Source organism: Helicobacter vulpis (genome assembly GCF_003660395.1).
Classification (GTDB): Bacteria; Campylobacterota; Campylobacteria; order Campylobacterales; family Helicobacteraceae; genus Helicobacter; species Helicobacter vulpis.
Genome location: NZ_QXQT01000003.1, coordinates 57,319 through 112,131, shown reverse-complemented (window position 1 = coordinate 112,131; position 54,813 = coordinate 57,319). Strand labels below are relative to the sequence as shown.

The 54,813-nt window shown below is 48.3% G+C and carries 49 protein-coding genes and 2 tRNA genes (1 of these 51 only partly in view); 27 read left to right on the top strand and 24 right to left on the bottom strand.

The features are described 5' to 3' along the window. Positions 1 to 99: 99 nt before the first annotated feature. Together EAO38_RS01940 and EAO38_RS01935 are read right to left on the bottom strand one after the other, a co-directional pair. The gene (locus EAO38_RS01940; RefSeq protein ID WP_121020580.1) at positions 100 to 285 is read right to left on the bottom strand and encodes a hypothetical protein; all 186 of its coding nucleotides are present in this window, start codon (positions 283 to 285) and stop codon (positions 100 to 102) included. A 111-nt stretch (positions 286 to 396) separates the two neighbouring features. After that, entirely contained in the window at positions 397 to 1,533 is a 1,137-nt protein-coding gene (locus tag EAO38_RS01935; protein ID WP_235852470.1) for a phage head morphogenesis protein, read from the bottom strand. 141 nt (positions 1,534 to 1,674) lie between these two features. Here EAO38_RS01935 and EAO38_RS01930 point away from each other — a divergent pair, with 141 nt between their 5' ends. Then, complete coding sequence (locus tag EAO38_RS01930; protein ID WP_162982654.1) at positions 1,675 to 1,851, top strand: hypothetical protein; 177 nt, start codon at positions 1,675 to 1,677, stop codon at positions 1,849 to 1,851. A gap of 2 nt (positions 1,852 to 1,853) precedes the next feature. Here the strand turns inward: EAO38_RS01930 and EAO38_RS01925 are convergent, their stop codons facing one another. The 4 genes from EAO38_RS01925 to groES all read right to left on the bottom strand — a co-directional run bounded on the left by EAO38_RS01925 (position 1,854) and on the right by groES (position 5,494). Further along, positions 1,854 to 2,480: a GIY-YIG nuclease family protein gene (locus EAO38_RS01925; protein WP_121020575.1), complete on the bottom strand. Its 627-nt coding sequence runs from the start codon at positions 2,478 to 2,480 to the stop codon at positions 1,854 to 1,856. 2 nt (positions 2,481 to 2,482) lie between these two features. Then, the gene (locus EAO38_RS01920; protein ID WP_121020573.1) at positions 2,483 to 3,394 is read right to left on the bottom strand and encodes a DNA adenine methylase; all 912 of its coding nucleotides are present in this window, start codon (positions 3,392 to 3,394) and stop codon (positions 2,483 to 2,485) included. Positions 3,395 to 3,440: 46 nt separating this feature from the next. Further along, a complete protein-coding gene (groL, locus tag EAO38_RS01915) occupies positions 3,441 to 5,087 on the bottom strand; it encodes a chaperonin GroEL (RefSeq protein ID WP_104751599.1) in 1,647 nt (548 codons plus the stop codon). A 62-nt stretch (positions 5,088 to 5,149) separates the two neighbouring features. Further along, a complete protein-coding gene (gene groES, locus EAO38_RS01910) occupies positions 5,150 to 5,494 on the bottom strand; it encodes a co-chaperone GroES (protein WP_053941367.1) in 345 nt (114 codons plus the stop codon). Between the two features lie 201 nt (positions 5,495 to 5,695). Here groES and dnaG point away from each other — a divergent pair, with 201 nt between their 5' ends. The 4 genes from dnaG to EAO38_RS01890 all read left to right on the top strand — a co-directional run bounded on the left by dnaG (position 5,696) and on the right by EAO38_RS01890 (position 9,765). After that, positions 5,696 to 7,366: a DNA primase gene (gene dnaG / locus EAO38_RS01905; protein WP_121020571.1), complete on the top strand. Its 1,671-nt coding sequence runs from the start codon at positions 5,696 to 5,698 to the stop codon at positions 7,364 to 7,366. Further along, on the top strand, positions 7,344 to 8,402 hold the full coding sequence (locus tag EAO38_RS01900; protein ID WP_121020569.1) for a 7-cyano-7-deazaguanine synthase: 1,059 nt from the start codon (positions 7,344 to 7,346) through the stop codon (positions 8,400 to 8,402). Before dnaG ends, EAO38_RS01900 begins: the two co-directional genes overlap by 23 nt. A 33-nt stretch (positions 8,403 to 8,435) precedes the next feature. Next, on the top strand, positions 8,436 to 9,284 hold the full coding sequence (locus EAO38_RS01895) for a DUF5718 family protein (protein ID WP_121020567.1): 849 nt from the start codon (positions 8,436 to 8,438) through the stop codon (positions 9,282 to 9,284). Positions 9,285 to 9,402: 118 nt separating this feature from the next. Further along, positions 9,403 to 9,765 (top strand): serine protease, encoded by a 363-nt coding sequence (locus EAO38_RS01890; RefSeq protein WP_121020565.1) that lies wholly within the window; start codon positions 9,403 to 9,405, stop codon positions 9,763 to 9,765. Here EAO38_RS01890 and selD read toward each other — a convergent pair. The 11 genes from selD to EAO38_RS01840 are packed head-to-tail and all read right to left on the bottom strand — an operon-like array spanning position 9,762 to position 19,228. After that, positions 9,762 to 10,517: a selenide, water dikinase SelD gene (gene selD / locus EAO38_RS01885; RefSeq protein WP_121020563.1), complete on the bottom strand. Its 756-nt coding sequence runs from the start codon at positions 10,515 to 10,517 to the stop codon at positions 9,762 to 9,764. The two genes, EAO38_RS01890 and selD, sit on opposite strands and share 4 nt — an antisense overlap. Continuing rightward, positions 10,405 to 10,722, bottom strand: a complete 318-nt coding sequence (locus tag EAO38_RS08845) for an AIR synthase related protein (protein ID WP_162982652.1) — start codon at positions 10,720 to 10,722, stop codon at positions 10,405 to 10,407. Before EAO38_RS08845 ends, selD begins: the two co-directional genes overlap by 113 nt. Positions 10,723 to 10,774: 52 nt before the next feature. After that, positions 10,775 to 11,287 (bottom strand): serine O-acetyltransferase, encoded by a 513-nt coding sequence (cysE, locus tag EAO38_RS01880; RefSeq protein WP_120955667.1) that lies wholly within the window; start codon positions 11,285 to 11,287, stop codon positions 10,775 to 10,777. Next, positions 11,268 to 12,191: a cysteine synthase A gene (gene cysK / locus EAO38_RS01875; RefSeq protein ID WP_121020561.1), complete on the bottom strand. Its 924-nt coding sequence runs from the start codon at positions 12,189 to 12,191 to the stop codon at positions 11,268 to 11,270. The genes cysE and cysK overlap by 20 nt, the downstream gene beginning before the upstream one ends. 13 nt (positions 12,192 to 12,204) lie before the next feature. Further along, positions 12,205 to 13,053, bottom strand: a complete 849-nt coding sequence (locus EAO38_RS01870; protein WP_121020559.1) for an aldo/keto reductase — start codon at positions 13,051 to 13,053, stop codon at positions 12,205 to 12,207. Positions 13,054 to 13,100: 47 nt separating this feature from the next. Continuing rightward, complete coding sequence (locus EAO38_RS01865) at positions 13,101 to 14,240, bottom strand: sigma-54-dependent transcriptional regulator (protein WP_104751748.1); 1,140 nt, start codon at positions 14,238 to 14,240, stop codon at positions 13,101 to 13,103. A gap of 1 nt (position 14,241) precedes the next feature. Beyond that, positions 14,242 to 14,628: a hypothetical protein gene (locus EAO38_RS01860; protein ID WP_235852469.1), complete on the bottom strand. Its 387-nt coding sequence runs from the start codon at positions 14,626 to 14,628 to the stop codon at positions 14,242 to 14,244. Between the two features lie 10 nt (positions 14,629 to 14,638). After that, positions 14,639 to 17,092: a DNA gyrase subunit A gene (gene gyrA / locus EAO38_RS01855; RefSeq protein WP_121020555.1), complete on the bottom strand. Its 2,454-nt coding sequence runs from the start codon at positions 17,090 to 17,092 to the stop codon at positions 14,639 to 14,641. Beyond that, on the bottom strand, positions 17,068 to 17,406 hold the full coding sequence (locus EAO38_RS01850) for a diacylglycerol kinase (RefSeq protein ID WP_104751745.1): 339 nt from the start codon (positions 17,404 to 17,406) through the stop codon (positions 17,068 to 17,070). Before EAO38_RS01850 ends, gyrA begins: the two co-directional genes overlap by 25 nt. Next, positions 17,403 to 18,230 (bottom strand): hypothetical protein, encoded by an 828-nt coding sequence (locus tag EAO38_RS01845; protein WP_235852468.1) that lies wholly within the window; start codon positions 18,228 to 18,230, stop codon positions 17,403 to 17,405. The genes EAO38_RS01850 and EAO38_RS01845 overlap by 4 nt, the downstream gene beginning before the upstream one ends. 14 nt (positions 18,231 to 18,244) lie before the next feature. After that, positions 18,245 to 19,228 (bottom strand): lipid A deacylase LpxR family protein, encoded by a 984-nt coding sequence (locus EAO38_RS01840; RefSeq protein ID WP_121020551.1) that lies wholly within the window; start codon positions 19,226 to 19,228, stop codon positions 18,245 to 18,247. Between the two features lie 60 nt (positions 19,229 to 19,288). Between EAO38_RS01840 and EAO38_RS01835 the strand changes: the two genes are divergently transcribed. After that, positions 19,289 to 20,434 carry a pyridoxal phosphate-dependent aminotransferase gene (locus EAO38_RS01835; RefSeq protein WP_121020549.1) on the top strand — a complete coding sequence of 382 codons (1,146 nt, stop codon included), beginning with the start codon at positions 19,289 to 19,291 and terminating at the stop codon, positions 20,432 to 20,434. On the opposite strand, the gene EAO38_RS01830 is transcribed toward EAO38_RS01835, so the two are convergent. After that, positions 20,405 to 21,343: an ATPase, T2SS/T4P/T4SS family gene (locus EAO38_RS01830; RefSeq protein ID WP_121020547.1), complete on the bottom strand. Its 939-nt coding sequence runs from the start codon at positions 21,341 to 21,343 to the stop codon at positions 20,405 to 20,407. The two genes, EAO38_RS01835 and EAO38_RS01830, sit on opposite strands and share 30 nt — an antisense overlap. Before the next feature lie 136 nt (positions 21,344 to 21,479). Between EAO38_RS01830 and EAO38_RS01825 the strand changes: the two genes are divergently transcribed. From EAO38_RS01825 to EAO38_RS01760, 15 genes are all read left to right on the top strand, one after another. Beyond that, entirely contained in the window at positions 21,480 to 29,099 is a 7,620-nt protein-coding gene (locus EAO38_RS01825; RefSeq protein ID WP_121020545.1) for a vacuolating cytotoxin domain-containing protein, read from the top strand. A gap of 98 nt (positions 29,100 to 29,197) precedes the next feature. After that, positions 29,198 to 29,992: an NAD(+)/NADH kinase gene (locus tag EAO38_RS01820; protein ID WP_235852467.1), complete on the top strand. Its 795-nt coding sequence runs from the start codon at positions 29,198 to 29,200 to the stop codon at positions 29,990 to 29,992. Positions 29,993 to 30,016: 24 nt separating this feature from the next. After that, positions 30,017 to 31,495 (top strand): DNA repair protein RecN, encoded by a 1,479-nt coding sequence (locus EAO38_RS01815; RefSeq protein ID WP_121020543.1) that lies wholly within the window; start codon positions 30,017 to 30,019, stop codon positions 31,493 to 31,495. Next, entirely contained in the window at positions 31,488 to 32,813 is a 1,326-nt protein-coding gene (locus EAO38_RS01810; RefSeq protein ID WP_121020541.1) for an NFACT family protein, read from the top strand. The genes EAO38_RS01815 and EAO38_RS01810 overlap by 8 nt, the downstream gene beginning before the upstream one ends. 227 nt (positions 32,814 to 33,040) lie before the next feature. Then, entirely contained in the window at positions 33,041 to 33,172 is a 132-nt protein-coding gene (locus EAO38_RS09315; RefSeq protein WP_268877808.1) for a Rossmann-fold NAD(P)-binding domain-containing protein, read from the top strand. Continuing rightward, entirely contained in the window at positions 33,169 to 34,284 is a 1,116-nt protein-coding gene (gene purD / locus EAO38_RS01805; protein WP_235852466.1) for a phosphoribosylamine--glycine ligase, read from the top strand. The genes EAO38_RS09315 and purD overlap by 4 nt, the downstream gene beginning before the upstream one ends. Next, positions 34,281 to 34,748, top strand: a complete 468-nt coding sequence (locus EAO38_RS01800) for an RDD family protein (protein ID WP_235852465.1) — start codon at positions 34,281 to 34,283, stop codon at positions 34,746 to 34,748. Before purD ends, EAO38_RS01800 begins: the two co-directional genes overlap by 4 nt. After that, the gene (locus EAO38_RS01795) at positions 34,749 to 37,016 is read left to right on the top strand and encodes an LPS-assembly protein LptD (RefSeq protein WP_121020539.1); all 2,268 of its coding nucleotides are present in this window, start codon (positions 34,749 to 34,751) and stop codon (positions 37,014 to 37,016) included. It abuts the gene before it with no gap. Beyond that, positions 37,013 to 37,672 (top strand): phosphoribosyltransferase, encoded by a 660-nt coding sequence (locus tag EAO38_RS01790; protein ID WP_121020537.1) that lies wholly within the window; start codon positions 37,013 to 37,015, stop codon positions 37,670 to 37,672. The genes EAO38_RS01795 and EAO38_RS01790 overlap by 4 nt, the downstream gene beginning before the upstream one ends. Positions 37,673 to 37,680: 8 nt before the next feature. Continuing rightward, positions 37,681 to 39,732: a polyribonucleotide nucleotidyltransferase gene (locus EAO38_RS01785; protein ID WP_121020535.1), complete on the top strand. Its 2,052-nt coding sequence runs from the start codon at positions 37,681 to 37,683 to the stop codon at positions 39,730 to 39,732. Between the two features lie 68 nt (positions 39,733 to 39,800). Then, positions 39,801 to 40,112, top strand: a complete 312-nt coding sequence (locus EAO38_RS01780; RefSeq protein ID WP_121020596.1) for a F0F1 ATP synthase subunit C — start codon at positions 39,801 to 39,803, stop codon at positions 40,110 to 40,112. Positions 40,113 to 40,135: 23 nt separating this feature from the next. Further along, a tRNA-Leu gene (locus tag EAO38_RS01775) sits at positions 40,136 to 40,220 on the top strand. A 19-nt stretch (positions 40,221 to 40,239) separates the two neighbouring features. Beyond that, positions 40,240 to 40,326: transfer RNA gene (locus tag EAO38_RS01770), tRNA-Leu, on the top strand. Between the two features lie 119 nt (positions 40,327 to 40,445). Next, entirely contained in the window at positions 40,446 to 41,027 is a 582-nt protein-coding gene (locus tag EAO38_RS01765; RefSeq protein WP_121020533.1) for a DUF1104 domain-containing protein, read from the top strand. Positions 41,028 to 41,035: 8 nt separating this feature from the next. After that, positions 41,036 to 41,497 (top strand): DUF1104 domain-containing protein, encoded by a 462-nt coding sequence (locus EAO38_RS01760; protein WP_235852464.1) that lies wholly within the window; start codon positions 41,036 to 41,038, stop codon positions 41,495 to 41,497. Here EAO38_RS01760 and dxs read toward each other — a convergent pair. The 5 genes from dxs to EAO38_RS01735 are packed head-to-tail and all read right to left on the bottom strand — an operon-like array spanning position 41,486 to position 47,529. Next, positions 41,486 to 43,339: a 1-deoxy-D-xylulose-5-phosphate synthase gene (dxs, locus tag EAO38_RS01755; protein WP_162982651.1), complete on the bottom strand. Its 1,854-nt coding sequence runs from the start codon at positions 43,337 to 43,339 to the stop codon at positions 41,486 to 41,488. The genes EAO38_RS01760 and dxs overlap by 12 nt on opposite strands. A 1-nt stretch (position 43,340) precedes the next feature. Then, entirely contained in the window at positions 43,341 to 44,138 is a 798-nt protein-coding gene (gene fliH, locus EAO38_RS01750; RefSeq protein ID WP_121020531.1) for a flagellar assembly protein FliH, read from the bottom strand. After that, positions 44,131 to 45,159, bottom strand: coding sequence for a flagellar motor switch protein FliG (fliG, locus tag EAO38_RS01745; protein WP_120944284.1), 1,029 nt, complete (start codon positions 45,157 to 45,159; stop codon positions 44,131 to 44,133). Before fliG ends, fliH begins: the two co-directional genes overlap by 8 nt. Further along, the gene (gene fliF / locus EAO38_RS01740; protein ID WP_121020529.1) at positions 45,160 to 46,863 is read right to left on the bottom strand and encodes a flagellar basal-body MS-ring/collar protein FliF; all 1,704 of its coding nucleotides are present in this window, start codon (positions 46,861 to 46,863) and stop codon (positions 45,160 to 45,162) included. It lies immediately after the preceding gene. Between the two features lie 12 nt (positions 46,864 to 46,875). Continuing rightward, on the bottom strand, positions 46,876 to 47,529 hold the full coding sequence (locus tag EAO38_RS01735; protein ID WP_121020590.1) for a phosphatase PAP2 family protein: 654 nt from the start codon (positions 47,527 to 47,529) through the stop codon (positions 46,876 to 46,878). A gap of 199 nt (positions 47,530 to 47,728) precedes the next feature. Between EAO38_RS01735 and napA the strand changes: the two genes are divergently transcribed. The 4 genes from napA to EAO38_RS09100 are packed head-to-tail and all read left to right on the top strand — an operon-like array spanning position 47,729 to position 52,860. Beyond that, the gene (gene napA, locus EAO38_RS01730) at positions 47,729 to 50,542 is read left to right on the top strand and encodes a periplasmic nitrate reductase subunit alpha (RefSeq protein ID WP_121020527.1); all 2,814 of its coding nucleotides are present in this window, start codon (positions 47,729 to 47,731) and stop codon (positions 50,540 to 50,542) included. A 1-nt stretch (position 50,543) separates the two neighbouring features. After that, positions 50,544 to 51,275 carry a ferredoxin-type protein NapG gene (gene napG / locus EAO38_RS01725; RefSeq protein ID WP_121020525.1) on the top strand — a complete coding sequence of 244 codons (732 nt, stop codon included), beginning with the start codon at positions 50,544 to 50,546 and terminating at the stop codon, positions 51,273 to 51,275. Next, complete coding sequence (gene napH / locus EAO38_RS01720) at positions 51,275 to 52,096, top strand: quinol dehydrogenase ferredoxin subunit NapH (RefSeq protein ID WP_121020523.1); 822 nt, start codon at positions 51,275 to 51,277, stop codon at positions 52,094 to 52,096. The genes napG and napH overlap by 1 nt, the downstream gene beginning before the upstream one ends. Next, positions 52,096 to 52,860, top strand: a complete 765-nt coding sequence (locus tag EAO38_RS09100; protein ID WP_235852463.1) for a hypothetical protein — start codon at positions 52,096 to 52,098, stop codon at positions 52,858 to 52,860. Before napH ends, EAO38_RS09100 begins: the two co-directional genes overlap by 1 nt. Here EAO38_RS09100 and EAO38_RS01710 read toward each other — a convergent pair. Beyond that, positions 52,844 to 54,124: a tetratricopeptide repeat protein gene (locus tag EAO38_RS01710; RefSeq protein ID WP_121020521.1), complete on the bottom strand. Its 1,281-nt coding sequence runs from the start codon at positions 54,122 to 54,124 to the stop codon at positions 52,844 to 52,846. The genes EAO38_RS09100 and EAO38_RS01710 overlap by 17 nt on opposite strands. 80 nt (positions 54,125 to 54,204) lie before the next feature. Between EAO38_RS01710 and EAO38_RS01705 the strand changes: the two genes are divergently transcribed. Together EAO38_RS01705 and EAO38_RS01700 are read left to right on the top strand one after the other, a co-directional pair. Then, positions 54,205 to 54,771 (top strand): YceI family protein, encoded by a 567-nt coding sequence (locus EAO38_RS01705; RefSeq protein ID WP_121020519.1) that lies wholly within the window; start codon positions 54,205 to 54,207, stop codon positions 54,769 to 54,771. 7 nt (positions 54,772 to 54,778) lie between these two features. After that, positions 54,779 to 54,813: the 5' end (the start) of an ATP-dependent helicase gene (locus EAO38_RS01700; protein ID WP_121020517.1), read on the top strand. It continues 1,945 nt past the right edge of the window; 35 of the gene's 1,980 nt are visible here — the first part of the coding sequence; the start codon lies at positions 54,779 to 54,781; its stop codon lies beyond the right edge, outside the window.

The following is a 54,813-nucleotide window of genomic DNA, read 5'->3' as shown; positions in this document are numbered from 1 at the left end:
ACGCGCCTTCGCTGGTAGCTAGGATACTCACGGGGGTACCCCAAATGGGGGTCAGGCCCTGCTGGTCTTCTTAGGAAGTAATCCCCCGGGGTGGTACATCTATTCCCATTTAAAATTAGGGTTCCTGTAAAGAAATTTTTTATTGTCTAAATTGTCCTTGATATTCTTAAGGTCATTGCTCCACATTAAAGAACTTAACCAATTCTCTCCCTTTAAAATTTTGATAGCAATTTTATACCACCGCCCTAAGTTCACGCCAATTTTAACCTTTTCCAAAGGGCGCATGTCTTAGAATGACTCCCCTGCTTGATGGGGATAGACATATGTGCCTTAGAGGTCGCGAATGCGCATTTCGTGCTAGGTTGGGCGTGCCTAGCTACCTCCCTGCTGGCAGGGTCATAGCCCAAATTTGGGATCTTTATAAAGAATGTTTTCTTTGTTACCCAGATTTCGCTCTAATTTTTCTTTAGTGCTTGTCCACATTAAAGAACTTAACCAATTCTCTCCCTTTAAAATTTTGATAGCAATTTTATACCAACGCCCGAATTTCACGCCAATTGCCACATTAAACCCCTTATCTTTAGCTATCAATAAAGGTTCTTGCAAAATGTCTTGCGCCAAATAGTAATCAAATAAATCCGTATGCTTGTGCTTTTCTAAGTGGCTATTCATTTGCGCCCCTTGTAGCTTAATCAGCGGGGTGTGGGCCCCCACCACCTGCATAATCTCAGGCTTGAGGGTGGCAAAGTCTATAATCTGTTCGGGGCTCTTAGAGAGTTCTATCAACTTTTTAAAGCGCATTTTCTTGGCTTCACACACACGCACCACGCTTGCCAAACGCGCCATAGCTTCTTTATTCCCCGCGTACCTTTGCAATTTGGCGTTAAAAAAGTTGTGTAAGAATTTGTAGACATCGCTCTCAAAAGCGTTTTTCTCCTTAGCAGAGCGCACGCTAGGGGGAGGCGTGGGGGTGATTTGGTAATGCGTGTCATTGAGGCGGTTATAACGCTTTAACTCCTCTTTAGAGTGCATAGAAAGGCGGCATCTACAACCCCAATCTAGGGGCGGGGTGTGGGTTTTCCAAAAGGGATGCTTGCGGGGTAGACAAATGCTATCGTAAGCCAAATGCCGTGCCCGATCATCATGCCGGCTATGAAATACGAAGTACCACCCATCCCCATTGCTAGAGTCTGCAATGGGCGGAGCGTTTTCATAGCGTAACATCTTCCCACGCGTGTTGGCGTAGATGAGATTGTGCGTAAAAATGCGCTCAGTGCGTTTTTTATCTAATTGGGGGAGAAAATTAGGGTTAGCCTTGAGAAATTGGGCAAAGCTAAAGCCCTTGGCTAGGGCTTTCTCTAACGCGCTTTGGGTGGCCACCAGCTGATTGATCTTGCTCACCCCGCTAATGCTAAAGGCGCGCAGATACTCTTCAAACTTGAATTTAGCCCGGTCTTTAATGAGTTTAGGCGCGCGCGCCTGCAGGCTAGCCACAGCCTCTAAAAAGGGCATTAAAGGGCTCGTACGCGCCAAAGAGCCGCGCTTATAGATTCTAAATAGGGCATGAGGGGATTTTAGTACAATTAGTCAATCATGCCGCTTAATCTTAACCCCACACTCGCTAACGGCTTCAAAGCATACTGCTTAACCCCGGCTCGCGCGCAAAAAGAGCACTTGCATTGTGCTAAACCCCCCCCCCATGTTAAAACTCTCCTCTCCCCATTTCATCCCCCCACCATCTTCTATGAGATGATCAAAAACGCCCTACATAGCGAACGCTTGGAGGAGATCATCAAGGTGGGGCGTTATTTCCTGCGCTTTGATGCCCAAGTGAGTAAAGTGAGACAATGAAGTTAAACCCCATTTAGATTATCTATCTTGGGATCTTTGATCGCCCCTCTTTTAATTTTCTTCTTCCTCAGTTGGGCGTTTTGTAAAAGGCGGGCGTGGGTGTCTTTAGCCTCACTGGGCCAATCCTTGCCCTGCTCTTGGACATTCCACTCAGGGTAACACCCCATCACTTTTTGGTAATCTAATAGACACGCATTTTCTAAAAATTTATAGCTAAGAGAAGCGTCAGGCACTTCGTGTAGCCCTAATAAACCTTTAACATGCGCCTTAAAATTATCTTGATAAATCATGTAAAATTCTATCTTTTTGTCCGATAAAATGGTGTGGTAGAGAAAATACCAAATCCCAAAACTGCGGATGCTCGGTCTCCCTTTCACACCCCCATCTCTATAAATTTCTAAGGTGTTTTTAATCCCCCCTTGTGCTTGAGAGCCCCCGATCTTTTTAATCATCCCATCCACAACAATTAAATACACCCGGGCGATATTTTTAGTCAAAATGCTTTGGGGTAGGGGATTGTGGTCTTCATCTTTCAATTCTTTAAGATAATTGAAGTTAAGTTTTGTACTACCGGGCACAAACTCCACATCTGCGATTTTAAAGGCTGTTTTGACTTCTAAAATGCGCATTTTCACTCCTTAATAATTAAAAGTTCATGAGACTTTTTCACATACCCCACATCGCCCCGCTCAAGGCGGTTTTTGCCCATTCTGGTTTCTCCCTGCCCCATCGTGTATTGCCATGCCAATTCAACAATGTTAAAATCTTGATACGCCTCCCGTACAAAGGCGCAATCATTATAACTCAAAATAAAGGGTCCGGGGCGATTTTTAAGCATTTGGGCTAATTGCTCATGGGCAAAACCATTATGGTGTATGGGAAAATTGCGCATGGGATAAATCCCTTTAAACATCTTAGAATCTCCCTCTAAAAAGTAAGGTGGGTCTAAATAGGCAAAGTCATTAGGGTAGGCTAAAAGCACTTCCTTAAAGTCTGCACATTGCACGCTTAAAGTGGGGGCATCAAAGTTTTTTAACTTAGCTAGGGCATTGTGGTAGCGTTTTTCATCGGTATAAATCTTGCTCATCCAGCCCAAAAACCCGGGGCCATAACTCAAGTTGAAGTTAAAATAATAATCCCGCGCTAGAATGAGCGGGTCTAATACGCGCTCTTTTTGATAATGCGCTTTGAGCTCGGCTTTAATGGTGTTATAAGTGTCTTGCGTGGGTTTTAGTGCAAGCAGGGCTTCATAAAGACGCGCTTTATCTTTTAAGAGCACCTGCCAAAAATTCACCAAAATATCAAAAATGTCAAAAGCCAACACCTCTAAGCCCAGTTCTCTAGCACAGGCGATTTCCACACTCCCTCCGCCCATAAAAGGGCTAATAACCCTTGTGAGGCGAGCGGGCATGTGTTCTAAGATAAAGCCCACCGCCAAAGATTTACCCCCGCCATAGCGCAAAGGGCTTTTAGTGTAGCGTTTGTAGCGCAACTTTTGGGAACGCAGATTTTCTAAGAAAAGAGATTTTTTGACTGAATACATAGCAGAAATTCCCCCTCCTTGCCCCCTCCAAAAAGCAAAGGCAAGGCTACATCATACCGCCCATGCCACCCATACCGCCCATGCCACCCATATCAGGCATAGCCGGAGCTGGTTTGTCTTCTTTAACTTCGTGTACAGTGGCTTCTGTGGTTAAGAGCAGGCTAGAGACAGACACCGCATTTTGCAAAGCGATGCGCGCTACTTTGAGGGGGTCAATGATGCCCGCTTTAAACATATCCACATATTCGCCATTGCTCGCGTTGAAACCAAAATGGGCTTCTTTGTGCTTTTCTACCTCATTGACCACCACACCGCGATCGTAACCCGCATTGGCCGCAATTTGGGCTAGAGGAGCTTTAATGGCGCGTTTGATGATTTCATAGCCCACTTTTTCATCTTCGTGCAATTCTAAATGCACTTTTTGGGCGGCACGGATGAGAGCCGCGCCCCCACCAATCACAATGCCCTCTTCTACGGCGGCTTTGGTGGCAGAAAGCGCGTCATCTACGCGATCTTTCTTTTCTTTCATTTCCACTTCAGAAGCCGCACCCACTTTAATCACCGCCACGCCACCGCTGAGTTTGGCTAGGCGTTCTTGGAGCTTTTCTTTATCGTAATCGCTGGTGGTGGATTCAATTTGGGTTTTGATTTGGGCGATGCGATCTTTAACGGCATGCGCTTGACCCTTGCCATCCACGATGGTGGTGTTGTCTTTGTCAATCACAATGCGCGCCGCCACGCCTAGATCGCTCACATCGGCGTTTTCTAGGGTTTTGCCTAGCTCTTCAGAGATCACTTGCCCGCCTGTAAGGATTGCGATGTCTTTGAGCATTTCTTTACGGCGATCGCCAAAGCCGGGGGCTTTGACCGCTGCCACATTGAGTACACCCCTAAGTTTATTGACCACTAGAGTTGTGAGCGCTTCGCCCTCAATGTCTTCAGCGATGATCAAAAGGGGTTTGCCCTCTTTCATGGTGCGCTCCAACAAGGGCAAAATGTCTTTCATGCTAGAGATTTTCTTATCGGTGAGCAAAATGTAAGCGTTTTCTAGCTGGGTGGTCATTTTTTCGGCGTTGGTAACAAAGTAGGGAGAGAGATAGCCACGATCAAATTGCATGCCCTCAACCACATCTAGTTCGTCTTCAATTCCCTTAGCTTCTTCAACGGTGATCACGCCGTCTTTGCCCACTTTTTCCATTGCATCGGCGATTAATTTGCCGATTTTTTCATCGGAGTTAGCCGAAATGGTCGCAACTTGGGTGATTTCTTCTTTGCCGCCCACTTTTTTGCTAGATTTTTTCAGCTCGGCAATGATGGCTTCGCTGGCTTTATCCATCCCGCGTTTGACTTCAATAGGGTTAGCCCCAGCGGTAATGTTGCGCAAACCTTCTTTAAAAATGCTGTAAGCTAAAACGGTGGCGGTGGTGGTGCCATCCCCAGCCGCATCGGCAGTTTTGCTCGCCACTTCTTTAACCAGTTGCGCGCCCATGTTGGCTACAGGGCAGGCGAGCTCAATTTCTTTAGCCACGCTCACGCCATCTTTAGTAATGCTAGGCGCGCCATAGCTTTTTTGAATGAGCACATTGCGCCCGCGAGGTCCCATGGTAACCTTAACTGCGTCATTGAGTTGTTTCACGCCTTCAAAAAGTTTATTGCGTGCGTTGTCTGAAAATTTGATCTCTTTAGTTGCCATTGTTTGTCCTTTTTTTGTTGTATGAATGGGAGGGGCGCGCTAAAACGCCCCCAAAGTCTAGCTTAGTGGCTATGACAGCAGTCGCCCTCGTGTTTGTGATCGCCTTTTTTATGCCCGTGCTCATGCCCATGGCAGCAAGAATCCACCACGCCTAGCACATCCTCAAGCTCTAAAACCATAAATTCTTTCCCGCCTAGTACGATTTCTGTGCCTTTGTACTTGCCAAACGCCACCACATCGCCCTCTTTAAGGCATTTGCACCCTTCGCTGATTTTATGGCTGACGGCTTTGACCACGCCCATTTGGGGTTTTTCTTTGGCGTTGTCAGGGATGATAATCCCAGAAGCGGTTTTCTTTTCTTCTTCTAGTCTTTCAACTAGCACTCTTTCACCTAATGGTTTAAACATTGTATCTCCTTTAGCACAAAAATTAGCACTTAAAAATTTAAGTGCCAAATAATAACAAAAATTCTAGGATAAGTCAAGGCTTATTTTAAAATTAAAATATTTTACTTAACAAACTTTATATAAATAGACTAATATTATCTATAAAGTAGAGTATAAATAATCTTTTTTGACAAATAAGCCTATCTTGGCTACTATGCGCCCATGATCACCCAAGAATCTCTAGATCAACTCAAACAAGTCGCCGACATTGTGGCGGTGGTGCAAACCTACCTAGAACTCAAAAAAGCGGGGAATCTCTATGTGGCGATCTGCCCCTTTCATGATGAAAAGACCCCTAGTTTTACCCTCAACCCTGTGCGCAATAGCTTTAAGTGCTTTGGTTGTGGCAAGGCGGGCAATGCGATCACCTTTGTGATGGAGTATGAAAAACTAGACTTTGTAGAAGCGACCCAAAAACTCGCCAACATGTTTTCTGTTGCCCTAGAATACACCACCGCCCAACCCCAACCCGCCCAAGAGTTAGACCTCTTAGAAGAGATCACGCGTTGCTATCAAAATTTGTTAGAGCACCACAAAGAAGCCCAAGATTATTTAGCCAGCCGGGGCGTGCAGGCTAAAAGCATACAGGAGTTTCGCTTGGGCTTTTGCTTGGGTCCTAGGGTGTTAGAGTTTATCCAACGCCGCAGGTTAGACAAACAAGCCCTTTTAGACTTGGGAGTCTTGGGGCAAGATGAGAGGGGTAAAATCTATGCGCGTTTTTCTAATCGCCTCATCTTCCCCATCCACAACCCCAATGGTAAGATTGTGGGCTTTGGGGGGCGGGTGTTGCAAGAAAACTCCCAAATGGCTAAATACGTTAACTCCCCACAAAGTCGCCTCTTTAATAAATCTAAATTGCTCTATGGCTATTTTCAAGGGCGCCAACACATCGCTAAGAGTCAACAACTCATCTTGACAGAGGGGTATTTAGATGTGATCTTGCTCCATCAAGTGGGTTTTAATAATGCTGTTGCCACTCTAGGCACGGCTTTAACCGAACAACATTTACCCTTGCTAGAGCGCTTTGATCCGGATGTCATCTTGGGCTATGACGCAGATGAGGCGGGCAGGGTGGCAGCTTTTAAGGGCGCGCAGATGCTCGCGCTGGCCAATAGACGCGGGGGGGTAGTGTTTTTTGAAGAGGGGCTAGACCCCGCAGAAATGCTAGCCCAGGGCAAGAGCGCAGCGATGCGCGCGATCTTAGCCCATCCGATGCGCTTTGCCGAACATGTCCTGCGCGCCATGTGTGCGGACACACCTCTTCAAGACCCTCTAGCCAAACAGCAAACTCTCCAAGAGGCGCTGGCGTTTTTACACCGCTTGCCCTCTTTGCTACAAGAGCATTACCAAGCGATGTTAGCCCACCTTTTAGAAATCCCCATCGCATTGGTGCGCTTGCAACCCCCCCAAGAAACCCCCTTTTTGCCAACAGCCCCACAACACATGCTCACCCATGATAGAATAGAAGCTCTCCTACTCAAGTATCTTTTAAACGATGCGTCCTTGCTAGCGCGCGCGCGTCCCTTTTTAGAGGTAACCCTGTTTAAGACCTTGGCGCGCGAATTGCTAGCTTTGCTTGCAGGCAATCTAGACGATCCTAGATTAGTGGCCATTGGTTTGGATAACTCATTACCCATGCGTGAAAACGGGTTTAAGAGCGAATTCATCACCTTTCTTGAAACACGCTATCAAGAACAACAACGCCAGATTGAGAACCTATATCAGGATTTGGATCCGGTACAGCGCCTAGAAATCCTCACGGATTTGCGCGCCAAGATCATGCAATTACACCAAAGAAAAGGAGACTATTATGAAAGCCTTAGCCTTATTTAGTGGGGGGTTGGATAGCTTGTTATCCATGCACCTTGTGGCTTCACAGGACATTGAGGTGATCGCCTTGCATTTTAATATCGGCTTTGGGGGCAATAAGGACAAGAGAGAGTATTTGCAAAAAGCCAGTGCGCAAGTGGGGGCGCAAATCCTCTTTTGTGATATTCAAGAGCAGTTTTTTAATGAGGTGCTCTTTAGGCCCAAATATGGCTATGGCAAGTATTTTAATCCCTGCATTGATTGCCATGCCAATATGTTCAGGCAGGCTTTTTACAAACTCTTAGAGTTACAGGCAGATTTTGTGATCAGTGGAGAGGTGCTAGGGCAACGCCCTAAGAGTCAACGCAGGGAGGCAATGGATCAAGTCAAAAAATTGGTGCGCGCCTTTGGGCAAGAAAGTTGCTTTGATAGCTTGCTGGATCGTCAGGGCAATAACCCCAATAAACCCCAATTTTTAGATCAACTCTTGCTAAGGCCTATGAGCGCGCAACTCTTAGAGCCTAGCTTTATGGAAAAGCAGAGTTGGGTGGATCGCACGCGGTTGTGGGATGTGCAGGGGCGTAGCCGTGTGCGCCAACTAGCCAAGATCAAAGAGCTAGGCTTAGAGCATTATGAAAACCCTAGCGGAGGGTGTTTGCTCACAGATTTAAGTGTGAGTCAAAAATTGAAAGATTTACAAGCCCACCGTCAAAGCACCCAACAAACAATGGTGGTACAAGACAATGTGATCGTAAAGGTGGGGCGTTACATGGTGGTGGGAGGGGCGCGCTGTGTGGTGGCGCGCAACGAGTTAGAAAATGTCAAGCTAGATATGGAGCACCCTCTGATGGATCGCATTGAATTGCTAGATTGCAAAGGGCCTTTAGGGCTTGTTGAAAAGCATGCCAGCGCGCAAGAAAAGAGTTTGGCCGCCCAAATTGTGCTAGGGTATGCCAAGAGTCAGCCCGACATGTTTTATCGCGTACAAGTGGGCGATGTACTGTTGCGCTTAAGCCCTATGCACAAAGAAGAGGCGCGAAAATATCTCTTCATGGGCTGAGAGTGTGTATAATGGCGCGGTGAGGAGTTAGAGATGGAAAAGTTTATCGGATTAGGGGTTGTGGGTAATTTTGCCAGACATTTAGAACAGGCAGGTGAAAGCCACACTTTTATCAATATGAAGCACATTGAGAAAGACGCGCCTAAGGGGTTGTTCCCCTTTTACCTCCCCCATGATGATGGGTATTTGGGGCGTTATTGCATTGACAACCATTACATTATTTTGCCCCCGGAAATGGCCAATTTGCATGTGCAAGCCGAGCCAGAGATCGCCCTAGAGTGCGAGATTATCTATGATAAAGAGGGGTATGTAGAGAGCGTGGTGCCCAACTACTTTATGGCCTTTAACGACACTTCTGTGCGCAATTTAGACACCAAGAGACTCTCTAAGAAAAAGAACTTTTCTAAGGGGTCTAAGGGCATGGGTGAGAAATTGCTCATCGATCGCTTTGTTTATGGGGGAGTGTGCAATGATTATTCCATCGCTTCATTTCTAACTAGAGAGGGCCAAACTCATGTCTATGGGGAAAATTCTAAATTAGTCAAATACGAGTATTTCTACGACAAACTTTTAGGTTGGATTGTAGAAATGCTCAATACCCAGAAAGATACCGGGAGTTTAGAGGACTTGCGGCAGGTCTTGAAAGCACAACACTTGGTCTCCAAGTGCATCATCACCATCGGGGCCACGCCCTACATGCCCTTTGCTCAAGAAAACTTCTTACAAAAGGGAGATTGCATCACCATTATCGCTTACAACCATCGCCGTTATAATTTTGATAAAATCTTTGAAGTGGTCTCCAAACAGCAGCTAGGAAAAACCCGCCTCAAGGCGATTTCCTATATCCAGCAGGAAGTGGTCATAGAGGGTGATCCTGTCTAGTTTCTTGCCAAATTATTTTTAAGCACAATAATAATACTCTTTTAAGATTCTTATTAAGGGGGTTTTAAATCATTTTTTATTAGAAATAAGACTAAATTTTATAACTAGAGGCCAGACTATGAAAACCAAGGAAAGTTCAGACCTCCAACAAGAATTTAATAAACTCAAGCAGGAGTATTGGCAGCAGGAGACCATTTATGCAATCTATCTTAGGGAGAGCAAGCGCAATCTCTATGGCTGTAAAGACATCGCTACCCGCCATCAGTTTTTTGTTGAGCGCATGCAAGCCTATAAACCCCTCAACGATGTCTATTTGCGCTTGCGCGCCTTTTCTAAATGCCATAAAATCCCCATGCACCAAATTCGCGAGTCCTTTGAAAAGTTTCGCCGCACTTACAACAACACTTTGACCTCTATCAGGCGTTATGAAGTGAAAATCCAAAAAATCAAGGAGGGCAAATCCCCCTCTGATTGGGACTAAAAAAGCTTGATTCTAGGCTCTCTTTTGCAAACACAAGTGCCAACCCAAGTGGCTTCAACGCCCAAATCTCTCAAAGCTCTTAGGCACTCTTGCGCCTCTTTAGCCCCCAAAGCCACTAACAACCCCCCAGAAGTCTGCGCGTCATAAAAGAGTATATCGGGGAGTTCGCTTTGGTTGCACACGCGCGCCTGCAGGGCTTTTTTGTTTGCCACACTCCCCCCCGGGTACACCCCCTGTTTGGCTAGCTCTAAAGCTCCCTCTAAAAGGGGGATTGCGCCCGTGTTGATCTCTATGGAGATGGCAGGGTTGAGCATTTCGCACAAATGCCCCACGAGCCCAAAACCCGTTACATCCGTGCAGGCATGCACGCTAAAATCTTGTAAGACTTGCATGGCCTTAAAATTCAAAGCCGCCATGCTCTCTATGGCTTGGGGCGCGCTTTCTAAGAGCTTGCGCTTTAAAGCGGTGGTGATGATCCCACTGCCTAAAGGCTTGCTTAAGAGGATCGCATCGCCCACCTGCGCCCCATCATTGCGCCATAGACTCTTTTCTACCACCCCGGTTACACTGAGCCCAAACTTCTGCTCCACATCGCTTAGGCTGTGCCCGCCCAAAAGAGGGCATGTACACTCACTCAGCTTATCTAAGCAGCCTTGCATGATCGCCTGCACGCTCTCCACACTTACATGCTCTTGATCCCATGCAAGGATACTCAGCGCGCTGATTGCGCGCCCCCCCCTTAGCAAAGACATCGCTTAAGGCATTAGCCGTAGCAATCTGCCCATAGATATAAGGGTCATCCACCACCGGAGGGATCACATCTACACTTTGCACCAACAAAGACCCCCCCACTTTTATCGCCCCGCAATCGTCCTTATGCCGAAAATCCAACACCACGCCGGGCAAGCAGGGCTGTTCGAGCTTGGCTGTGATTTGTTTGAGGTCCTCCAGACCCACCTTCGCCGCTCAACCCGCACAGCGCACAAATTGGGTTAATGCTTCTGCCAACTTACTCCTTTATAATCGTCTTGGCCTTTGTGCCCACCGCGGTAGCCCCACTGGGCAAATCTGAAACCACCACCGCATTAGCCCCGATCTTGACATCATCGCCGATCGTGATAGCCCCCAAGACCTTCGCCCCCGCTCCCACGACAACACGATCACCTAAGGTAGGGTGGCGTTTGCCCTTGAGCTTGCCCGTGCCCCCTAGAGTTACCCCGTGGTAAATGGTAACATCATCGCCAATTTCTGTGGTTTCTCCAATCACCACGCCCATGCCATGATCAATAAAAAGCCCGCGCCCAATTTTTGCCCCCGGGTGGATTTCTATCCCGGTGATAAAGCGCATCAGCTGTGAAAGCGCGCGGGCGATAAAGTAAAGCCGGCGCTTGTGCAAGGCATGGGCTAGGCGGTGGGCAAGCAGGGCATGGATCCCCGGATAGAGCAATAACACCTCCCATTTATTGCGCGCGGCCGGATCCTGTTGTAGGGCGCGCTCTAGGCTATAATCCAGATCCAGCATCATAGAGTCCGGTGGAGATGTATTTTTCTCCCCCATCGGGGGCAATAGCAAGCACAGACTTGCCCTGACCCAATTTGCGCGCCACCTGTAACCCGGCAAAAATCGCCGCTCCTGAAGAGATCCCCACCAAAATCCCCTCTTTTTCTCCAAAGAGTTTGGCACACTGCGCTGCCTCTTTTTCATCTACCGCGATCACTGCATCCACCACGCTTTGATCATAATTGGCCGGCACAAAGCCTACCCCGATGCCTTGAATCTTATGGGGACTATGCGTCCCCCCACTTAAAATGGGGGATTGGGCGGGTTCTACCGCGATGATTTTAGCCGGGTGGTTTTGTTCTTTAAACTTACGCCCCACGCCCGCAATCGTGCCCCCCGTGCCCACGCCCAACACCACAGCATCCACGCCGGGCAAATCCTTTAAAATCTCTTGGGCGGTGGTGTCATAGTGTTTTTGGGGATTGGCGGGGTTTTCAAATTGTTGGGGGATGAAATAGCCTGCTTGTTTACCAATTTCTAAAGCCCTATCAATGGCTCCCTTGGTGCCCTTAGAAGCCTCCGTTAGAATCAACTCTGCCCCATAAGCCTTGATGAGCTCGCGCCTCTCCACACTCATGCTCTCTGGCATGACAATGATGACTTTATAGCCCTTGAGCAAGCCCATGAGCGCTAGGGCGATCCCGGTATTGCCACTGGTGGGCTCAACAATGGTCATCCCTGCACACAGCCGCCCGTCTTGTTCTGCCTGCTCGATCATCCCCAAAGCCGCGCGATCCTTCACACTCCCCCCCGGGTTAAATTTCTCTAATTTGACAAAAAAATCTGCCGCCCCCTCCTCTAAAAGGTGATTTGTCTTTAAAATGGGGGTGTTGCCAATCAAGTTTAAGGCATTATTGTAAATCATGAGTCTGCCTTTCTTAAGAATTAAAAGGGATTTTTCTCAAATATTCTAGCCCCTCAGGTGTTCTGTGATCAAAAAACACGCTTTGGGCGGTGTCCATTGTGGCGATTTTGGCCAAATCCTCTTGATCCAAATGAAAATCAAAGATTTGGGCGTTTTGCGCGATCCGCTCCATCTTAGCCGACTTAAATAAAACCGATATGCCCCTTTGGGTGATCCAGCGCAAAATCACTTGGGCGACGCTTTTGTGGTATTTGTGGGCGATCTCTTGCAAAATGGGGTGTTTGAAAATGCCGTTCTTATCCTGTGCAAAGGGCGACCACGCTTGGGGCTGGACTTGGTGTGCTTGCATAAACTCCTGATCGTGTTGTCTTTGGAAAAAGGGATTAAGCTCAATTTGATTGACTGTGGGGGCGATCTCATTAAAGGCGATGAGATCGGCTAGGCGATCGGGGTAAAAATTGCTCACCCCAATGGCGCGGATTTTGCCCTCTTTGTATAGAGTTTCTAGGGCGCGGTAAGTCCCATAGTAGTCGTTAAAGGGCTGATGTACCAACACCAAATCCAAGTAATCTAAGCCCATTTTCTGTAAGGATTTTTCAACTGAAAGCTTCGCCCTTTGCTCCCCAGCGTTGCTAAACCAAACTTTGGTGGTGATGAACAATTCTTCACGGGGGACGCTTGCTTTATTGACCGCGCGCCCTAGTCCTGCCTCATTGCCATACATTTGCGCCGTGTCAAAAAGGCGGTATCCCTTGTCTATGGCTTCTAAGACAACACTCTTACATGCCTCATCGGGGATTTGAAACACCCCAAGACCTAGAATAGGCATTTTGACTTGGTTATTTAAGCTGACATACTCCATTAAGCACTCCTCAATTAAAGCCTACACTCTTAGCACAAAAAAGCTAACTAACTTCTTTCTAAAAACAGGTCTTTTTCGCTAATTTGTGCCCCCTCGCTTAAGATAGCCGCCCTCTCCACCACAGAGAGCAGTTCGCGGATATTGCCATGCCATGTGTAATTTAGCATGCACTCCTTAGCCTGATCGCTAAAACTCTTTGCCCCTAAATCATAGGCGCACAGCACTTCTTGTAACTTCCACTCTGCTAAGGGTAAAATCTCCTCCTTGCGTTCTCTTAGGGGGGGGATCTTCAGCGGGATGGTGTGCAGGCGAAAAAAGAGATCTTCTCTAAACTCTTTGGCGGCGATCTTCTCGTGGATATTGGTGTTGGTGGCGGCGATGAAGCGCACATCAATTTTAATAGGCTTGTGGCTACCAAGCCGCACGATCTCTTTTTCTTGGATCGCTCTTAAAAGCTTGCTTTGGAGTTTCAAGGGCATTTCGCTAATTTCATCTAAAAACACGCTCCCCTTGTGCGCGCTCTCAAACAGCCCCGCCTTGGCACTGGTCGCGTCCGTAAAAGCCCCCTTTTCATAGCCAAAGAGTTCTGATTCTAACAAATGCTCGGGGATGGCTGCCATGTTGATCGCCACAAAGGGCGCGTCTTTGCGCTTGGAGTGTTCATGAATAAAATGGGCAAAGACCTCCTTACCCACCCCACTAGGACCTTGTAAAAACACACTCGCATCGGTGGCAGCGGCTTTGAGCGCTTGTTTTTGCACCGCCTCTAGGGCGCACGATGTGGCGATGAAAAATTCTTTTTTACAAGCTTTATTCACAGGGTGGATTTTGTGAAACTCAAGCACCTTTTTACTGCGATAAATGGATTCTAAAAGCAATTCTGGCTTGAAGGGCTTTTGAAAAAAATCCTTCACGCCTAAGCGAATCGACTCGATGGCTTTATTGAGTGTGGCGTTACCCGTGATCACAATGGCTTCATAACGCCCCTCTAATTTGCGCAAAAACTCCAGCCCATCCATCTGGGGCATGTTGATGTCTGTGATGATGAGTTCAAAACTTGCATCTAGGGCTTTGAGCGCGTCTTTAGGGCTTTTAAAGGCGACCACTTCTAAATCTTCTTGATCGCTAAAAAAGAGTTCTAAACTCTTGCGCATGTTGATGTCATCTTCTACAATGGCAATTTTCATGCTATCTCCTTGTGTAAATTTCAAGCACTAACAAGCCCCCCTCTAAGGACACACTAGCGGGGGCGACCATGCGTAAAGTGGCGTTGTTTTGGTTTTGCATCGCCGTGTTAAACCCACTGCTTTCAATACGCACCTCCCCTTGATACAGACAATCCACCACTTGTTCTTGATAGCTTTTAAGCAAAATATCCAATAAAAAGGGTTCTTGTTTGGGGGGGAGTTTGGGCTCATTGACCGGGATTTCACATGTATAATGCGCCTTGCTGGCATGTTTTCTTAGCGCGCGCGCGATCCCAAAGGATTGGCGCTTGGCAACCCCATTATGCACCTGCATGGCATAAGAGATCACAAACTCCTGCGCGTGCAAAAACCCCACCAAGCATAACAAGCAGAGAGCTTTATTGCGCTTCTTCTTTAGGGCAGGTGCTCGCATAGACCACCTCATCACTTTGTACTTGCACCAACTTCACCCCGCTAGCGTTGCGCCCGGTTTCGCGGATCGTATCCATAGGCATGCGAATCATCTTCCCGCTTTTGGTGAGCAACATCAAATCCTGCCCCTCATCTACGCTCACAATCCCCACTAAATGCCCGGTTTTAGGGGTGATCTTCACTCCAATCAATCCCAAGCCCCCCCGCCCCTGTGGGCGATAAGCCCCGGCTAAAGTTTGCTTGCCTATGCCCTTAGAGCTCACACTCAAGAGTTTTTGCTCATCGCTTAAAATCACCCCTCCCCCGATCACCGCATCGCCCTCTCTTAAGCGCATGCCAATGACCCCCCTAGCCGCCCGCCCCATCTCGCGCACACTCTGCACGCTAAAGCGGATACACATCCCCTTAGAGCTTGCCATAAAGAGCTCCTGCACGCTTGAATCCATAATTTTAGCCGTAACCAGTGTGTCGTCTTCTTCAAGCACAATGGCGCGCACCCCCCCCCTAATGCGCCCAAACGCGCTCAGTTCGGTGCGCTTGACCATGCCTTTTTGGGTGAAAAAGACTAGGGATTTATCTGTATCAAAATCCTTAGTGGGGATGGTGGCTTTAATGCTCTCCCCGGGTTGCAAGTCTATCAAATTGACCAGCGCACGCCCGATCGCATTACGCCCCATCTCTGGGATTTTATAGACCTTGAGCCAATAGAGTTGCCCGGTGTTGGTGATGAACAAAATGATGTCATGGGTGTTGGCGATGAAAAAGGATTCGATGAAGTCGTCCTCATGGGTGTTGCCAGACATCTTGCCCTTGCCCCCGCGCCTTTGTTGTTCATAGACCTTTAAGGGGACGCGCTTGACATAACCCTTATGGCTGATGGTAACAACCATGTCTTCATGGGGGATTAAATCCTCAATGCCAATCCCCTCGTAGTCCTCTTCAATCTGGGTTTTACGCGGGGTGCTGAATTTCTCCTTAACCTCTAAAAGCTCCTCTTTAATGAGGGCGTTGAGTCTGTCTGCACTCTGCAAAATCCCCTCTAAAAGCGCGATTTTTTCTTGTAATTGGGCATGTTCTTGCTGGATTTTCTCTTGCTCTAATCCGGTGAGGCGTTGCAAGCGCATCTCTAAAATCGCCTTGCTTTGCTCCTCGCTTAAATGATGAGACTGCATGAGCAAGTCCTTAGCCCCCTGTGCGTCCGCACTCCCCTTAATGAGCGCGATCATCGCCTCGCTGTGTTGCAAGGCAACCTTGAGCCCCTCTAAGATATGCGCGCGCGCTTTGGCTTTTTCTAATTCGTGAATGGTGCGCCGAATCACCACGCTTTTACGATGTACTAAAAAGAGCTTGAGCAATTCTAAGAGATTGAAAATGCGCGGTTCTTTATTGTAGATGGCAAGTAAGATAATGCTAAAAGTGATCTCCATATTGCTAGACTTGTAGAGATGGTTTAAAACAATCTCAGAAAACGCATCTTTTTTGAGTTCAATCACCACGCGCACCCCCTCCCTATCGGATTCATCGCGCACTTCGGCAATGCCCTCTAGCACTTTATCCTTCGCTAGGGCGCTGATTTGCTCAACTAGCTTTGCCTTATTAACTTGATAGGGGATCTCCTCAATGATGATAGTCTCGCGGTTGTTGTGTTTTTCTACCCGACTTTTGGCGCGCACTTTGATACGCCCCCGCCCGGTGTTATACGCCTCTAAAATCCCCGCCTTGCCATAGACCACCCCCCCTGTGGGGAAGTCTGGTCCTTGCACAATGTCCATTAACTCTAGCAACTCCGCTTGAGGGTTGTCTAGCACATAGATCAGCGCGTCAATGATTTCATCGGGGCGATGGGGGGGGATGGAGGTCGCCATCCCCACGGCAATCCCGCTAGAGCCATTGATGAGCAAATTGGGCAAACGGCTGGGCAAAATATCGGGTTCTTTGAGGGTGCTATCGTAATTGGAGACAAAATCGATCGTGTCCTTATCCAAATCCCTCAAGAGTTCTTCACTGGGAGCTGCCATGCGCGCCTCAGTGTAGCGCATTGCCGCGGCGTTGTCTCCATCAACAGAGCCAAAATTGCCCTGCCCATCCACTAGAGGCAGACGCATAGAAAAATCCTGTGCCATGCGCACTAAGGCTTCATACACCGCGCTATCGCCATGGGGGTGGTATTTCCCAATCACATCCCCCACAATGCGCGCACTCTTCTTATAGGGCACTTTAGAGCCCAAGCCCAATTCGTGCATGGCATATAGAATACGCCGATGCACCGGCTTTAGCCCATCCCTAGCATCGGGCAAGGCGCGCCCTACAATCACGCTCATGGAGTAGTCTAAATAACTCTCTTGTAGGGACTCTTCAATGCGAATGTCTTCAATCTTGGGTTGCAAAACTCCTCCTAAAATACAAAATAAGCCCCCCATACGAGCGCAAAAAACACCAAAGCGATTAACTGGGCGGCACTGCCCATGTCCTTAGCCTTTTTGGCTAAGGGGTGCTCTTGTGTGCTGGTGAAATCCACCGCGTTTTCTAGCGCACTATTGAGTAATTCTACCACCACGCACAGCACCCCGGGCAAAACCAAGAGCACAAATTGCACAAAAGAATGCGCACACAAAAACGCCCCCACCAAGCCCCCCAATGCCAAGTACAACACCTGTCTAAAAGCGGGCTCGTCTTTAAAAGCCGCTCTCAAGCCGTCCTTAGAATAAAGCCATGCTTTTAAGATACGCTTCATGGGTGTACTTTTAGGCTCAAATGAGGAAGAAATTCCCATGGACTATTGAAGGCTTCTAGGGGCTTAAAGGCAGAATCCTTATTGCGCACAGTAAAGCCAAAATGATCGCTCTTATTGGTGGCAAAAGCGTTAAAGGTTTTGAGCAATTCTTGCGCATGGGTAACTTCTTCTTGCAAACCCGCGATCATCAAGCCCACAATCACCACCCCCTGAAACGATTTTTGCAATTGGGCTAGTGCTTTGTCATAGTCCTTAGGGTCTTTGAGATCGCCAGATTCTTGTAAGAAGGGCAAGAGCACGGCTTTAAAATTTTGGCTTTTCAGATCTATGTCTAGGGTCTCCACATGGGCTTGTAAGGATTTAAGATCATTAGTTTGCAAGAGAGCTTTGAGGTTGAGGGGTCTTTTAGGGTCTTTGAGGCGGGCGTCTAACCCCAATGCGTACTCCAACTCCCCGGGAGCCTTGCAATGGCTTTGGGTGAGCAGTGTTGCGTTCTCAAGCTGTAGGGTTATGGTACAATGCGCGCTTTTAGGAGCCCACCTCTTTGGTATTTTGATGTGCGCTAAATCCAGTTGAAACTCTAACCCATGCGATTTGACCTCACTCAATCGCACCACAATAGGGCCTAGATTGGGCTCTTTAACCCCCGCGCTCACACATTTAATATGTTTAAATCCCGAGCACTCAAAGGGGGCGGCGTGGATATGGGGGGCTAAATGATTCAAACTTTCTTGCAAGATCTTCTTGATGTCATGGCTGAGTTTCAAGCCCACGCCCAATAAGGCCATGGCCAACAACGCCCCCACAATCAAAAAGACGCGCAAAAATCTCTTCCCCATCAAAACGCGATATCCAATTCAATACTGCCAATATTGTGGTTGCGTGGCTGCGCCCTAAAGGTTTTGCTCATATCGATCGCGCTAAAGGAAAGTCTAATACCCTTGTAGGCAATAGCGATCCCAATTTCAGCATTATAGAGAAAATAGGGCAATGTGGTGATCCCCCTTGTAGCCGGGCTATTGCCCTGCACAAAGACATCTAGGGGCTGGAATTTCCCCGTGGCCCCAAAGAAAACATAGAGCGAAAACGCATCGCTGACAGGCATCCCCCCGCTAAAGCCCGTGTTGATCTTATTGGGCCCAAAATCCACGCTCAAATTATAGCCCAAGCGCAACATAGACCCTAGTTTAAAATCCGTGATCGCATTGCCCAAGTCCATGCCCACCCCAGCCAACACATCTACATCAAAGAAACGGGTGTTGTACAAGGGGACTTTTTGCCACCATGCGTAATGGAATTCAAAAATAAATTCATTGATAATTTGGCTCGCCCAGCCTAAAAATTTGGGGTCATGCCCCCAAGTGTGGATCAAATCTTGGGTTTTGCCCGCTAGAGCGCCCGGCCCCACTGTGCCCATCGAGATAGCCAAACTCTCTAGAGTGTGTTCACTTCTTTGTAAAATCCCTAATTGCGCGCGCAACCAACCTCCATAGAGGTGATCGCCCCTTACTGGGGTGGTGAGGGCGCGGTGGGCCAGGGTGGGGGTGAACATGCTTTGGGTGAGATAAAGGGTAAATCGGGTTACTTTGGGTTTTTTGATCTGCAAGCTCAGATAGTCCATCCAAGCCATCTTAGAATGGCTAAAATCGTACTCTTTGCTCGCCCAACCGATGCGTGTCCCGGCTGTGTAGTAGCGATCAATATAGGGATTAATATAGCCATCGTTTTCACTGAGCAAATCAATGTACTGCTTTTTATGGGGGCTAAGAGAAACCGCACTCAAACTAGACAATAGCAAAAGCAAGGGGGGCAAGCAACGCATGAACCCTATTATAGCAAAATTTCATGCTAACATGCCAGCTAGCTTAACACAAGGATCGCCATGTATTCCCCCCAAATCACCCAAATTCAAGAATCGAGCACCATTGCCATCACCACTCTAGCCCAAGAGCTCAAAAGCCAAGGCAAGGACATTTTGAGTTTTAGCGCCGGGGAGCCAGATTTTGACACCCCTCAGAGTATTAAGCAAGCCGCTATCCAAGCCATTCAAGAGGGGCGTAGCAAGTACACACCCATAAAGGGTATCCCTGAGCTGCTTAAAAGCGTGAGCGCGAAATTCCAACATGAAAACCAACTAGATTACCGCCCTGATGAGGTGATGCTTTGCAATGGGGCAAAACAATGCCTCTTTAATGTCTTTCAGGCATTACTCAATCCGGGCGATGAGGTGATTATCCCCACCCCATGCTGGGTTACTTACCCCGAGCTAGTGCGCTATAGCGGGGCAAAGCCCGTGTTTTTGCCCACCACCAAACAGAGCGCTTTTAAGATCACCCCTACCCAACTTCAAGAAGCTCTAACCCCCAAGAGTAAGATCGTAGTGCTCACCAGCCCCTCTAACCCTACGGGCATGGTGTACTCTAAAGAAGAGCTAGAAGCCCTAGCCCCCGTGATCGCCACTTCTAACGCCTTTGTATTGAGCGATGAAATTTATGAAAAACTGGTTTATGAGGGGAGTTTCTACGCCTTTGGGGCGTTGCCGGGCATGTTGGAGCGCACCATTACTATTAATGGGCTTTCTAAAGCCTTTAGCATGACCGGCTGGCGGGTGGGCTTTTTGGGCACGAAGGATAAAACCCTGCTCAAACACATGGTTGCTTTGCAAAGCCATAGCACTTCTAATATTAATTCTATTGCCCAATACGCCGCGCTCAAAGCCCTTAGTGGAGTGGCTAAGGACGATGTGGAGCGCATGCGCCTAGCCTTTAAGCAACGCCGCGATGTGGCTTATGCGGGGGTTAACGCCATTAAGGGACTGAGTTGCTTGAAACCCCAAGGGGCGTTTTATTTGTGGATCAAAATCCCAAGTACAAGCTTAGAATTTTGCCAAAAACTACTAGAGAGTCAGGGGGTTGCGCTGGTGCCCGGGGTTGCTTTTGAGATGGAGGGTTTTGTGCGCATGTCCTATGCGTGCTCCCTAGAACAGATCCAAAGCGGGCTAGAGAGATTGGCTCGATTCTGCGCCTAAATCTTGAGCTAGAAGCGCCTCTTGAATCACATGGGCACCGCCCTGTTTGCCCACTTGGATCACCACATCGATCGCGCTTTTGACATAACGTTCCACCACATGGAAGGGTAGGCGCGCTCGACTCCCCATCTCCAAATTCAGCGCGATGGCTTCTAACACTTGATGAACGCTGTTAGCATGCAAGGTAGAGAGCATGCCCTTATGCCCCGTGTTACCCAAGCGTAAAAATAATAGCGTGTTGCGCGTGTCAATTTCGCCCACCATGAGGCGATCAGGGCGCATGCGCACGGCCATGTTCAACGCGTCTTCATAACGCAAGTTTTGCTCCCCCTTGCTCACCAACAACCCTACCGCGTTTTCAAACGCGCTTAAATCCAGCTCTTGGCTATCTTCCACGCTCACCAAACGGGTTTGTTTGGGGATACAGGCTAAAAGCGCGTTGAGCAGGCTAGTTTTCCCGCTGGCCGTGCCCCCACTAATGAGGATGTTATGCCCCCCCTGCACCCACTTTTGCAAATGCGCATAGCCATAGGCGCAGCGCGCGCCCAGAGCAAAACTCTTTAAAGAAAAGACTTGTGCGCTGGGTACGCGGATATTCAAACTGATTTGCTGGGTGGTGGTGATGCTAAAGTGGTTAGCACTCACCCGGCAACGCGTGAAGGGTAAGGACGCGTAGAGCATGGGGTGGGCGGCATCAAAGGGCAAAGCATAGTAGCTAGCCAGTTGTTCGCAAAAGCGCAGTAAAAATTCTTTGCTCAAGGCAGGTTCTAGGATTTTGTCGCGGGTGTGATCGTCTCTATAAAGCCAAATCTCTTTTTCTTGATTGCTGACTAACTCGCTGATCCCACTTTGCAAATAGGGCGTAAATAGCGCGATTTGGGCTTGCAACACCCGGTGCGTGCTTAACATAAACCCTCCGCACTTTTTAAGAGTGTATTCTACAAGGTTTTGTAGAGTTTAGCAATGGTGGATCGCGCCTTGCTTGATCTCTTCGTTAGTGTTTTTTGTAGTATAATGGAGGGTTAGATGCAAAAAAGGGGTTCTGATGAAAAAAGTACATCCTCTTGCCCTTAAGTTTAGCCATGCGGTAGCTAGGCACATTAAGGCCAACCAAGCCCAACGCGCCCAGCTCTACGCCTTTAGCCCCCGTGTCTTTGAGCCCCAAAGACCCATTCTTGCACACAGATCCCCCCTAGTTTTCCCCAAATTCCCCCCTCTTAAGAAAACCTCTAAAGCTGGGGCCTTATTGGCTGGGGCCTTATTGGCTGGAGGGCCTCTCAAGGCTCTAGATGACACATATAAGGTGAGAGGGGGGTTGCTCGCGCCCAAAAGCGCGCTAGTCAGCCCTGTGAGCACAACCCCTCCCCAGCTACGCTACAGCGCGATCCCCTTGAGTCAACAAGCCGCGCGCAACGCTCTGCTCCCCTCCACGCGATTTGGCCTAGGGCGCGCCCCCCAGCCTATGATGGCATTGGTTTTGCCCGCCATATCCACGTCCCAGAATGTGTGGGATAAGATTTATAATCTCCAAAACGGAGACTATAATGTGGGCAATAATGGGATTGCCTATGTCAATCCAGGTCATGGCACTCTTGGCACTTATACGAGCTGGATAGGTGGTAGATCCTTTAGCGTCAATGTTACCGGGGGCAATCAAGGAACCCTAGTGATTGGTAACAATACGCCAAGTGTAGCCACGGGCGGGACTATTTGGATTCCTGATGGGAGCATAGGTCCTATTACGGGGAATTTTAAAGCTCCAAATATTTATCTCACCAACACTTTTAAAACCGGTGTTGCCAGCGGTTCAGGGAAGGGGGTGATGAGTTTTGATGCTACTAACAATCTTGCCATGGACGGGCTTACCTATGACAATACAGAAACCATTTTAGGGGGGCGCGCAACAGGGGCGGGGCCTAAGTCTAGCGCTACTTTCAAGGCCGGTCATGATATGCAAGTTACCAATAGCAATTTTACAGACAATACGCGAGGCACTTTCGAACTTAGTGCTCAAAACACCACTCTAGATAACAGTAGCTTTAATGGGTACTACACCAATATCTCCTTGAGCACTAGCCAAAGCTTGCAAGCCACTGGCATGAGTTTTGACAACGCCTACGGGGTTACGAACTTGAGTGGACAAAGCGGGCTAACCCTCAATAACGCCAGCTTTAGCGGGCAGGATAATAGCGTGAGCTTGAGTTCTAATAATGGCGATTTGAACGTGAACAACACCCAATTTAATAACGCCAAACAGATTAACGTAGATGCCAATAGCGCGAGCTTTAGCAATACGGTTTTTGGGACCACAGGGCAGGCACAAAGCCAGTTTAAAGCCAACACTCTCAATTTCAATAACACTTCTTGGAATGGGTCTACTTGGTATAGTTTTCAAGGTAAAAATGCTAACAACCCTACCACGACTTTTAGCGGAACAACCACTATTAACACCGATAGCCCGACTCTCTCTCCCTTCACAGCTCTTAAGGGGACGATCAACCTTAGCCCGGGGGCAATCATCAATATCAACCAGGTTTTAAACCCTAATCAGAACTATACTCTATTTGGTAGCGAAATCGTATCCGAAGGCAAAAAGATAGAAAGCACGCAGATCGCGCAGTTTTTGGAATTTAATGGGATAAAACTCACCGCCGTAGATAATGGCGGGCAAGTATCGTTAGAAGATTTGGTAGATGGATATGATATTTTCAAGATCAACGTGAATTTTAGCGGGAACAAGATTGTCTTAACCCCCGTCTTCATGCCCACCAACATTTGGTCCTCCGTGTATTGCATGGGTAACTTGAATCTGACTGGCTACTGTGCGAGTCATCCCGCAGAGAAGACTTTTAATATTGACAATGGGATCGCTTTCATCGATCCCAATTTGAAAAACCCCGATGACCCCTACTGGAACCCTAATGGCAATCTACTAAACACTTATGCAGGAACCGATAATGGTATTAACATCAAAATTAAAGGAAATGGAGCCCTGGTTATTGGCAATAATGTCATGCAGGCTGCCACAGGTGGAGTGATCCGTCTTGGAGGGATGGGGATCAATGGCGGTCTTGTGGGTTATATCAGGGATAGTTTTAGTGCCACCAATATTTACATGACCAATACCTTCCAAACTGGCAACGAATTTAAAACTGGTGGGGGGGCTGACATTACTTTCAATGCCACCAAGAACATCACCTTGGATGGCCTCAACTACCAAAATCTAAAAGCCGGTGTACAGGGCTCTAATGCTGGTTGGAGTGCAGGGCAGGCCATGAACATACAAAATTCTAATTTTGTAGACCAGACGGGAGGATTTTTTGACTTTAAAGGCAATAGCATCGATTTTGACAATAGCACCGTGCAGGGTACTGGAACTTTTGTCAATCTTCAAGCTAGCAAGGCTTTGTCGCTTAGTGGCAGTATCCTAAGTGGGGGGTATTATCATCTAAACGGTGCTTCTATCGCACTTGAGAATACGGAAATAGACTCGGCTGTCCCTGACTCGACTAAAAAACCCGGCACAAAGGTTAATGCTTTCAATGGCCCAACCACGATGTCAGGAACTAGTTCAGTTCGCTTGATTGGGAGCAATCTCCTAGCTAATAATAGCTTTACTTCAACTGATGATAGTCGCTTTTATTTAAGCCAAGGTAGTAAGGTCAACTTCAGCAACACAGCCACTTTAGGTGGTAGTACAACCCTAAATGTAGAAGCTAGCCAAGCCCAATTTAATGGTATAACTAATCTGAATGACAACACCAATGCAAGCTTGACCCACGGAAGCCAAATTAACTTTATGGGAGTTACTACTGTGGGAGGTGATGCGGTCATCAATTTGGATCAAAGCACCGCTTCATTTGAAAGTAATGCTAATTTCACCGATGCCGCTTATTTGAGCTTGATCAATAACAGTCAGGCCACCTTTGCACAAACCATGTCCTTTGGGGATAACACCGCCGTGAGTGTGAATAGTGGTAGTCAAGTGGATTTTAAAGGGGATACCACCTTTAGCGGGGAAGCTAAACTAGGGATCAATGGGCAAAACGCGCAGGCTAGCTTTGCCAAAGACGCGACCTTTAGTGGCAGCTCTAGCCTGGTGCTCACACAGGGGGCAAGCGCGAATATGCAGGGGACCACCACGCTCAATAGCGGGGTGAATGTGAATCTCTCAGAGGGTAGCCAACTCAACACCCAAACGCTTGATCTCAATGGGGCAGACATTGCCTTGATGGGGCAGAGTACACTGAGTGCGGGGGCGACCACCAGTACGGGCGCGAGCACCTTGTATAGCACAGGCAATAGCGCGCTTAGCTTTGGCCCCTTTAATCTCAAGGGGAGTTTGACTCTTAAAGGAATTCTCACTCCCAATTTTTCTAATCCCTTTATGAATGTCAAGGGGGCGTTTAATTTGAGCGGCACGGGCTTATTAGACATCTCCAATATAGACCTCTTTACCAAGCTCAAATACCAAACCCCTAAGGTTTATGACATCCTCAACACCACAGGGGGGATTGAGGGGATCAGCGGGGCTGATGGCTACCAAAAGATCGATTTCTATGGCATGAAAATTGGTAGTGCCACCTACAACGCCTCCCAAGATAGCTGGAGCTTTGCCAACCCACTCAATGGCGCGCAGCTCATCACCGAGAGTGTGCAGGGGGGTAAGCTAGTGGTTACAATCTCGCAAAACCCCAACCCGGTAGCCACTTCGCTTTATAATATTGCCCCTGAGCTCTACTATTACAAAGAATCTAAACAGAATGTTTCTGGCACGCAGTACGATTATAGCGACAACCGCACCGGGACCTTCTTTTTAGATAGTAATTTAAAAGGGGTGTTCATCCCCCCAGCCACTTCTATGACCCAACCCTTGCAGCCTGAAATCCCGGGCACTTATGGGCCCTATAACCAACCCCTAGACCCCCTTTACATCTACAACCCGGCCATCACGCAGGACAATTTGGGCAGTCTCTATACTTTAGCCTCCAGCTTGTGGCCTCAGTTAGAACAGCTCCTAAAAAGCGGGGTACTTGACAACCTAAACGACCCCACTAAGGTGTTGCAGGCTTTAGAAAACATGCACATCACCCTAGACCCCACCCAGAAGCAAGAACTCTTAAATCTCATCGGGGGGCTCTCTAGCCAGATTAACCAGAGTTTTGCCAATGGTACTTTGGTGGTGGGGGGTACGCAGGTGGGCAAGACCCAAAGTACTAGCGTGGTGTGGTTTGGGGGAAATGGATATGCAGACCCTTGCAGTGGGTCTTCTAGTTGCCAGGATTTGCGTTCTAAGAGTTTAGGGCAATTACTAGAGGGGACTTCAGTAGATTTGGGCTATATTGAAGCGCATTTCAATGCCAAAGACATTTATATCACAGGCACTGTGGGGAGCGGGAACGCCTGGCAGAGTGGGGGAAGCGCGTCTGTGAGTTTCAATAGCGCGAGCAATCTCACCCTCAATGACGCGACCATCACCGCGCAGGGTACTGATCAAATCTTCCCCCTCTTGGGCCAAGCGGGGCTTGAAAAGCTCTTGGGCCAAGCGGGCTTGGGGCAGACCCTAGGCAACATCATCTACCAAAAGGCGCAAGGGAATGCCTTAATCCCCTCTAGTATCCAGGGCTTGGGGGGGTTATTGCCCCCTGGTATCGCTAATGAACCCTTGGGCAATCTCTTAAACGCACAAGACATGCAGGCCATCATGCAATTGCCGGGGTTTACCACCGTGATCAAAGATATTGTAAATTCTAAAACGGTCAGTGATGTTTTTGGTCCCGGGGGACTTATCAATAGCGTAAGCCCTGAAACGCGCGAAAAGATTGATAAGGAATTGGTTAAGCAGATTACAAACGCTAAAGGCAATGTTATAGGCGGCATTGTTAAAATAATTGGCATAAACAATGTGGAGAGTTTTATCAATACTTGGTATGGCGACAAGACCCTTTGGACTTTCATGGATCAATTCTCTCCTGTTAGCTTGGACCAGGCCCTTTCGCAAGCCGATTCGCCCCAGGGGCTTACAGGTTTAGAAGAGCTTTTAAATAAAACCACTTTCGGGCAGATATTAAAAAATGTCTTTGAATATGAGAATTTGATCAATGAAGGTGTGTCTTGGCTAGGGCCTCAAATTCTAGGTACAATGATGAACATGCTTATTCAAGACGCGCTCAATCCCCCGCCTGCTTTGAGCAAGATGTTGGCCAACACCACCTCTAAACTCTTAAACCAGCTCTTGGGTCCGGATTTGATCAACACCCTAAGCCAGCAAAAAGATCTCCAAGCTTTGGCCGATGCTTTGATGCAGGATAAGGGCTTGGGGGGGTTGTGGTCTAAGGGCTTGGGGAGTGTGCTCTCCCCCTCCTTGCAACAGGCCTTACAAAAAGTGGGCATGGGCAATTTGCTAGCCCCTAAGGGCTTGAGTTGGTTGTGGGAAAAGGGCTATTTTAGCTTCTTGGGCGCGGATAATGTGTTGGTGAACAATAGCAATTTTAGCAACGCCACAGGAGGGGCGTTGAGCTTTGTGGCCGGCAAGAATATTATCTTTAGCGGCAATAACGCGATCAATTTCACCAATTACGCGGGCACGCTTAATTTCTTTTCTAACAACACCTCTAATATTGAAGTGAGCACCCTTAATGCCACCAATGGGCTCAATCTCAACGCCCAATTCAATAATGTCTATGTCAAAGGGGGCACGCTCACCACCAATAACAAATACGAGGGAATCAGCGTGAACGCGCAAAATTTTGACTACTTGGGCACTATTGAGGCTAAGGGCGGGGTGGTGGACCTCTCTTTGGTTACAAAAAACACCCTGCTAGGCACGATCAATCTCTCTTCTAACGCCCAGTTATTGGCCAATAATTTAAGCATCCAGCACGCGCTCAACAATAATTCTAGTACTGCGCTCAATATCGCCCAAGATTTTACCCTCTACTCTGGGGCAACTTTGAGCACTAACCCCAATGGGATCGATGTGGGCGGGGCTTTTAGCTCTGCAGGGAGCATGGTCTTTAATGCCGGTACCCAAAGCCCTAGCACGCCCTTTATCCAAGTAAAGGGCATCGCCACCCTCACACCCACCACCAACACGCCCATTCTCGCGCTCAACACCCAAGCCACCAATCAAGCCTACACCTTGCTTAATGCCAAGTGGATCAAATACAATCTCTACAACCAGCCCTTTAACCCCAATAGCTGGAAGGACTATTTGAGTTTGTACACCCAATTAGACATCAACAACAAACACATGCAACTCAACGCGCAGGGTACCGGCTTGCTCTACAATGGCCAAGCCGTCAAGATCGCCGATCATGGCTTGAGCGTGAGCTATCAAAACGCCCAGGGGCAAACCATCACCTCTTCGATCGCCTATAATAATGTGCAAGTAGGGGTGGGCAAACAGCCCAATATCGTGATCCCCACGATCCAAGAGTATATCCAGCAAATCCAAGGGCAATCTAGCGTGGACGCTGTCTATCAAGCGGGCGGACCTAGGGTGATGCAGTGGTTGAACGCGCTCCTTGTAGAAACCAAGAACACCCCCCTCTTTGCCCCCTACTATTTAGAGGACAATTCTCCCCAAACCCTCGTTAAAATGGCCAAGGACATCGCCAATAGCATTGATCTCATCGGCAGCCCCTCCTTGAAAAACAATTCTACGGATATTTTGCAGATCAACACCTACACCCAGCAGATGAGCCGTTTGGCCAAGCTTTCCAATTTCACAGCCAGCGCGCCCACTTTCCATGATTTCTTAGAGAATATCAAGGGCGAACGCTTTGCTAGCGCTGTGCCTAACGCGATGGATGTGATCTTGAAGTATTCTCAAAGAAATGTCCTCAAAAACAATCTCTGGATGCAGGGTGTGGGAGGGGCTAGCTTTGTGGCCGGGGGCACAGGGACGCTCTATGGCATCAATGTGGGTTACGATCGCTTTGTCAAGGGCGCGATCGTGGGCGGGTATGTGGCCTATGGCTATAGCGGCTTCCATGGCAATATCGCCAACGCCAATAGCAATAATGTCAATATCGGGCTCTATAGCCGTGTTTTTGTCAAAAATAGCGAGATCACCTTGAGCGCTAATGAGACTTGGGGCTATAACAAGACCTATATCAACGCCACCAACCCCATTCTCTCCATTGTAAACCAACGCTACGATTACAATACTTGGACAACCAATGTGGGCGCAAACTACGGCTATGACTTTTTCTTCAAAAATAAAAGCGTGGTGCTCAAACCCCAAATTGCGATGCGTTACTACTACATCGGCATGACCGGTTTGCAAGGCACCATGGACAACCCCTTTTACAACCGCTTTAGAGCCAACGCCGATCCCAATAGAAAATCCGTACTCACCCTCAATCTCGCCCTAGAGAGTCGCCATTACTTTGGCAAAAACTCTTATTACTTCGTGATCGCAGACATCGGGCGCGACCTCTTTGTGAGCTCTATGGGGGATAAATTGGTGCGCTTCATTGGCAATAACACCTTGAGTTACCGCAAGGGCGATCTGTACAACACCTTTGCAGGTGTAACTATGGGCGGGGAAGTGCGCTTGTGGAAATCGCTCTACATCAATGCGGGCATTGGGGCGCGCTTTGGGCTAGACTATCAAGACATCAATATCACGGGCAATGTGGGCATGCGCTATGCCTTCTAAGCTGGGATTAAGATTGTCTGCGTTAGCATGCGAGTCCCCCTCCTTGAGCCTCGGAGGAGAATCCTCCGAGGCTTGTGATTTCCTAGAAAGTTAGTTCCTTGAATCCACCCCCCAGCCCGCCTATCGCGCATGTACACGTGATTCTCAAGCCCCTAACCCCCCCAGATGCTCTGCACACTCTAGAAGAGGCGTTGCGCGCTGTAGGCATGGGTTATGACTTCTCTCCCCAGCCTGGGGGGGTGTTGCTTTGCTTGGGAGGCGATGGCACGCTCTTGGGAGCCTTGCGCAGTGGATCGGCATGTTTTGGGGTGCATGTGGGCAATTTGGGCTTTTTGACCGCGACCAATTTAGCCGGGGTGGGGGAGTTCTTGCGCGCGCTCCAAGCGGGATTCTACCGTGTAGAAAAACATTTGATGTTAGAAGCATGGCTAGACAATCAAGATAGCCCCTTTGTGTGCGCCAATGACCTTGTCATCACAAGGAAAGATGTCTATGGGATTTTAGAATTGCGCCTCTTTGTGGAGGGGGTGTTGGCCAATGTCTACCAAGTGGATGGCTTGATTGTCGCCACGCCCCTAGGCTCTAGCGCATACAATATCAGCGTGGGCGGGAGTGTGGTGCACCCCTTATGCCAAAATATTCTTCTCACCCCCATCGCCCCCCATTCTCTCACGCAAAGACCCTTGATCTTAGGCGCGCATGTCCAATTGAGTGTCCAAACCCAAAAAACGTGTTTAATTGTGCTAGATGGGCAAAGCCACCATCTCATGCGCCCGGATCAAGAACTCAAAATCCAACAAGCCATCCCCCAGGCCACCTTGCTCCAGCCCCTAGAGCGCAATTACTTTCAAGTGCTGCGCGAAAAATTCTCTTGGGGTGGGGGTTATGTTTAAACTTGCCTATAGTAGCATTACTCCATGATAGAAGAAGTAATCATCAAGCAGGGGGTGGTGTTTGAAGAAGCGTCCTTGCGTTTGAGCGCGCATTTGAATGTGATCAGCGGGGCGAGTGGGAGCGGGAAGAGTGTGTTATTGGGGTGCATTTTGGCCAGTGTGGGGCTAGCCCCTATGCGCGCAAAATTCTTAGAAGCGCATTACTGTCTAGAGAGCCCCCATGTGATTTGCATAGAAAAGGACAAAAAGGCGCGCTACACCCATAATGGCGCATCCATTAGCAAAAAAGCCCTGCAAGCTTTTTTTGCCCCCCACTTGCTCCATATTTCCAGCCACGCCCACCCCTTTAACCCCCAACTTTTACTAGACATTCTAGATGGCTTTTTAGACCCCTCCTTGCATCAAGCCTTCCAACAAAGCTACACCCATTACACCCATGCGCGCGCACAGCTAGAAAAACTCCAGCAAGAATCAGACTCCCTAGAAACGCGCAAAGAGATGGCGCGTTTTGAATTGGAGAAATTGCAGGCCGTCCGCTTAGAAGAGGGGGCGTATGCGCGCTTAGAGGCGCTCAAAAACCAATACCAAAATAGGGAAAAACGCCGCGCTGCCCTTCAAGAAGGCTTGAGTGCTCTAGAGTGCAGCCAGCCCCTTTATAAGGCCCTCTTGTATACAAATGCCCCCCTAGAGTTTAAAGACGCGTTGCAATGCCACTTAGAAGAGGCTAGAGAATTGCTCTTAAACGAGATGTTTGCCCTAGAAGAGCTAGAACACATGGACATGGAAGCCTTGTTAGATGAGATGGGCAAGTTGGGGGGGATTGTGCGCAAATACGGGAGCGAAGCGGCCGCGCGCGCTAAAAGGGACGCGCTAGCTCAAGACTACCAACGCTATTGCGCCCATGACAGACATCTCAAAAACGCTCAAGAACGCCTGCAAGAGTGCGCGCATGCATGCATGCAATTGGGCCTAGAGCTCACAAAAGCGCGCCAAGCCCATCTAGGCACGATGCAAAGCCTGCTAGAGGGCTACACGACCCCCCTCCTGCTCAAAACCCCGCACTTGTCTTTGGAAGCAATCCCTTTGTGCGCACAGGGTTTAGAGAGCGTGCGCTTGCTCTTGGGCAAGAGCGCGCATTGGAGTGCCGGGGAAACCAACCGCCTGCGCCTAGCCCTCTTGGCCCTGCAGGCCAAACAGCAACCAACCCCTTCTAAAACCCTTTTGGTGGACGAATTGGACGCGAATTTGAGCGGGCAGGAGAGCGCGAATGTCGCCCAAATCCTCAAAGAATTGAGCGCGCATTATCAGGTGATCGCCATCTCTCATGCGCCCCACTTGCCCGGTTTGGCCAACCGCCATTTTTTAGTCTATCAAGATGGCCAAAAAGCCCAGATCAAATTGCTCAACAAACATGAGCAGGTGCTCGAGATCGCACGCATGGTAGATGCGAATTTAGGGCAAGAAGCCTTAGCCTACGCCAAAATGAAGCTCAACAATGCTTAGTTACGCGCTCTTATACCATGTGGCCTTGTTGTTAAAAGCCCAAAGCAAGATCACCATCCGCGCGCATGCGCTTTTGATCACCCTAGACACGCCAAACTATTGCTTTAAAGCCTCCATGCACAAGTCCCATAGCTATATCTATGTGGATTCGCCCCAGCACGCTATGTATGCTAAAACACCCTTTAACCTTGCTCTAGAGAAATACGCCTCAAACGCCACGATTTTAGACGCGTTTTTAGAAAATGACGATCGCATTTTAAAGATCGCCCTAGAATGCGCGCATAGCTATAAAAAGACACGGGCATTTTTGCAACTAGAATTTACCGGCAAGCACAGCAACGCCATTTTACTAGACGCTAGGGGGTGTGTGCTAGAAGCCCTGCGCTTTGTGGGCGCGCAACAAAGTTACCGCCCTGTGATCAAAGCCCAACCCCTCATCCCCCTACACAAACCCCCCTTTGTGCGCCCCCCCTTAGAACCCCTCTTAGAGTCAGAGCTCCTAGACGCGCTCCAAAATTTGCATGAACGCGCGAGCGCGCAAGTTTTAGAGCGCCAAAAACGCGCTTTGAAACACCAATGGGCTAAAAGAGAGCAATTGCTCCAAACGCGCCTAGCAAGTTTGCCTAGCGCGCCCCAACTCTTAGAAGATTCTACCCAGCAACGCGCGCATGCGCGCTTGATGTTGACCCATTTGCACCGCTTAGACCCCGCGCTCATTTATGCCAAAGAATTACACCTAGAAGGGGAGCGCATTCTCCTGCCCCCCCGGGCGCGCTCTCTTAGCGATGCCATAGACAAGCTCTTCAAAATGGCCAAAAAAAGCCAGCAAAGGGCTGCGCATATCGCCTTGCAAGTGGAGAATATCCGCTCTAAAATCGCCTTTTTACAGGCCAAACTGGCCTTTTTGGAGCACGCCCGCTTAGAAGATCTGCCCCTTTTGCACACCAAGCCCACGCGGCGCGCGAACCAACATGCGCATTTGGAGCATTTTGAAATCGAGGGGGTGCGTGTGCTAATTGGGCGCAACCAAAAAGAGAACCGCGAAATTCTCAAAATGGCGCGCGCGCGCGACATCTGGGCGCATGTGCAAGACCAACCCGGGGCGCACATGGTGATCTTTTCTCACCCCAACACCCCCTCACAAAGCGTTTTACACAAAGCCTGCACTTTATTGGCCAAACTCACGCACCCCAACCCCAGCGCGCAAGCCCTCAAAGTGCGCATCGATCACACCCAAAAAAAACATGTGAGATTGGCCTCTTTGGCGGGCGCGCAGGTGTTCTATACCCACTTTAATACGATCACCATTACCATCTAAGTTAAATTCAAGTATAATGGCATGCCAAATTTAGCCTGGACGATGCGTGTTTCTACTTTTGGTAAGTTCTTTTATACATTTTAGAAAGACTAGCCGTAGTGGCTCTTGTGTGATTTGGTATTTTCATCAAGAATCTGCCACCTAAGAGGGCCCTCCTGGTCAAATCCGTAGCTCTACTGAACTACGCAACATAGTAACGCTCGTTTGGGTGAATTGATAGGGTTTGAATGAAGAAGAAGATTTTGATTGTAGGGGGTGGGGCTAGAGAATACGCGTTAGGGCGCAAGTTTAGAGAAGACACGCGCGTGGGCGATATTTACTTTGCCCGGGCAATGGGGGCACGCAGAGTATTGGGGTGAATGTACCCTACCACGACCATGCCCAATTGGTGGCTTGTGCCATGGATAAAAAGGTGGACCTGGTCGTGATCGGGCCTGAAGCACCCTTAGTAGAGGGTTTGAGTGATGCGTTGGCCAGCGCGCATATCAAGGTCTTTGGCCCTAGCCAACAAGCCAGTTTGCTAGAGAGTTCTAAGAGCTTTACTAAGGAGTTAGCCCAGAATTATGGCATTCCCACCGCGCCCTATGTGCTGGCCTCTAGCTACGATCAAGCGCGCGCGCAGTTAGCCCAGAGCGATTATCCGCTCGTGATCAAGGCCGATGGGCTGTGTCAGGGCAAGGGCGTGATTATTGCCCAAGACGAACAGCAAGCCTTGCAGGCTTTAGAGCATCTTTTTAAGGACAAACAGCAAGAAAGGGTAGTGCTAGAAGCGTTTTTACCTGGCCTTGAACTCTCAATCTGCGCGCTGGCACACCACCAAAACTACCTACTCTTGCCCCCCTCTCAATCCTATAAACAACTTTCTGGAGATGGCCCCAATACGGGGGGGATGGGGGCGTTTGCGCCCTCCAATTTATGCAACCAAGCCCTGCAACACAAGATCGCCACCAAGATCGTTGAACCCATCTTAAAAGCCATGGTGGAACAGAACAAGCCCTTTATTGGGGTGCTATATACGGGGGTGATGGTGGTAGAAACACAGGGGAGTTTTGAACCCTATTTGCTAGAATGCAATGTACGCTTTGGAGATCCGGAGTGTGGGGTGCTCTTGCCCCTGCTTAAAACCCCTCTCTTGGATTTGTGTTTGGCGACTTTGGATGATAAACTTCAAAATTTGCAGTTGGAATTACACCCCAAGCATTGTTTGGGCGTGGTACTCGCCTCTAAGGATTACCCCTATAAAGTTTCTGGAGGACAGAGTGTTTACATCGATCCCATTGATGAAAAAAAGGGGCATGTGGATTTGGGGGGTATCACACAGGAGAATGGGGTGTTTATGGTCTCTGGGGGGCGCGTGGGGGTGTGCATAGGCATGGGGAAGTCCTTACATGAAGCTAGGGAACACGCCTATGAACTCGTGGGTAGGGTGCAATTTGAAGGTATGCAATTTAGAGAAGACATTGGACATTGAGTCGGGCTGTAGATTTGGAGTCGTATAAGTTAGAAGAAGTACTCTACAAAGAACGCCTTGTCTTGCCCCCGTGGTGGTGCAGGGTGGGGGCTTATGGCGTGGATGCGCTATTAGTGGGGCTGGTAGCATGGGATTTTAACACGCATTGGTTAAACACTTTGGGTTTGGGGTTTGTGTTACACACCCATGAGATTTTGCGTTATTTTTTGCTATACGTATTCTTGCACTTGCTCTATGAACACTTGGGCATGGGGGGGTTTGGGGTGAGCATTGGCAAAATCGTCTTTCACTTGCGCGTGGTGAGTTTGAAGACTTTGGATAACCCCACATGGATACAACGCCTCAAGCGCTGCGCGCTTAAAGAACTCGTCCTACTATGTCCCTTGATCTACTTGGCTAGGGATAAATTCCAGCGTGTTTTTCACGATAGACACGCCCAGACTTTGGTTATCATGACTAAATGAATGCGTTGGTGGTTGTTCCTTTTAGGATGGCTGTTTGTGATGGTGGCGCAGGCTAAACAACAACAGGTCGCCGTGCAGAAATTTGACAAGAAAAACCATAAGATTTTTGAGCTTTTAGCCGATCGCGTGGACGCTAAGAATCACATCGTTACGGCCACTGGGCATGCGATTCTACTCAACTACGATGTCTATATTCTGGCTGATCGCGTCTCTTATGACACCCAGAAGAAGATCGCGATTCTAGATGGACATGTCAAAATCTATCGCGGCGAGGGGTTATTGGTACGTGCCGAACACATTAAAATACACTTGAACGAAAAATACGAACTCATCTTCCCCTTTTATGTGCAAGATAGCGTAAGCGGGATGTGGATTAGCGCGGACATCGCACACGCCAAGCAGAATCAATACTACATCAGAAATCTCACCGCCTCAGGCTGTAGTGTGGACAATCCCATTTGGCATGTCAATGCCAGTTCAGGGCGTTTTAATGCTGATAAATCCCATCTTTCGCTCTTTAACCCTAAAATTTATTTGGGCAATATCCCCATTCTCTATCTACCCTATGCTTTTACCTCCACGAGCACCAAACGATCCAGCGGGCTTTTGTATCCAGAATTTGGTACTTCTAATCTAGCCGGCTTTATCTATCTACAACCCATTTACATCGCTCCTAGGGATTCATGGGATATGACCCTAGCACCCCAAATCCGTTCTAAAAGGGGTTTGGGGCTCAATTTTGAATTTAGAATGATCAATGCCCATCAAGATAAGTTTACCTTTAACATGCGTTATTTCCGCAATTACAATAGCTATACCAAGAAATACGACTTGCGTAACCAAAATGTCTTTGGGTTTGAAACCCAAAGCGCGAGCCGTCAGGCGTTCCAAAAATACTTTGGGCTTAAAAACAATTTGGACAATGCCTATTACTTGGATTTTCTCTACATGAACGACTTAGACTATGTGCGCTTTGAAAAGGTCAACAAGCGCATCACCGATGCCACGCACATGTCTAGGGGCAATTATTATATCCAAACCAATAACCATTACTACGGCTTTAATCTCAAATACTTCCTCAACCTCAACAAAATCAATAACGATCGCACCTTCCAATCTTTGCCCAGTTTGCAATACCACAAATACTTAGCCCCATTAGGTTGGAAACATCTACTCTACTCGTTAGATTACCAATTCCATGACATCGTGCGCCAAGTGGGCTATGGCTATGTACAAAACACCATCAAAGTGCCTTTAGGAATGCAGTTTTCCCTCTTTAAAAAATATCTCTCTGTGGGCCTGTGGAATAGCATCAATTTGAGCAATGTGGCGATCATGAATACCAAAAATAGCTATGTACCCGATATTCAAGGGGTTTCTAGGACTTATGGGAATTATTTTTCTAGCGCCTATGCGCTCTATCTAAACACCGATCTAGCGCGCGAATACAATAAATTACTCCACACCGTGCAATTAGAAGCCGTGTTGCAGGGCACTTACTACAGCTTTGCGGATGGCTTGTTCAACGATCAAATGTACATACTCAGCGCGCAGGCGCGCAACGATTTCACGTCTAACACCCTGAGCGATTATGATTACCGCGGACAGGTTTACGATTCAGTGTGGAATCCTTCTGCCATCATTGAGCGCAACCCTTCCAACAAACAACTGAATTTGAATCTCACGCAGTATCTCTATGGAATCAATGGGGAAGAACTCTTGTATTGGCGCATTTCCCAATCTTTAGATTTCACAGATAAGGTCTCTTTTTTTCGCATGCCCATGGAGACCAAACTGGGTTTCTCCCCCCTCAAGGGGCTAAACATCTACGGCACACTCTTTTATTCATGGTATTACCACAGCCTAGATGAAGTCTCTATCAACGCCAACTACAATTACAAGTTCCTCACGGCCAATATCTCTTACTATCTTAAAACTAATTTTAACGACAATGGGATCAATAAGATCGTAGAAAACAACTCCAACTACCTCAAGGCCGGTTTTAGCAATGATTTTCGATGGTTTTCTCTCACTAGTTCGGTTGGTTATGATATCCGGAATAACGTTGTGTTGAATTGGGATATTGGGATCTTCAAAAAGGTGCGTTGCTTTGGAATTGGCCTTAAATTTGTCAACCGCCGCCGCCCCGTGCTCACCAGCGACCCCAATGATCCACTCAGAATCTACGAAAACAATTATATCAAGCTAGAACTAGACTTCTCGCCGATCACTAAAACCAATGTTACCTACCGCCAGTTAAAACAATGAACCCGATTTTATTTGAAGACCACCAAGACGCTTTGCACAAACTCATGAACGAAGTGCTGGTGCGCCATCTTGATACCAACAACGCTATCATGCTAGCCACCAGTCTTAAGGGCTTGCAATTTGCCCATGCGCTAGCCTTGACATTGCATACGGACCTAGATTTTCTCTTCAGTGGTTCCATTTGCGCGCCCTTGAATCGCGAATGTGAAATCGCCCTGGTGAGCGAGAGCATGGGAATTATCATGCACGAGAATTTGATCCAAAGCTTTGAAATCAGTTTGGACTATGTCTATGGAGAGGCCAAGCGCATTTATGAGGAAGAAATTCTCTCTAAGATATACAAATTCCGCAAAGGCAATATGTTAAAATCTTTAGCGCGTAAGAATGTCTTCATCGTGGATCAAGGCATTGAAACAGGCGTAACGGCCGGTTTGGCGATTCAAACGTGTATGGAAAAGCGCGCCAAAAGCATCATGGTGCTAACTCCTATTGTACCTAAATCTGTAGAGGAGAGTTTGAATCGGATTTGCGATGGAGTGGTGAGCGTCTATCACCCCGAGCATTTTGTCAACATCGCGCATTATTACAAACGCCCTCTTGAACTAGATTTAGCCCAGATTGAACGTATTTTTGAATCTTCTATGAAACCCACTTAAGGAACACTATGACCATCCATACCAATGGCGAAACGTATCAACTAAATTATGTCGCTAAACAAGCCACTAGCGCGCTTTGGTATAGTTACCAGGGCTGTGTGTTATTAGCTAGCGTGATGGTGGATAAAAGCCCCATAGAGGGGGACTTTCTGCCTCTAAGTGTACATTTTAGCCAGCGTGCCTATGCCATCGGGCGTATCCCGGGAGGCTTTCACAAGCGCGAAGGCAAACTTAGCGAGTTTGAAACCTTGACTTCACGCCTCATCGATCGCAGCTTGCGCCCCCTATTCCCCAAAGACTACGCCTACCCCACACAAATCACCCTGCTGGTATTAAGTCATGATCAGCAAAGCGACTTACAGGTGTGCGCCTTGCATGCGGCCGCTAACGCGCTTTATTTGGCCAATATTGGAGTGGATCAAAATGTCAGCGCGGTGCGCATCGCCAAAATAGCACACACTGTGATCACCAATCCCAGCGTGTCTCAACTGCAACAAAGCAGTTTAGACCTCTATATTGCGGGCACTAAAAACGCTTTGCTCATGGTAGAGATGTGCGCCCAAGAAGACATGGCTGAAGAGGAGCTTTTGGCCTTGCTAAAAAGTGCTCAAGACCACATCGCGCGCACATGTGCACAATTTGAGCGCGATTTTACCCCTCATAAACATCCCCCCAGTCTTGTTTTGCGTCCATCCTTAGTTTCTGATACTTCTCTAGAAGCCTTGATCAAAGAACACTTTCACGCCCAAGTGTTAGACGTGATGGCGCAAATGGCTAAGAGTGAAAGGGAGGCAGATTTTTTGAATCTAGCCCAGTACATTTTAAATGCCCTGCAGGAGCGCGGGCATTTTTATGCCTTAGATCATGTCCAAAGGACGCTAAAGCACTACATCCATCAGAGCATTCGATCCCAAATCTTAGACAACCAAGCGCGCCTAGATGGGCGAGGCTATGGCGATGTACGTCCTATAAGTATAGAAACCAATGTATTGCCCCATTGCCACGCCTCCGCGCTGTTTACCCGTGGGCACACCCAAGCTTTGGTGGTTTGCACCTTAGGCGGGGCTAATGACGCGCGATCACAGGAGAGTTTAGATTCCAAGACTCCCCTTAAAGAACGATTCATGTTTGATTACAATTTCTTGCCCTTTAGTGTGGGGGAGAGCGCGCCCTTGAGCGCGCCTAGTCGGCGCGAACTAGGGCATGGGAATCTGGCCAAGCGGGCTTTACAGGGTTCGCTCACCAATAAGGAGCAAACGATTCGCCTTGTCTCTGAAATCCTAGAATCCAATGGATCAAGTTCTATGGCAAGCGTGTGCGGGGGGTCTTTGGCCTTGTGTGCGGCCGGGGTGGATGTACGCGCTTTAATCGCGGGGGTGGCGATGGGATTGATTGTACAAGGGAATCGCCATGCTGTTTTGAGCGATATTAGTGCCCTAGAGGATATGCAAGGGGATATGGATTTTAAAATTGCAGGTAGCGCGTCAGGGGTGGTTGCTTTGCAAATGGATACCAAGACTCAAGGTCTCTCTCTAGCCCTTTTTAAAGATATTCTCACGCAAGCCAAACAGGCTAGAATCTCTATTTTGGCAATCATGCAAAAAGCTAGAGAAGCCATTGTGCTAAATCCTCAAGTTTTACCCACTTCAGAGAGCTTGATCGTACCCCCCAAAAAGATCGCAGCCATTATCGGGGTAGGGGGCAGGACGATAAAAGAGATTGTGGAACGCTTTGGAGTGGCCATAGACTTAGATAAATCCAGCGGAGCTGTACATATCACGGGCAACCAAAGGAAAGATGTCCAAGAAGCCAAAGCCTATATTTTAGAGATCACCCAAGCCCAACCCTATGCCCTATACGAAGTGCTAGAAGTAGAGGTGAAAAAGATCGCCGATTTTGGGGTATTTGTGCGCTTGCCCAGAGGGGGCGATGCGCTTTTGCACAAGTCTTGTTTACAAAAACACGGATTGAGCATGGAGTCGTTTCAAGAGAATCAACGCTTGCAATGCCAAATTAGTGCCATTCACGACAGCGGTAAGATTGATGTTAGTTTGGCTTGAAAATTAAGTTTGAAAGTGTCATAATTGAGTTTTGCGCCTAGCAATATTTTTAAGATCGGGAGTTGTTCATGAGGTTTCTTGCGCTTTTGTGTTTGGGCATGGTTGGGCTAGCTTTTGGGGCAGAGGTGAATGGGCTGGACATGGTTAAGTCCTACTCCATTGTGGGAGCTGTCGTGGGCTTGGGGGTAGCCGCCTGCGGGGGAGCCATCGGAATGGGTAATGCAGCTGCAGCGGCCATTACGGGCACAGCGCGCAACCCCGGGGTGGGGGGCAAGCTTCTCACCACGATGTTTATTGCTATGGCGATGATCGAAGCGCAAGTGATCTACACATTGGTATTTGCCATTATCGCCGTCTATAGCAACCCGTTCTTAGCGTAGTTTCAAATAAGGGAGGGGGCTTTGCACTGGTGGTGGAATTGGTAGACACGCCATCTTGAGGGGGTGGTGAGGCAACTCGTGCGAGTTCGACTCTCGCCCAGTGCACCATGAACCTACGGGTTCACAGGCCAAAATGGTGGAATTGGTAGACACGCTAGACTCAAAATCTGGTGGAGGCAACTCCGTGTCGGTTCGAGTCCGACTTTTGGTACCATCATCTTTATAGAAGATTCCATCTGAAATCGTGCCCTCTGTTGTGTATTAAGCTCAATTTTAATCAAAGTAGGATACAATAGCGCGTCTTTTTATTAAACTTTTTACGAAAGGGGTTTTATGCGTCGTTTTCTAGGTATAGTCATGATGGGGGCGTTGGCTTTAGGTGTGGCTCAGGCAGAGGATTATTCGAGCTTAAGCGACAAGGATTTCATTAAGCTAGCGGGCACCCTGCATAGTGCTGAAGAGGTGTTGGATTACCAAGAGGAAGTCTACAAACGTCTTAAGGAAAAAAAGGGTAGCAAGGCCAAGATGAATTTCAAAGCGCAGGTTAATAAAACTTACAAGGCAAATCTAGCCAAAATGAGCGCTAAAGATTTTGCAGAATTGCGCAAGGAAGTGGCCCAAGCCCTAGAAGAGAAGAAAAAAGACCACGATCACAAAGAGCTCATGGACATGGGCTTGGATGTGGAAGTGTGTAAAACTAAAAAGCGCGAACTCTTGTGCCCACACAGACATGGCAAAAAACATGCTGGCAAGCATGGCCAAGAACATGGCGAAAAGCACGGGCATGAAGGTATGAAGCATGGAACACAAGAAGCCTCTAAGGGCGAGGAGCATAAGGCTAGCAAAGCTCCTGCTAAAGCTGAAGAGCACAAGAGCGCAGAACACAAAGAAAAATCTGAAGGTACTCACGAGTAGGTTGCTCCATGAACATGTCTGTAAAATACGGGTGGCTTACTTTGATCTTGGCAGGCACGTTGATGGGAGCTTCTTTAGAAACGCCTTTCCAAAAGAAGAGCAATCAGGAGCTAGTAGAGATGGCTGGCAAGGTGGACCCCCAACAAGTGCCTGACTATAAGATAGAGCTCTACAAGCGCATGCAAAAGATGAAGCCTGCGCAAAAGAAAGCGTTTCATGAACAACTCTCTAAAGCAGCAGATCGCAACACGCAAGACATGACAATGGGAGACTTTGAAAAGCGCAGAGAGGCTATCGCTAAGGCGATGAAGGAGCGCATCGCCAAGATGACGCGCGCACAGTTTAAAGCCAGTGGCCTCTATTACAAGGCTTGCGGTTGTCATGGCAAGTGTCATTGCGATGTGGTAGGGCCTTGCAACTGTGGTGCGCACCATAAAAAAGATCACCACAAAAGCGTTTCAAAAACCTAGGTCTTCTAACACTTTTTGGGCTAGGCTGGGGGGGTCTAGCTTCAAGCTTTTCTCTACAAGAGCCGTCTTACCATGGGGGATGAAGGCATCAGCCAACTCAAAGCTCTTAAACTTAGGAAAGTGGCCTATTTGTGCCAAGTATTCTAATAGCACACTCCCCACCCCACCCATCTGATAGGAGTCGCTAAAGACGTAAATTTTAGAGTAGCGGGGTAAAATCTCTTTTAAACCAATGTCTAGGGGTTTCAAAAAGCATAGATCTAAGAGTCCAATTTCTAAATCCTTTTGGGCGAGAATCTCTAGGGTTTGGTAGGCGCGCCCTACCCCATTGCCATAGCCTACAAACAACACTTCCTGCCCCTCTTTTAACAGCACGCTCTTAGCGTATTCATAAGGCACTGCCTCAAACACCCATTCAGGCAATAGCCATCCCCCGCGCGGGTATCTAAAAGCACAGGGCCCCACGCTATGGGCTTGTGCGAAGGCAATGGCTTGTTTCAAGGTGGCGTTATCCCGGGGAGCTAACAAGGTCATATTGGGGATGGGGCGTAAGTAGGCGATGTCTAACAAACCCTGGTGGGTCTCGCCATCCTCGCCCACAATCCCTGCTCGATCGATGGCAAACTTTACAGGTAAGGACATGATGGCCACATCGTGCACGATCTGATCAAAGGCGCGTTGTAAAAAGGTGGAGTAAATGCTCACAAAGGGTTTAAAGCCCTCTTTAGCCAAAGCAGCCATGGAAGTAACCCCATGTTGCTCGGCAATCCCCACGTCCCAAAAGCGATTTGGGTAAGTCTCAATGAGTTTGCCAAGCCCTGTGCCTCCGGGCATCGCCGCAGTTACACCCACGATCTTGTCATCTTTTATGGCGTAATCCAAGAGAGTTTGGGAATACACTTCCGTGGGGCTTAGAGGTTTGCTGCAATCTTTAGTGCTAGTGGGTAAGCCGGTGGCCAGATCAAAGGGCCCCACGCCATGCCATTTTTCATAAGGCCCTTCGGCAATCTTGTAGCCCTTGCCCTTAGTGGTTTGGGCGTGGATTAACAAGGGCCCCTTGGTTTCTTTAGCCAATTTAAGGGCTTGGATAACACTTTCTATATCATGCCCATCTATAGGGCCCATGTAGCTAATCCCCAACTCTTCAAATAGGATTCCTGGGGTAATGAGCTTGAAGGATTCCTCTAAGCGGTTAGCCAAGTAATTGACTCCCTCAGGCATAGATTTTAAAATCGTCTTGATTTTGTCGCGAAAAGATTGGTAAAGAGGGCCTGCCATTAACTGGGATAGCGCATTGCTGATCGCTCCAATGGGCTTGGCAATGCTCATTTCATTGTCGTTGAGCAAAATCACCAAAGGGTATTTGCGATCGCCTAATTCATTCAAGGCCTCATAGGCTAACCCAGCGCTCAAGCTCCCATCACCCACCATCACCACAGGCACATCGCTAATTCCTTTAAGCGCATATGCCTTAGCCACCCCTACCCCTATTGAAAGCGCGGTAGAACTGTGCCCGGCAACAAAGTAGTCATAGACCGATTCATGGGGGCAACAAAACCCACTCAAACCATGGAGTTGGCGCAAGGTCGAGAAAGCTTCAAAACGCCCTGTTAGAAGTTTGTGCGCGTAAGCTTGGTGGCTAGTGTCAAAGATAAAGGGGTGTTTGTCCTTATCAAAGACATTATGCAAACCCACAATCAATTCGATCGCTCCTAAAGACGAGCTCAAATGCCCGCCTTTAGCACTCACCACTTCTAAAATCCTCTCCCTTAGCAACGCACAAATTTTCTCTAAATGTGCGCTTGTCTGCCCATAAACTTCTAACTCCCTCAGCGCTTCCATCTTACACCTTCAAATTATCTAGCACACTCTCTTTGAGATTTTTGTAACGAGACATCAAATTCCCATCAATATTGCCATGGTTACTGCTGATCAACACACCGCCCTTAGCGATGGCATCATTGGGTTCTAACTTGATCTTGGGCATGTCCTTGAGGTGCTGGGAGAGATAGGGGTAATCTAGGGTGTTGACCTTGAGGCAAATATCTGTTGCGTCCATGATATTTTGCAAGAGTTGTTTGGCTAGGGCTAGGGCAACTTCTTGACTTTTTTCCTCCACTTCTTTAACAATGACTTCTTTGGCGATCTCCACAGCGATCGCGCTGAGTTCCTTTTCTAAAGTTTCTAAGTGGCTTTGGGATTGCTGCATTTGCTGATCGATCGCGCTTAAGGATTGCAAGAGATGTTTTTTTTCTGCATCGATGCTCGCGCTTAGATCGTTGCGGGCTTTCTCCTCGCCCTCCTTAAAACCCAATTTATAGCTATCTTCACGGGCTTGTTGCAAGAGAGATTGGTTCTCCTCTTGGCTTTTCTCAAACTGCATTTGCAACTTGGCCAAGTGGCTAGAAAGCTCATCGGTTTTTTTGAGCAGGCACTCGATCAACTCGTTTTCTAGCTGGATCGAGCGGGTCAGAGCGGGTTCTGGGGGTTGTTCGACAGACTGGGGCGCACGGGGGGTGGCGGGCTTTTCAGGCTCAGGGTCCGGAGCGAGATCGGCAATAGACTTAAACTCATAGCGCGCGATGGTGTGTTTGCTCAGATCGTCCTTAGCGATCAAGTTCTCCTCGCCAAAATTATTCAACGATGTCTTCCTCGCCACCCATTTGGATCACGCCTTTTTCAGCTAGGGACTGTACGATCTCGATGATTTTGCGTTGGGCGGATTCCACGTCTTTGATCTTCACCGCGCCCAGGTAGGCCATCTCCTCGATGAATTGTTCACTCGCACGGCTACTCATATTGCTCAAAAATTTGGCCTTGAGTTCCTCTGTAGAGGTTTTGAGTGCCAAGGTGAGATCTTTTTTATCGGCCACCTTGAGGATTTCACGGATGGCAAAATTGTCCAAACCTGAGATATCTTCAAAGGTGAACATCATTTCTTTAATGTCATTAGCCAATTTGGCATCGATATTTTCAATGCGTGCGAGTGTGGTTTTGGCCGCTTTTTGGCCTAATCTGTTGAAAATCTCGGCCACCGCGCGCAACCCTCCTACTTCCACTTTATAACTAGTGAGGGCTTCTAATTTATTTTCAAGCACTGTGGAGACACGCTTGACCACTTGGGGGGAAATATCCCCCAAACTGGCCATCCTAATGCTCACCTCCGCTTTCATGTCATCAGGGAAGAAGCTTAGGGTCTCTGCCGCATTGGGGGATTCCATGTGGGCTAGGATTAAGGCAATAGTTTGGGGGTGTTCGTTGATGATGAAGTCGGCGAGTTGTTGGGGCTTGATACGCCCCAAATAGGCGAAATTCTTTTGGGTTTGCAAGGAGCGGCTGAGTTTTTCTAAAATGACCTTGGCTTGTTCAGGCCCTAGCGCTTTAACCAAGAGCTCACGCGCATACTCTAACCCACCACTATTGATATATTGGTTGGACTGCAGAATTGCAAAGAACTCCTCTAGTACCGCCGCGCCCACGGCCTTATCTGTCCCATCTAATTGCACGATCTGTTTGCTGATCTCGGTGATCGAATCCACATCTAAATGGCGTAAAATACCTGCTGTGGCCTCTTCACCCACTTGCATGAGCAAGATTGCCAATTTTTCAGACATGGTAAACTCATCTAATTGGGTTTTTTGTCTAGGGGTTAGCTTTGCCATCTAGGTTCCTTTCGTACTCGTGATCGCCACCTCATCCTTGATGAGTAATTTAAAGAGAGAGGCCACTTCTTCAGGCCTTTCCTTGAGCGCGCCCTTAACGCGCTCTAGCATAATATCATACTTCACATCTTCTTCATCAAAGCTCGCGCTCAAGCCCAATTGATCTTCCACCTTTTTACGCATTTCTCCAAAACGATCCACTTCTTCTTCATCATCTTCATCCACTGCAAAGAGCGACTGTACCTGTTCCTCCTCGTCTGGGTGGATTTCTAGCATGCGCTGGCTGAAAGGGGTAATGACTTTCTTGTAAAAGACATAGAGCACTAGGGCGATGATGAGATATTTAAAGAGTGATGAGAAAGGCCCTAAATATCTCTCAGCTGTATGGACAAATTTTTCATAAGCGGTCATAGGCAAGTATTTGGTGGCTTTAGCATTGAACTCAAAATTACTCACCGCCACTGCATCGCCTCGATTCTGGTTATAGCCTATGGCTTGCTTGACCAATGCGTTGATCTTCTCCATTTCCTGCGCGCTCAAGGGAATATACTCTATGCTTTCTACCCCATTTTTATCCACTTTTTTATAACGCCCATCCACCACCACTGCCGCGTTTAAGCGCGTCAATACCCCAAACTCTCCCTTGATCTCACTGATTGTTTTACCCACTTCGTAATTGGTTGTGTTGGTGGATTTTTCGTACTTCTCTCTGAGTTGATCATTGGCCACGCCCTGTACAGGCCCGATATTGCTCACCACCCCAGGCACCCCACCGACTTGTTTTTTAGGGTAGCCCTCCCTCTTCTCTTCCATGTTTTGCTCGCTGCGCACGACATTGTTGGGATCAAAGGTCTCTTTGGTGCTTTTCTTTTGGCTAAAATCAAATTCCGCACTCACCTTAGCCACCACCTTATCACGCCCCCCTACGATGGGTGTTAAGATATTGGTGATCTTGCTTTCTAGCAGATTTTCAAAGTTCTGCTTATAATGCAATTGGGCTTGGGCTAATTCGCGCGTGCTGTCTAATTCGTTATCCTCGCCCAAAGGTTCGCCATTCTCATTGACCAATTTGACATTTTCCGGAGTGAGTTTAGGCACGGATGCAGCGATCAAATTCTTGATTCCAGCAATCTGTTTGGGCAATAAACGCATATTGGGTTTGATCTTGAGCATCACTGAAGCGGTGGGAGGAATCTCCTTGCTCACAAAGACACTATCTTTAGGGATGGCGATGTGTACATCAGCCCTATCTATGGGGGTGAGGCTCTCGATAGTGCGGCTCAACTCTCCTTCAGTGGCGCGTACATACTTGATATTTTGATCAAAATCAGTCGCTCCAAAATCCTTTGTGTCAAAGATCTCATAGCCCACCTTACTAGTTTTGGGAATCCCCTGTGAAGCTAGGGCGATTCGTTCCTCATAAATGCGATCTTTGGGGATGAGAATGGTGTCGTCTTTGGGGATTTTGTAGGGAATCTGCCTTTGTTGCAAATACTGCAAGACCAGCGCGTTATCGCTATTATCCATGCCCTCAAAGAGTACCCCATAATCTGAAAGCGCGTCTTTCCCCCGCGTGGGATACACGAGCAAGAAAATCAAAAAGGCCACCACCAGCACAAAGGCACTCACAATGGTGATCTTTTGGGCTTTATTGAGCCTTGAAAAAAGGTCGATGATCTGTTGGAATAAACCTTTAAAATCCACGCGCTACCCCACTCATCTAGCGTTTTTCAGCCATCCCACATACACCCCCATGGACCAACAAGCCCATGCCATGCCCATCAAAAAACCCCCTAACACATCGCTAGGATAGTGCACGCCTAAATACACCCTTGTATACATCATCAGCCAAATCCACGATAACAAGATCAAACCCCAAGTCCACTTGGTACGCGCACTACCAGAACCCATACAGATCAATACCAGCAACGAACCATAAAACAAGCTCGCCGCTAAGGCATGCCCACTAGGGTAGCTAAAACCATGCGCAAGAGCCACCTCACCATTTGTGCTAGGCCTTGGGCGCGCCACCCACAATTTCAAAGCTTTGAGCGCGCTCTCACCCAGCATAATACTTAGAAAAAACCCCAACCCTAGAACCTTATTCTTTTTGACAAAAATATAAAAAAGTCCCACCAGCGCGCTTAAAGTCAAAGTGAACTTGGACTTTGCAAAAAATGTTACCACACTGATCAACTGGACATAGCCACTCTCTGCGCTAGGGATGGGGTAAGCGCGCGCCCAAGTGATCAGCATTTGGTCTAAACGCCCTATCCACTCTTGATGTGTTTTGACACAAAACACCTCTATAGCAAACAACACCCACAACACCCCCCCCAACAGCCACATAAAACCCACCCACCTGCGCATAACAGGCGACACTCTAGGCGTGTTACTCACCAGATGTTTATAGGGACTCCCCATTTATCTTGCTCCATTGATATTGTAAGCCCAACGATGCGTCAATGATAGCCAAAAAATGATAAAAAGTAACCATAACAGCCTATGGTTACTTATCTTAACGGATTTTAGAATATAATAACCTAAATCTAGCATAAGGAGGTTTTACATGGCAAATCCACTCTATGAGGCACAAGATGCTACTAGACGTGAATTTTTAAAATCCGTAGCCATCACTTCAGCCTTGGGCAGTGCCGGACTGCTCACCCCCCCAAATCTCATGGCCAAAGCCCAGCATGCCCAAGCAGATTGGAAATGGGACAAGGCAGTGTGCCGTTTCTGCGGTACGGGTTGTGGGATCATGGTCGCCACTAAAGATGATAAAATTGTCGCCACTAAAGGCGATCCGCTCGCGCCGGTCAATCGCGGGTTAAACTGCATTAAAGGCTATTTCAACGCCAAAATTATGTACGGGGCAGATCGCTTGGTACAGCCCCTGCTTAGAGTCAATGAACGCGGAGAATTTGACAAAAAGGGCAAATTCCAACAAGTCTCTTGGCAGCGCGCCTTTGACGAAATGGAGAAGCAATTTAAAAAGTATTACCAAGAGTTGGGCGTAACCGGGGTGGGGATTTTTGGAAGTGGCCAGTACACTATCCAAGAGGGTTATGCAGCCAGCAAACTCATCAAAGCGGGCTTTAGAAGCAATAATATCGATCCCAACGCGCGCCACTGCATGGCCAGCGCGGTGGCTGGCTTCATGCAAACCTTTGGCATTGATGAGCCCAGCGGGTGTTATGACGACATCGAAGCCACGGACACCATCATCACTTGGGGGGCTAATATGGCCGAAATGCACCCTATTTTATGGTCTAGGGTGAGCGATCACAAATTGAGCAACCCTGATAGGGTGAAGGTGATCAATTTGACCACTTTTTCTAACCGCACCTCTAGCGTGGCGGATATGGAGATCATCTTCACCCCCAATACCGATCTAGCTATTTGGAACTACATCGCTAGGGAAATTGTCTACAACCACCCTGAGGCCATTGACAAAAACTTTATAGACAAGCACATCGTTTTTGCCACCGGTTACGCCGACATCGGCTATGGCATGCGCGAGGACCCCAGCCACCATGGCTTTAGGCCCAGTGAAAAAGACACGGTCGCTAAACAGCGCGCCATCACTTTGGACGCGCAAGAGGCTATAGCGCTCAAACATCTAGGAGTCAAGGCCGGCGATGTGCTCAAAATGCAGCACAGCGCACAGGCAGGCAAGCACTGGGAAATTACCTTTGCACAATTCAAGCAAGCCCTAGAACCCTATACTTTGGACTATGTGGCACAGGTGGCTAAGGGCGATGCTCACGAATCCCTGGAAAGTTTTAAACACAAACTGCAAAAACTCGCCAAGCTCTACATAGAAAAAGATCGCAAAGTGGTGAGTTTTTGGACGATGGGCTTTAACCAGCACACCAGAGGCTCATGGGTCAATGAGCAAGCCTACATGGTACATTTCTTGCTAGGCAAGCAAGCCAAACCCGGAAGCGGGGCGTTTTCCCTCACAGGGCAACCTAGCGCGTGTGGCACAGCTAGGGAAGTGGGTACTTTTGCCCACCGCCTGCCTGCAGACATGGTCGTAACCAACCCCGAGCATGTCAAGATTGCCGAAAAACTTTGGCATGTGCCCCATGGCACCATCAACCCCAAACCGGGTTATCACTTCGTGGCGATGATGCGCGCGCTAGAAGATGGCAAGGTCAAATTCATTTGGGTACAGGTGAATAACCCCTGGCAAAACACCGCCAACGCCAACCACTGGATCAAAGCCGCCAGAGAGATGGACAATTTCATTGTAGTGAGCGATTGTTATCCGGGGATCAGCGCCAAAGTGGCCGATTTGATCTTGCCTAGCGCAATGATCTATGAAAAATGGGGGGCTTATGGGAATGCCGAGCGGCGATCCCAACACTGGAAACAGCAAGTAACTCCAGTGGGGCACGCAATGAGCGACACGTGGCAAATCTTTGAATTTGCCAAACGTTTTAAACTCCATGAAGTGTGGAAGGAGCAAAAGGTGGATGCCCAGCTTACCTTGCCTAATGTGCTAGCCCAAGCCCGTAAAATGGGCTATAAGGACAGCGACACTCTCTATGATGTGCTGTTTGCCAATAGGCATGCCAAGCGCTATAAAAGTACGGATCCCATCGCCAAAGGCGCGCCTAATTCAGACATGTGGGGTGATAAGCGCGAGGTGGTAGGCAGCGATGGCAAGGTCTTTAAGGGTTATGGTTTCTTTTTGCAAAAATACCTTTGGGAGGAGTACCGCAAATTTGGCATGGGACATGGACATGATTTGGCCTACTTTGATGATTACCACCATGTCAGAGGTTTGCGTTGGCCTGTTGTACATGGCAAAGAAACGCGTTGGCGTTTTAACACCGCTTACGACCCCTATGCCAAAAAAGCCGCTCCAGATAGCGATTTTGCCTTTTATGGCAAGGCGATGAAGACGCTAGTCAGTGGGGATCTCAAAGCCCCCACCGGTACCACGCCCAAAAGCCTAGAAAACAAGGCCAAGATCTTCTTTAGACCCTTCATGAAAGCTCCAGAGCGTCCGAATAAAGATTATCCCTTCTGGTTGGCCACCGGACGGGTGTTAGAACACTGGCATAGTGGGACAATGACCATGCGCGTGCCCGAGCTCTTTAGAGCCGTGCCTGAAGCTTTGTGCTACATGCATGAAAAAGACGGGGAAAAACTGGGCGTGAGTCAGGGCGATGCGGTGTGGATTGAGTCACGCCGTGGGCGTGTGAAGGCGCGTGTGGATATGCGTGGGCGCAACACGCCCCCTGTGGGGTTGGTTTATGTGCCATGGTTTGATGAAAATGTCTTCATCAACAAGGTGTGTTTGGATGCCACTTGCCCCATCTCCAAACAAACCGACTATAAAAAATGCGCGGTGAAGATCACCAAAGTTTAGAATGCAACGGCGCGCTTTTTTGCAAAAGGCGATCGGAGGGGTGAGTTTGTGTGTGGGGGGTGGGTTTTTTCTGGGCACTTTGTTAAAGGCCAAGCGTGCTTACGCCCTTAGGCCCCCGGGGGCAGAAGACGAGGCGCGTTTTTTGAGTTTATGCGTGCGTTGTGGGTTGTGCGTTAAGGATTGCCCCTATGATACCCTCAAGCTAGCCACTTTGCTAGATCATGCCAAAGTGGGCACCCCCTTTTTTGAAGCCCGTAAGGTCCCCTGCTACCTTTGCCCCGATATTCCCTGTATCAAGGCCTGCCCCACAGACGCACTCGATCATAAACACCTCAAACCCGATCAGGGCATCACTTCCCTCAAGATGGGAATTGCCGTGGTAGATTCGCATTCTTGCGTGGCGTTTTGGGGGGTGCGTTGCGATGTGTGTTACCGCGTCTGTCCCTTGATGGACAAAGCGATCAAATTAGAGCTCAAGCATGACTCTAGAACCCAAGCGCATGCCTATATGTTGCCCGTAGTAGAACCTAGTGTGTGCGTGGGTTGTGGACTGTGTGAGCGCGCTTGCATCACTCAAGAGCCCGCCATTAGAATCTTGCCTAGCGCGTTTGTGAGCGGCAAGACCGATTCGCACTATCTCAGGATGGGCGCGCCCTCCCCTAGTGCGCCCCCCAATCTCCAAGCTCCTCATAAGGACAATCCGATGGACTATCTCAATCAAGGCGATCTCTAGTGCGCTACTTGCTAGCTAGGCGTGTGGTACAAGCGGGGATTTTAGCCCTCTTTGCATGGGGGGGTGCGCATGCGCTTTTAAGGGGTAATTTAAGCGCGTCTATGCTCTTTGATCGCATACCTCTAAGCGACCCTTTTGCGGTGTTGCAAGTGTATTTGGCGAGTTTACAGATGAATTTACAAGCGTTGTTAGGGGCGATCGTCATTTTAGCACTCTATGGCTTGTTTCTAGGGCGCGCTTTTTGCGCATGGGTATGCCCGATTAATCTCATCGTGGATGGCGCGGCGTGGGCACGCCGCAAGCTACATTGCACGCACCACTATTTGCAAATACCCAAAACTACGCGCTATGGCTTGCTTGTCTTGAGTCTTGTGCTCTCTTTTGCGCTTGGCTTGCCCGCCTTTGAGAGCGTGTCCTACATCGGCATTGTGCAAAGAGGAATCATTTTTGGGACTAGCGCATGGGTGGGGGTTGCACTCCTGCTCTTTTGTCTTGACACCTTTATAGGTGATAGGCTTGTGTGCGCGCGTTTATGCCCTTTAGGGGGTTTTTACGCGCTGGTGGGGCGTTATGCGCTTTTAAAAGTGCAACACCATGCCACGCGCTGTACACGCTGTAACCTGTGTTTTGAAGTGTGCCCAGAAGTACAGGTGCTATGGATGGTGGGCTTGAAGAGCGCAGCGGTGAATTCGGGAGAGTGTACACGCTGTGGGCGTTGCATCGAAGTGTGCGCTGATGATGCCCTCCACTTTAGCCTCTTAGATGTCAAGGGGAGTTTTGCAAGGCAGAGTGTGGGGCAATTTCAAGATAAAGGATTTTAATGTGGTGTTTAGGCATTGAAAATAAGGACAATGGCAGTGTGGACTCCTTAGAGGGAGTGCTGTGCCGTTATGGGTTTGCTAAATTGATTGGAGGGGTGTATATGTTGCATCCCCTCTATGCCAATCCTCTAGCCCAAATTTGCGCTTGTTTGCATGAGATCAAAGCCAATTATGAGGGTAAACTGGAGATCAAAAGTTTTAAGATCAGCGATTTAAACGATTTAGGGGATTATTTGGGCGCGCCCAAAAATGCGCTCAGTAAACCCAAAACCGCCTACATCCCCCCAAGAAGCACCTACGATCACCTAGGAGAGAAGAGCATCGCCCTGGGTGAAACTATTTTCAAGGATTACGATTCTGAGGATTTACAAGAAACGTATTTTCTCTACACCGATGCGAGCATTAGAGAAGACGCGGTAATGTGTGGATTCTGCCTCTATATTTTTAAAGAGGGGCGTTTTGAAGAGATCAACCGCTACAAATGCCCTCTGCATTCTAGTTTGAATGAGAGTTTCAAAGCCGAGAAACAAGCCATTATCACCAGTATGAAACACCTGCAAGCCATGCTCAAAACCCACAAGCTAGATTCTAGTTACAAACTTTTTGTCATAGGGGATAATCAGGCGGTGATCAACAACTACCGTCTGAAAAGCGAGGGCTTCGTGCTAGAATGCGATTTCGCGGACATAGAATACAAATGGTGCAGGCGCAATGAAGACGCGTGCAATAAAGTGGTGGATGCGATCGTCAATTTGCGTGGTTAAGCGCGTAGCACGCGGGTTTAAAACCAAGCAAACAGGCTTGGTGATAATGCTGGCTTTGCTTTTGCAAGTCGCGTTCAACCCCTCTAGCATTTCTATAAGCCTCCCCGATCTCATAATAACTCTGCGCGTTCCCCATTTGTGCGCCCTTTTGGTAATACTCTAGCGACAATGCGGCGTTTTTATGGAGCAACCACCCATAGTAATAGAGCCCGTTTTTATAGATAGAGCCCAATTTGACATACGCATTCGCATCCCCATTTTTGCCCTCTTCTTGATAAAAGGCGATGGCCTGTTGGTAGCGCGCGGTGATCTTAGCCCTGTCCTCAATAACCCCCTTAAGCTTGCCGCGCAAAATCAAAGTGGCTAGGTAGAAAGCCCCATCCCCACTTTTCAAATCTGCAGCCCTTTGGTAATACTCAAAGGCTTTGCTATAATCTTTGGACACCCCCTCTCCTTCTTCATACATTTGCGCTAGGCGCACAAACGCGCGCCCATCGCCCTTTTTGCCCGCTTCTAGGTAGCTCTTGATCGCCTCTTGGTAGTAGGCGTGCGCTTGTTGGTAATCCAAAGGCACACCCTGCCCTTTAAAATACAACGCCCCTAGCTTTTGCCATGCGCGCCCATCGCCCTTTTTGCCCGCCTTTTGGAAATATTCTAGGGCTGTGGGGTAGCTCTGTGCCACGCCCTGCCCTTGCAAATACATCATCCCCAATCTGAAATCTCTAGCCTGCCCCATTTTGGCCGCTTTTTGGTAATACTCCAACGCTTTGGGATAATTTTGCTCCACGCCTTGACTCTCATTGTAATACAGATCTCCCAAAGCGTTAAACCCCCGCGCATCGCCCATCTCTCCGGCTTTTTCAAAGGCTTTTATCGCCTTGTTAAAATCCAAAGCCACGCCCTGCCCCTTGGCGTAATTTTCTCCTAAGCGCATGTAGCTTTGCGCCTCTGAGGGGAGAGTTGAAGCTTTTGGGGTTTGTTGCGCGTGTTTGAGATCCATGGCCTTTTTAAAATACACGCGCGCCCTTTGGGAATCTTGTTTCACTCCCGCCCCAATGAGATACATATTGGCCAAGCCCCGATAGGCCTCTGCACTCCCCAAGTCAGCAGCCTTTTGGTAGTTCTCTAAAGCTTTGGGGTAATTATGCTGCCTATAAGCCTCTTTGGCTTTCAAGAGGTATTCCTCTGGGTTACCTAGCGCGCCTAGCATCCCCATGCCCAACAGCACGCCCCACATCACTTTGTACGCCACTCTACTTTGCATGCCTTACTCCCTTCAAAGCTAGCCTATTCTAACACAAAGCATGTGCTATAATGGCCACTATTTTTATAAAAGGAGATGGTATGTTGTCGTTTTTGCGTCCTTTGGCGCTCTTATGTGTGTTGTGTGCGGGTTTGATGGGCAAGGTTTACCAAATTGATAGGGTACATAGCCACGTTGGTTTTAAGATCAAGCACCTCAAAATTAGCCATGTGATGGGGGATTTCAAAGATTACAGCGCGCTGATTGACTTTGACCCTGTCAGCCACACTTTTAAGAAGTTAGAAGCCACGATCAAGGCCACTTCCATAGACACAAACAACCAAAACAGGGACGATCACTTGCGTTCTGATGACTTCTTTAAAACCGGCAAATACCCCAATATTACCTTTGTGATGCAAAAATACGAGAAAATAGACAAGGAAAATGGGCGTGTGGTGGGGGTACTCAACATCGCCGGGGTGGCTAGAAAAGTGGTGTTGACTAGCGAAATTGGAGGTGTAACACAGATCAATGGCAAGGAAAAACTCGGGTTTTCCTTGAGCGGCCAGATCAAGCGATCGGATTTTAAATTTGCTCCAGATACCTCCACTCTCAAAGTGGGTGATAGGGTAACTCTCAACATTGAAGTAGAAGCCGCCCAAAAATAGGTTTCTCTTGCAGCTCAATATCGAACAACAAGAAGCCGTGCA

Bases quoted from the DNA above. Each gene is read 5' to 3' on its own strand.
- EAO38_RS01940 (WP_121020580.1), bottom strand. From the start codon at position 285: ATGCGCCCTTTGGAAAAGGTTAAAATTGGCGTGAACTTAGGGCGGTGG.
- EAO38_RS01925 (WP_121020575.1), bottom strand. From the start codon at position 2,480: ATGCGCATTTTAGAAGTCAAAACAGCCTTTAAAATCGCAGATGTGGAG.
- EAO38_RS01920 (WP_121020573.1), bottom strand. From the start codon at position 3,394: ATGTATTCAGTCAAAAAATCTCTTTTCTTAGAAAATCTGCGTTCCCAA.
- groL (WP_104751599.1), bottom strand. From the start codon at position 5,087: ATGGCAACTAAAGAGATCAAATTTTCAGACAACGCACGCAATAAACTT.
- groES (WP_053941367.1), bottom strand. From the start codon at position 5,494: ATGTTTAAACCATTAGGTGAAAGAGTGCTAGTTGAAAGACTAGAAGAA.
- dnaG (WP_121020571.1), top strand. From the start codon at position 5,696: ATGATCACCCAAGAATCTCTAGATCAACTCAAACAAGTCGCCGACATT.
- EAO38_RS01900 (WP_121020569.1), top strand. From the start codon at position 7,344: ATGAAAGCCTTAGCCTTATTTAGTGGGGGGTTGGATAGCTTGTTATCC.
- EAO38_RS01895 (WP_121020567.1), top strand. From the start codon at position 8,436: ATGGAAAAGTTTATCGGATTAGGGGTTGTGGGTAATTTTGCCAGACAT.
- EAO38_RS01890 (WP_121020565.1), top strand. From the start codon at position 9,403: ATGAAAACCAAGGAAAGTTCAGACCTCCAACAAGAATTTAATAAACTC.
- selD (WP_121020563.1), bottom strand. From the start codon at position 10,517: ATGTCTTTGCTAAGGGGGGGGCGCGCAATCAGCGCGCTGAGTATCCTT.
- cysE (WP_120955667.1), bottom strand. From the start codon at position 11,287: ATGCTGGATCTGGATTATAGCCTAGAGCGCGCCCTACAACAGGATCCG.
- cysK (WP_121020561.1), bottom strand. From the start codon at position 12,191: ATGATTTACAATAATGCCTTAAACTTGATTGGCAACACCCCCATTTTA.
- EAO38_RS01870 (WP_121020559.1), bottom strand. From the start codon at position 13,053: ATGGAGTATGTCAGCTTAAATAACCAAGTCAAAATGCCTATTCTAGGT.
- EAO38_RS01865 (WP_104751748.1), bottom strand. From the start codon at position 14,240: ATGAAAATTGCCATTGTAGAAGATGACATCAACATGCGCAAGAGTTTA.
- gyrA (WP_121020555.1), bottom strand. From the start codon at position 17,092: ATGGGGGGCTTATTTTGTATTTTAGGAGGAGTTTTGCAACCCAAGATT.
- EAO38_RS01850 (WP_104751745.1), bottom strand. From the start codon at position 17,406: ATGAAGCGTATCTTAAAAGCATGGCTTTATTCTAAGGACGGCTTGAGA.
- EAO38_RS01840 (WP_121020551.1), bottom strand. From the start codon at position 19,228: ATGCGTTGCTTGCCCCCCTTGCTTTTGCTATTGTCTAGTTTGAGTGCG.
- EAO38_RS01835 (WP_121020549.1), top strand. From the start codon at position 19,289: ATGTATTCCCCCCAAATCACCCAAATTCAAGAATCGAGCACCATTGCC.
- EAO38_RS01830 (WP_121020547.1), bottom strand. From the start codon at position 21,343: ATGTTAAGCACGCACCGGGTGTTGCAAGCCCAAATCGCGCTATTTACG.
- EAO38_RS01825 (WP_121020545.1), top strand. From the start codon at position 21,480: ATGAAAAAAGTACATCCTCTTGCCCTTAAGTTTAGCCATGCGGTAGCT.
- EAO38_RS01815 (WP_121020543.1), top strand. From the start codon at position 30,017: ATGATAGAAGAAGTAATCATCAAGCAGGGGGTGGTGTTTGAAGAAGCG.
- EAO38_RS01810 (WP_121020541.1), top strand. From the start codon at position 31,488: ATGCTTAGTTACGCGCTCTTATACCATGTGGCCTTGTTGTTAAAAGCC.
- EAO38_RS09315 (WP_268877808.1), top strand. From the start codon at position 33,041: ATGAAGAAGAAGATTTTGATTGTAGGGGGTGGGGCTAGAGAATACGCG.
- EAO38_RS01795 (WP_121020539.1), top strand. From the start codon at position 34,749: ATGCGTTGGTGGTTGTTCCTTTTAGGATGGCTGTTTGTGATGGTGGCG.
- EAO38_RS01790 (WP_121020537.1), top strand. From the start codon at position 37,013: ATGAACCCGATTTTATTTGAAGACCACCAAGACGCTTTGCACAAACTC.
- EAO38_RS01785 (WP_121020535.1), top strand. From the start codon at position 37,681: ATGACCATCCATACCAATGGCGAAACGTATCAACTAAATTATGTCGCT.
- EAO38_RS01780 (WP_121020596.1), top strand. From the start codon at position 39,801: ATGAGGTTTCTTGCGCTTTTGTGTTTGGGCATGGTTGGGCTAGCTTTT.
- EAO38_RS01765 (WP_121020533.1), top strand. From the start codon at position 40,446: ATGCGTCGTTTTCTAGGTATAGTCATGATGGGGGCGTTGGCTTTAGGT.
- EAO38_RS01760 (WP_235852464.1), top strand. From the start codon at position 41,036: ATGAACATGTCTGTAAAATACGGGTGGCTTACTTTGATCTTGGCAGGC.
- dxs (WP_162982651.1), bottom strand. From the start codon at position 43,339: ATGGAAGCGCTGAGGGAGTTAGAAGTTTATGGGCAGACAAGCGCACAT.
- fliG (WP_120944284.1), bottom strand. From the start codon at position 45,159: ATGGCAAAGCTAACCCCTAGACAAAAAACCCAATTAGATGAGTTTACC.
- EAO38_RS01735 (WP_121020590.1), bottom strand. From the start codon at position 47,529: ATGCGCAGGTGGGTGGGTTTTATGTGGCTGTTGGGGGGGGTGTTGTGG.
- napA (WP_121020527.1), top strand. From the start codon at position 47,729: ATGGCAAATCCACTCTATGAGGCACAAGATGCTACTAGACGTGAATTT.
- napG (WP_121020525.1), top strand. From the start codon at position 50,544: ATGCAACGGCGCGCTTTTTTGCAAAAGGCGATCGGAGGGGTGAGTTTG.
- EAO38_RS09100 (WP_235852463.1), top strand. From the start codon at position 52,096: ATGTGGTGTTTAGGCATTGAAAATAAGGACAATGGCAGTGTGGACTCC.
- EAO38_RS01710 (WP_121020521.1), bottom strand. From the start codon at position 54,124: ATGCAAAGTAGAGTGGCGTACAAAGTGATGTGGGGCGTGCTGTTGGGC.
- EAO38_RS01705 (WP_121020519.1), top strand. From the start codon at position 54,205: ATGTTGTCGTTTTTGCGTCCTTTGGCGCTCTTATGTGTGTTGTGTGCG.